Genomic DNA, 57,671 nt, shown 5'->3' on the forward strand with positions numbered 1-57,671 from the left:
TTCTACGGCGAGGCGGCGGCCATCGGGCGGATCCTGCTGGACGCCCTGCGCCGCATCCCGGCGGAGCGCGCCTGCGCCTGCCCGTCCTTCCGCCATCCCACCCTCCTCGTCGACCGGGAAGAAGGGGACACATGCTGAAAGCCTACGTGGAGCGCTCGGAACTGGCGGACATCGCGGCCAGGGTGGAGGCCGGCGAGCGGCTCACCCGGGAGGACGGGTACCGTCTGGCGCGCACGAAGGACATCCTGGCGCTGGGTTACCTGGCGGACCTCGCGCGGCGCCGGCAGGTCGGCGACGTCGCGTACTTCATCAACAACTACCACATCAACCACACGAACATCTGCTACGCCGGCTGCAAGTTCTGCGCCTTCGCCCGCCGCCGCGATGAGGAGGGGGCCTACACCCTCACCATCGACCAGGTCGAGGCCGAGGCCGAGAAGGCCCGGGCGCTCGGCGCCACCGAAGTGCACGTCATCGGCGGCCTCAACCCGCACGTCCCGTACGAGTACTACCGCGAGGTCGTGCGGGCGATCCGGCGCGTCCACCCCGGGGCGCTCGTCCAGGCCTACGACGCGGTGGAGATCGACTTCCTGGCCCGCCTGGCCCGGAAGAGCCCCCGGGCCGTTCTGGAGGACCTGGTTGCCGACGGCCTGTCGGCGCTCCCGGGCGGCGGCGGCGAGATCTTCGCCGAGCGGGTGCACAAGGCGCTCTACCCCGGCAAGATCGGCGGCCCCCGGTACCTGGAGATCCACCGCATCGCCCACTCGATGGGGCTGCGGTCCAACTGCTCGATCCTGTACGGTCACATCGAGACGCCGGAAGAGCGGGTCGACCACATGCTGGCGCTCCGGGACCTGCAGGACGAGACCGGCGGGTTCCTGGCCTTCATCTCGTTCCCCTATCACCCGGCGAACACCCCGCTCACGAAGGAACTCCTCGCCCGGGGCGAGCGGGTCCCGCCGGCCACGACGGGGATCGACGACCTCCGCCACCTGGCGCTGGCCCGGCTCCTGCTCGACAACATCCCGCACATCCGGGTCTTCTGGATGGCGGTCGGCATGAAGATGGCCCAGGCCTCGCTGGCGTGGGGGGTCGACGACCTCGACGGCACCGTGCGCAAGGAGCGCATCATCCACGACGCCGGCGCGGACACCGCGCAGGAGGCGGACGTCGGGGAGATGGTCCACCTCATCCGGCAGGCCGGGCGGATTCCCGTCGAGCGGGACACGCTCTACCGGCACCTGCGGGAGTACGGTCCGGTTCCTGCGGGGGAGGCGTAGCGGCCGTGGCCCTCGAGACCTGGCCCGGAGCGGCGCTGGCCCGCACGCCCGAGGCGGGTGCCCTGTGGCGGCTGGGGCCGGTGCGTCTGGGTTACATCGACTACCTGAACACGCTGCCGGTGTACTTCGGCATCGAGCAGGGGATCATCGACCTGCCGGTCGCCGTGCGCCGGGGCGTGCCGTCCGAGCTGAACCGCCTGTTCCTGGACGGTAGCCTCGACATCACGCCGATCTCCTCGATCGAGTTCGGCCGTCACGCCGACCGCTGCGTCCTCCTGCCGGACCTCTCCATCAGCGCGGACGGCCGGGTGGCGAGCATCCTGCTCTTCCACCGGGTCCCCCTGCCCCGGGTGCGGCGGGTGGCGCTGACCACGGCCTCGGCCACCTCGGTGGTGCTGACCCGCATCATCCTCGAGCGGCACCTGGGGCTCGTGCCCGAGTACGTGCGCATGGCCCCCGACCTGGACGCGATGCTGGCCGGGGCCGACGCCGCGCTCATGATCGGCGACGACGCCCTCCTGGCCGACCAGGCCCGCCGGGAGGGGCGGTATCCCGGCGTCCTCGCCCTGGACCTCGGCGAGGCCTGGAAGGAGATGACCGGGCTCCCGATGGTGTACGCCCTGTGGGTGATCCGGGCCGAATTCGCCCGGAGGAGCCCCGAGGGCGTGTGGCTGGTGGGCCGGCTCCTGCAGGAGAGCCAGGCGTACTCCTGGACCCACCGGGACGCGCTCCTGGCGGAGGCCCGCCGGCGCCGGCACCTGCCGGAACCCGTGATCGAGGACTACTTCCGGCTCATCCGGCACGAGTTCGGCCCGCGGTACCGCGAGGCACTCCTCACCTTCTTCCGCCACGCCCACGCCCTGGGCGAACTGGCAGAGGTGCCGGTCCTGCGGGTCTGGGGGGAGGAAGGGCGTTGAGCATCGCCACCGGCACCGGCATCCGGCACATCCTCGAGAAGGCGTACGCTGGCGAGCGGCTCACCTTCGAGGACGGCCTGGCGCTCATGAAGAGCCCGGACCTCCTGGAGATCGCCGCTGCGGCCGACCACGTGCGCCGCCGCTTCCACCCGGATGACACGGTGACCTTCATCATCGACCGGAACATCAACTACACGAACATCTGCGCCGCGCAGTGCTCGTTCTGCGCCTTCAAGCGCGACCCGGGGCACCCCGAGGGCTACGTCCTCTCGTGGGAGGAGCTCGACCGGAAGTGCCAGGAGCTGGTCGACCAGGGCGGCACGCAGGTCCTGCTCCAGGGCGGCCTCAATCCGGACCTGAAGCTCGAATACTACCAGGAACTCATCCACCGCATCCAGTCGAAGTTCCCCCAGCTCACCGTCCACGGGTTCTCGCCCGCCGAGATCTGGTTCCTCGCCCGCATCTCCCGGATGACCCTGCGGGAGTGCATCCAGGCGCTCAGGGACGCCGGCCTGCGGTCGATCCCCGGCGGCGGCGGCGAGATCCTCGTCGACCGGGTCCGGCGGCGCATCGGCAAGGGCAAGGTCCTGACCGACCAGTGGTTCGAGGTCATGGAGGTCGCCCAGGAACTCGGGCTCAACACCACCGCCACGATGATGTACGGGCACGTCGAGACGGTGGAGGAGCAGGTCGAGACCCTGGTCCGGATCCGCAACTCCCAGGACCGGTACGGCGGGTACATGGCCTTCATCCACTGGGACTTCCAGCCCGGCGGCACCCGGCTGGGGCTGGAGATGGAAGCGGAGGGGGGATATCACCTCGGCACCGGCTGGGACTACCTGCGCATCATGGCGGTGGCCCGGCTGATCCTGGACAACATCCCGAACATCCAGGTGTCGTGGGTGACGCAGGGCCCGAAGCTCGCCCAGGTGGCGCTGCGCTTCGGCGCCAACGACTTCGGCGGGACGATGATGGAGGAGAACGTGGTCTCCGCCGCCGGGACGATCCACCACGTGAACCCGGACGACGCCGTCCGGCTCATCCGGGACGCCGGCTTCCATCCGGCCCAGCGGGACACGTTCTACAACGTCATTCGGCGGTTCTGACGCCTCGGGGCGGATCGGCACTTGCAGGTCCGGCAGCGGTGGTGTATGATGGGACCATCGGCCGGTGAGCGCGCCGGCGCACAACGGTTCCTCCGCGAGTTGCAACTTGGGTCCGGACCAGGGCGGCTACTGCGGGCAGACCGGGTGCCGCCCTGCGCCGTGTTCGGGCCGAAATCGGAACCGCGTGAGGAGACGCGCGCATGACCAAGACGCTGTATTTCGGCAACCTGTCCTGGGCCACCACGGAGGGGGACCTCCAGCAACTCGTCAGCCAGTACGCCGAGGTGATCTCGGCCCGGATCGCCACCGACCGTGAGACCGGCCGCTCCCGGGGCTTCGGCTTCGTGGAGGTGCCGGCGGACGCCGCCGAGGCCGTGATCGCCTCCCTGAACGGCCAGGAATTCGACGGCCGGACCATCACGGTGAACGAGGCCCGGCCGCGCGAGGAGCGCCCCCGCGAGGATCGCTCCCGCCGCGCCGCCCCCCGCCGCTGGTAAGGACCGCGTGCGACTGTCGGCGCCGGAAGGAAGGCCGCCCCCGCCACACAGGCGGGGGCGGCCTTTCCATCACCCCTCCCGCACGTCGGCGACCGTGCCGCCCGTGATGCGGACGAGGTCCCGCGGGCTCAGGCGGAACACGGCGTGGGGCGTGCCGGCTGCCGCCCGCCGCAGAGGAACCCCCTGCCCCTGGGCCGAACAGTAGGGCTCTGGACAGCGCAGCCCGCAAGCGAGGTGCACGCGACGTGAAGATCACGCGGATGGAACTGTTCAAGGTCCCGCCCCGCTGGCTCTTCCTGAAGGTCGAGACCGACGAGGGGATCACGGGCTGGGGCGAGCCGGTGGTGGAGGGCCGGGCCGACACCGTCCTGGCGGCCGTGAAGGAGCTGGCGGGCTACCTCGTCGGGAAGGACCCGCTCCGGATCGAGGACCACTGGCAGGTGATGTACCGGGGCGGGTTCTACCGCGGCGGCCCGGTGCTGATGAGCGCGATCGCCGGCATCGACCAGGCGCTCTGGGACATCAAGGGCAAGTACCACGGGGCCCCGGTGTACGAGCTCCTCGGCGGCCCGTGCCGGGACCGGATCCGGGTGTACAACTGGATCGGCGGCGACCGGCCCGCCGACGTGGCCGAGCAGGCCCGCCGGCAGGTCGAGGCGGGCCTCACGGCCATCAAGATGAACGGCACCGAGGAGATGCACTACATCGACTCGCTGGAGAAGGTGGAGGCGGCGGTGCGGCGCCTGGCCGCCGTGCGGGAGGCGGTGGGCAAGGGCGTGGACATCGCGGTCGACTTCCACGGCCGCGTCCACCGGGCGATGGCGAAGGTGCTGGCCAAGGAACTGGAGCCGTACCGGCCGATGTTCATCGAGGAGCCCGTGCTCCCCGAACATCCCGAGGCCCTGCGCGAGGTGGCCCGGCACACGACGATCCCGATCGCCACCGGCGAGCGGCTCTTCTCCCGCTGGGACTTCAAGGGCCTCCTCGCCGGCGGCGCGGTCGACATCATCCAGCCCGACCTCTCGCACGCCGGCGGGATCACGGAGGTTCGCAAGATCGCCGCCATGGCCGAGGCGTACGACGTGGCCCTGGCTCCCCACTGCCCGCTGGGCCCCATCGCGCTGGCGGCATGCCTTCAGGTCGACGCCTGCTCGCCCAACGCCTTCATCCAGGAGCAGAGCCTCGGGATCCACTACAACCGGGGCGCCGACCTCCTCGACTACCTCGCCGACCCCGGCGTCTTCCGGTACAAGGACGGGTACGTCGAGCTGCCGAAGGGCCCGGGGCTGGGCATCGAGATCGACGAGGCGAAGGTGCGGGAGGCGGCCCGCACCGGCCACGACTGGCACAACCCGGTGTGGCGCAACGCCGACGGCACCGTCGCGGAGTGGTGAGTGGCGGATTGTGGGTCGTGGGGGACCGGCGTACCGGGAGTGCCGGCTTCGCGGGGGTGCTAGAAAACGATTTTCCTCCTCTTGCTCCCGTCGAGTAAATTTGTTACGTTGTGGTCGGAGTGCCTCGTTCGCTCCAGTCGTACCAGCACTACCAGCACCGCAAGAGGGGGTACACACGTGAAACGGGTCCTGCACCGTCTCGCCTGGGCCGCGGCGTTCGCCGTCCTCCTCAGCGCCTGCTCGAAGCCTGCCGGGCAGCCGGCCGCCGGCCAGCAGGGGCAGCCGGGCACGGAGAAGCCCGCCGCGAGCCAGCCGTACGCCGGCACCACGATCCGCTTCCTGGCCGCCAACCACCCCTGGACGGACACGATCAAGGGCCTGCTGCCCGAGTTCGAGCAGAAGACGGGCATCAAGGTCAACATGGAGAGCATCGCCGAGAACCAGCTGACCCAGAAGCTGACGGTCGAGCTGACGGCGGGCGGCGGTACCGTCGACGTGTTCATGCAGCGGCCGCTCCAGGAGGCCAAGCTCTTCCAGAAGAACGGCTGGTACGCGGACCTGAACGAGTACCTGAAGGATAGCGCCAAGACCCCGGCCGACTACGACTTCGCGGATTTCTACCCCGGCCCGGTCGAGACGGAGACCGTGCAGGGGCACCTCACCGGCATCCCCCTCATCACCGAGCAGCAGATCATCTACTACCGGAAGGACCTCTTCGAGGCGAAGGGGATCAAGGTTCCGACCACGATGGAGGAACTCGAGGCGGCCGCCAAGGCGCTCCATGACCCCAGCGGCGGCGTCTACGGGATCGTCATGCGGGGCCAGGGCAACCCGGCGGTCACCCAGTTCTCGAGCTTCCTCTACAGCATGGGCGGGGACTTCCTGCAGGACGGCAAGGCCGCCATCGCCACCCCCGAGGCGATCAAGGCGTTCACGTTCTACGGCAAGCTGCTGCGGGAGTACGGCCCGCCCGGCGTGCTGAACATGTCCTGGCCGCAGGCGGCGGCGCTCTTCGCCCAGGGCAAGGCGGCCATGTGGCTCGACGCCAACTCCCTCTACAACAACGTCACCGACCCGAAGAAGTCCACCGTCGCCGACAAGGTCGGCTTCGCCCAGTTCCCCGCCGGCGACAAGGGCTCGCTGCCGTACTCGGTGACGTCCTGGGGCATCAGCATCGCCGCCTCCAGCAAGAACAGGGACGCGGCCTGGGAGTTCGTGAAGTGGGCGACCAGCAAGGAGATCGTCCTGAAGACCCAGTCGGCCGGTAACCCCGGCGCCCGGAAGTCGGTCTGGGAAAACCCCGAGGGCACCAAGGCGTGGCCGGCGGAGTGGGTCGAGGTGGCCCGGAAGTCCAGCGCCGTGGGCCGACCGGCCGACCGGCCCCAGGTGATCAACGTGGGCCAGGCCCGGGACATCATCGGCGAGGTCATCACGGCGGCCATCACCGGCAAGGACGTGGCCGCGGCCGCCAAGGACGCGAACGCGCGCTTCCAGCAGCTGATCGACAGCGAGAGCAAGTGACGGAAGCCGGGGGAGCCGCCCGGGCCGGCCAGGCCGGCCCGGGCGGCACGCTCCGAGAGCGGGGTGCGTGGATGGGGATCCGGGCAGATCAGGCGGTGCGATGGCTGTTCCCGCTGCCGGCACTGGCGTTCGTCGTCGTGATGATGCTGTTCCCCATCGTGTACACGGCGTGGCTGTCCCTGCACGAGTGGTCGATGTCCGCCGTCACGCCGCCGCGCCTCGTGGGGCTGCGCAACTACGCGACCCTCCTCGGCGCCGATCCGCGCTTCTGGATGGCCGTGTGGCGGACGATCTACTTCACCGGCCTCGCCCTCGTGGTGGAAACCGTGCTCGGGGTCGCCATCGCCCTCCTGCTGAACCGGGACTTTCCGGGGAAGAACCTGGTCAAGACCCTCGTGCTGCTGCCGATGATCGCCACCCCGGTGGCGATCGGGATGGTGTGGCTCCTCTTCTACGAGCCGACCATCGGCCTGGCGAACTACGTGCTCGGCCTGTTCCACCTGCCGCCCCAGCCCTGGCTGGCCTCTGAGCGGGGTGCGCTGCCCTCGCTGGCCCTCGTCGACATCTGGCAGTGGACCCCCATGGTCGCTCTGATCGTCCTGGCCGGGTTGGCCTCCCTGCCGGCGGATCCCTTCGAGGCGGCCCAGGTCGACGGCGCCACCCCGCTGCAGGTGCTGTGGCACGTCACCCTGCCGCTCCTGCGGCCGACCATCGGCGTCGCGGTGATCCTGCGCGCGATCGACGCCCTGAAGACCTTCGACATCATCTACGCGATGACCCAGGGCGGCCCGAACTACGCCTCCGAGACGCTGAACCTGTACGCCTACACGCTCGGCTTCAGCTACTTCCGGATGGGCATGGCCTCCGCGCTGCTGGAGATCTTCTTCGCCCTGGTGCTGGGGGTCGTGGTGCTCCTGAACCGGGCGCGCCGGGGGGTGCTGATGTGAGCCGGGGACGCCTGCGCACACTCGTCAGCGTCCTCCATGGCCTCGGCGTGGCCGTGGTGCTGGCCGTCTTCCTGTTCCCCTTCGCGTGGATGGTCATGTCGTCGTTCAAGACCCAGGTGCAGATCACGGCCACCCCGCCGCAGTGGATCTGGCAGCCCACGCTCGAGAACTACGTCGAGGTCCTGCAGGCCCAGCGCTTCGGCACCTATATCTGGAACAGCTTCGTGGTGGCGGCGGGGTCGACCCTGGCCGGATTTGTCCTCGGCCTGCCGGCGGCGTATGCCATCGCCCGGTACCGCCAGCACGGCCTCGGCATGGTCATCCTGGTGGCCCGGATCGTGCCGGGCATCACCTTCCTGGTGCCGTGGTACATCTTCTTCAGCAAGCTGAAGCTGGTCGACACCTACACGGCCCTGATCCTCAGCCACCTGCTGGTGGTCATGCCCTTCATCGTCTGGGTGATGATCGCCTTCTTCGAGGCCATTCCCACTGAGGTCATCGAGGCAGCGATGGTCGACGGCTGCACCGAGGCGGGCGCCTTCTGGCGGGTCGTGCTCCCGATCTCCGGCCCGGGCCTCGTCACCTCCGGCATCCTGGCCTTCATCTTCTCCTGGAACAACTTCATGTTTTCCGTGATCCTCACGGGAGCCCGGACCAAGACTCTGCCGGTGGCGATCTTCAACTTCCTCTCCTACTCGGAGATCAACTGGGGCGCCCTCATGGCCGCGGCGGTGATCATCACGCTGCCGGTCGTGATCCTCGGGCTCGTGACCCAGCGCTACATCGTCCGCGGCCTGACGGCCGGGGCCGTGAAGGGGTAGTCCGCATGGAAGGGAGCTCGGGCGTGCGGGTCGGGACGGCCGTGGAGGCCCGGATCCGGGCCCGCTGGCCGCACCTCTCCGCCAAGGAGCAGGCGGTGGCCGATTTCCTGCTCGCAGACCCGAACGGATTCGTCTCGCTCTCGATCTCGGCCATCGCCGCCCGCTGCGGTGTCTCGGAGACCGTGATCGTCCGTCTCTACCGCAAGCTGGGGTACGATGGCTTTCACGAGTTCAAGATCGACATCGCGCGCTCGCTCACCGGCGCGCCGGTGGCCGCGGCGGGCGACATCCGCGAGGGCGACGGCCCGGACACCGTGGTGCAGAAGATCTTCGCCGCGACCCGCCAGGCGCTGGACGACGCGCTGCCTGCCGTCGATCCGGCCGTCCTGGCCCGGGTGCGTGACGTGCTCCTCCAGGCGCGCCGGGTGGTGGTGATGGGCTTCGGCGGGTCGGCGCCGGTGGCCCTCGACCTGGCCCACAAGCTGCTCAAGATCGGCATCGTGTCCACCCCGCTCTGGGACTCGCACGTCCAGGGGATGGCCGCGGCGGTCCTGGGTCCGGGCGACGCCGTGGTGGCCGTCTCCCACTCAGGCGATTCGCGGGACATCGTGGAGGCGCTGGAGTCGGCGCGGGCCCGCGGCGCCGCGACGGTCCTCTTGACCGGCTTTCCGGGTTCGCCGGCGGCGCGGGCGGCGGAGCTGGTGCTCCTGGCCCCGTGCCGGGAGACGCAGTACCGCACCGACTCGATGACCTCGCGCATCGTTCAGCTGGCGGTGATCGACGCCCTCTACGTGGCGATGGTCCTGGCCGACCCCGAACGGGCCCGGGCCGTCATCCACGAGACCTCACGGGCAGCCGCCCGGAAGAAGCTGTGAGCGGGCAGCCCGTGCTGATCGCCGTCGACCTGGGCACGACGTCGTGCCGGGCGTTCGCCTTCGCCCCCGACGGGCGTGTGCTGGGACAGGCGGGTCGGTCGTACCCCCTGCGGACGCCCGGGTCCGGCCGTGTCGAGCAGGACCCGGCCGAGCTGCTGGCCGCCGCCGACGCGGCCGTACCGGCCGCGCTCGCGCAGGCCGGCGCGGGGCCGGGAGACGTGCTCGGCCTCGTGCTCTCGACCTACCTGCACGGGCTCGGCGCGCTCGACGCGCGGGGGGCGCCGCTCACTCCCGTCCTCACCTGGGCCGACGGGCGCGCCGCCCCTCAGGCGGACGCCATGCGTGCCCGCCCCGACTGGGCGGGCCTGGCCGCCCGCACGGGCTGCCCGCCCCACCCGATGTACCCGCTCTACAAGCTGCGCTGGCTCCGGGAGGAGCGACCCGACCTCTGGTCCCGGGCAGCCGGCTTCGCCGACCCCAAGTCGCTGCTGATCCGCCACTGGACCGGGGAGTGGGCCCTGGACCACAGCGTGGCGTCGGCCACGGGGCTGGTGGACGTCTCCCGGCTCGACTGGGACCCGGGGGCACTCGCCTGGGCGGGGGTCGACCCCTCCCGGTTGCCGGCCCTCGTCCCGCCCACGACGGCCCTGCCCCTGCTGCGGGAGGCCGCCGCCAGGCTCGGGCTGCGGGCGGGGACCCCGGTCGTGGTGGGGGCCGGCGACGGAATGCTCGCCAACCTCGGCAGCGGCGCCATCGAGCCCGGGGTGCTGGCGGCGACGGTCGGAACCAGCGCCGCCCTGCGGGCGGTGCTGCCCGTGCCCCGCACCGACCCCCGGGCGCGCCTCTGGTGCTACCATCTCGCACCGGGCCGCTACGTGCTGGGAGGGTCGCTGAGCAGCGGCGGGATGGTCCTCGCCTGGGTGCGGGACCGGCTGTACGCGCCGGACACGCCCTACGAGACCCTGCTGGCCGAGGCGGCAGCGGTCCCGCCGGGGGCGGGTGGCCTCCTGTTCCTGCCCTACCTGAGCGGCGAGCGCTCGCCCGGGTTCAACGCCCGCATGCGGGGGGTGTGGTTCGGCCTCGGCCTGGAGCACGGCCGGGGACACCTGGTCCGCTCGGCCCTGGAAGGGATCGCCTTCCGCCTCGCCAGCGTGCTGGAGCCCCTGGAGGAGCTGGCCGGGCCCGCGCGGGAGGTGCGGGCCGCGGGCGGGCTGGCCCGGTCGCCCCTGTGGCTGTCGGTGTGCGCCGACGTGCTCGGGCGCGAGGTCGCCGTCCCCGACCAGGTGGAGTCCACCGCGCTCGGGGCGTTCGTCCTGGGCGGCGTCGCGCTCGGCCTCTTCCCGGGCCTGGAGGCGGTGCACCGGTTCGTGGGGGTGCGCGAGCGCGTGGCGCCCGACCCGGACCGGCACGCACACTACCGGGAGCTGTTCGACCTCTACCGCCGCGTGGACACGAAGGTCCGGGAGGAGTTCGACGTCCTCGCGCGGTTGCGGGCCCGCCACCCACCCGGGGGCGGCGGGGGCTGAGGCCCCGGCCGGTTCCGGCACCGCCGGACCCGGGAGGGAATCCGGAATCTCGGACGAGGATGTGCGCGAATGGCAGACAGGGCGTTTGGCGTGATCGGTCTCGGCCGGATGGGTGGCGGCGTGGCGCGGCGCCTCCTCGAGGCGGGGTTCGACGTGGTGGTCCACGATCGGGACGAGGCCGCCGTGGCCGCCGCCGTGGCGGCTGGAGCCACCGCCGCCGCGGACCCCGCGGACGTGGCGGCGCGCCTCCGGCCGCCGCGGGTGGTCTGGATCATGGTGCCGGCCGGGGAGCCGGTGGACCAGGTGGTCGATGCCCTCGGCCCCGCGCTGGAGGCAGGGGACGTGGTCATCGACGGGGGAAACTCCTTCTACCGCGACTCGCTGCGCCGGCACGATCTCCTGCGCGCGCGAGGGATCCACTTCCTCGACTGCGGCTCCAGCGGCGGCATCGAGGGGGCGGAGCGGGGGCTCTGCCTCATGATCGGCGGCGACCCGGAGCCGTTCGCCCTGGCGGAGCCCCTCTTCCGGGCGATCGCCCGCCCCGGCGGTTACGCCCGGGTGGGCCCGGCGGGGGCGGGCCACTACGCCAAGATGGTCCACAACGCCATCGAGTACGCCTTCCTGGAGGCCCTCGGCGAAGGGTTCGAGCTTCTGCGGTCCGCGCCCTACGAGTACGACCTGGCGTCCCTCGCGGACCTGTGGCAGAACGGCAGCGTGATCCGGGGCTGGCTCCTCGAGCTGGCGGCCGCCGCATTCCGCCGGGACCCGGACCTCGCCGGCATCACGGGGGTGGTCGGCGGCGGCGACACCGGCAACTGGGCCATCCAGGAGGCCTGGTCCCGGGGGGTGCCGCTGCCGGGCATCGCCCTCGCCTACGCCATGCGCCTTCGGTCCCGGCAGGCGGACACCTTCGCCGGGAAGGTCGTCTCCGCCCTCCGGTGGGAGTTCGGCCGCCACGCGACGGTTCCGACCTCTCGGGGGTGAAGTCGGATCTCAGGGCGACCGGCGCCGGCCGGGAACCGGGCACCCCCCTCCCAGAGCACGCGGGTACCACAAGCCCTGGCACTGCATTTCTGGCAAACCCGCCGCGATCCTTCGTGTGCAGAATCCGCGGAACCGCGGCCGAACTGTGCTCGACTTGCCCAGGCAGGTGAACAGAACGCCACGATATCGGTAAACTACGGGCGCGTCCGGGCACTCTTTCACCCACCTCCCGGGTGGCAACTGCGTTTTCTGCAAACCTGGCGCGGGGCCCGATTCGCGATTTCTGCAGTTGTTCCCGCCTGCGCTCGCCTGCGGAGGATCGGCCGCCACCGGAGGAACCCATAGGGCTGCAGCCGAATCTCCTCCACCGGACAACCACAAGGTACGGAGGGGTGGTCGCAGGTGGACCCGGAAACGGTGCGTCGGATGGCCGAGGCGGCGGATCTTCCCCTCACCCCCGAGGAGCGGGAGGCCGTGGCGCGCACCCTCGGGGCGTGGCTCGAGGCGCTCGAGCGGGCCGCCGAGGGGGTCGACCTCTTCGACGAGGAGCCGGTTCTGGCGCCGGCGCCGCTCGGGCCCGGAGGCGCTCCGCCGCCGGCGGCCGGAAACGGACGGGACGGGTCACCCCCTCCGGGCGGCGGATCCGGCCCGGACGGCCTCCGGGCACTGGCCGGTGAGGACGAGCTGGCCTTCATGCCCATCTCCGAGCTGGCCCCGCTCCTCCGGGGCCGCCAGGTGTCGCCCGTCGAGGTGACCGAGGCGGTCCTCGCGCGCATCGAGGCGCTCGAGCCGCAGCTGAACGCGCACATCACCGTCCTGGCCGATGCGGCCAGGGAGTCGGCGCGGGCCGCCGAGGCCGAGATCCTGCGGGGGAACTACCGGGGGCCGCTGCACGGCGTCCCGATCGGCCTCAAGGACCTGTACGACGTGGCCGGCGTGCCCACCACCGCGGGCACCCGGGCGCTGGACGGCTACGTACCGCGGCAGGATGCCACGGCGGTGCGGCGCCTGCGGGAGGCGGGAGCCGTCCTGGTGGGCAAGCACAACCTGCACGAGATCGCCTTCGGGGCGACGGGCGCCAACCCGCACTACGGGCCGTCCCGGAACCCGTGGGACCGGGAGCGTCACACCGGGGGCTCGTCGAGCGGGACGGCGGCCGCCGTTGCCGCGGGGATGTGCCACGCCGGCCTGGGCAGCGACACGGGGGGGTCGATCCGCATCCCCGCCGCCCTCACCGGCCTCGTGGGGCTCAAGCCCACCTATGGCCGGGTATCCCGCCGCGGCGTGATCCCGCTGGCGTGGTCCCTGGACCACGCCGGCCCCCTCTCCCGCACGGTGGCCGACGCGGCGCTGGTGCTGGCGGCCATCGCCGGGCACGACCCGGACGACCCGACCTCCATCGCCGCCCCGGTGCCCGACTACGCCGCCGCGCTGGACCGCGACGTCCGGGGGCTTCGCATCGGGGTTCCGGAGGAGTACTATTTTGAGTACGTCCAACCGGACGTGCGGGCCGCGGTGCTGGCGGCCGTGCAGGTCCTGGAGGAGCTCGGGGCGGTCCGGGTGCCGGTGTCGCTCCCCACCACGGCGGTCGTGCCGGCCATCCACACGCCGATCATCGCCGCCGAGGCCGCCAGCTGGCACGCCCGGCGGCTGCGGGAAGAGCCCGGCGGTTACGGCCCCGAGGTGCGCACCCGCCTCCAGGCCGGCGCGCTCCTGCCCGCGGCGGCCTACGTGCTGGCCCAGCGCCTGCGGTCCCGCCTGCGGCGGGAGTACGCGGCCGTCCTGGCCCGGGTCGACGTCGTCGCCACCCCGGCGGTGCCGGTGCCGGCGCCCCGGCTCGGTGAGAGCGAGGTCCAGGTGGAGGGCCGCACCCTCGAGGTGCGATCGGCCCTGGTGCGGCTCACCAGCCCCCTGGACCACACCGGCCTGCCGGCCGTGACCGTGCCGTGCGGCCAGGCAAAGGGCGGGTTGCCCGTGGGGCTGCAGTTCTTCGGCCGCCCGCTCGACGAGGTCACCGTGCTGCGCGCGGCCGCCGCGTACGAGTCGGCCCGGGGCCCCTGGGCCCGGCCGCCGCTGTGAGCGGCCCGCCCGGGCCGGGGCTCCGGCGGCGGGGCCCGGGGCGCGGGTGGAGCGCCGGCCGTGGGCGACCGCTTCTTGGAGGGACTCGTGTGCCGAACCCCGGTTACCGTCTCCTGGTGCTCGACCTGGACGGCACCCTGCTCGACGCCCGGGGCCAACTCCCCGAGGCGCACCGCCGGGCGGTGCAGACCGTGCGCCGGCAGGGGGTGGAGGTGCTCATCGCCACCGGGCGCGACTGGGACGCCATGCTCGACGTCTACCGGGCCCTGGGCCTGAGCACCCCGGCCATCACCATCGCCGGGGCGCAGATCGTCGACTCGGACGGCAGGGTGCTCAAGGAGCACCGCATGCACCCGGACGCCGTGGCAGCGATCGAGTCGGCGGCGGAGGCGGCCGGCGCGTCCCTGGTCGCCGTCCAGGACTCCGGGCTGTCCCTGGGTACGCGGCGGGCGGATGATTTCGGGCCGTGGGAGATCTGGAACCCGTGGACGCGCATCGTGGGCGAGCCGCTGGCCCGCCACCGGGGCGGCAAGCTTCCGCTCTTCATGGCGGTTTACGGCAAGCGGTCCTGCGAGGCGCTCCTCCCGCTGGCGCCCGCCCTGCCCGACACGCAGTGGGAACTGTGGGCTCCTCGCGACGACGAGCACGTCCTGTACCTGTGGCACCGGGACGCGAACAAGGGGACCGCCCTCGCCGAGTTCTGCGCGGCGCGGGGGTACCGACCCGAGGAGGTCGTGGCGATGGGCGACGCCCTCCTCGACCTCTCGATGCTGAGCTGGGCGGGTACGGGGGTGGCCATGGCCGCCGCGCCGGACGAGGTCAAGCGCGTCTGCGCCCTCGTGACCGAGCCCGACGACCCCCACCCCGTGGCCACCGCGCTCTGGCGGCTGGGCCTCACCCCCACGCTGGAACCGGACGGCCGGGCGGTCGCCGGCACCGCCGGTCCCGGTCACGAGGGTATCCGACTCGGCGGGCCGCCGGGGGGCGGGGCGAAGGGCCTGCCCGAAGAGCTGCCCGGGGGTCCGCAGGGCGGCGAGGCGTGAAGGAGACGGGAGAGACGGGTATGTCCGATCCGGCAGCGGCGCTGGAGGCGATCCGCCGGTCGATCCGGAGCGCGCAGGACCCCGAGTTCGAATGGCTGCGGACCGCGTTCGTGCCCTGGGCGCACGTGCAGGTGCCCGTGCGCCGGGCGCGGGTCGCGCTGGTCACGACCGGTGGGGTGTACCTCGGCAACGACTTCCATGAGCCCTTCGACCCCGGCCAGCCCTGGGGGGACCCCGGTTTCCGGGAGTTCCCGTGGGTGGTGGAGGCGGAGGACCTGAAGGTGGCCCACCCGTACTACGACGATCGCCACGCGGTCCGCGACCCCAACGTGGTGTTCCCGGTGGAGCGGCTGCGCGAGCTGGCGGACATGGGCGTGGTGGGCGGACCGGCCCCCTTCCACTACAGCGTGATGGGCCACCTGCCCCGGCCGGCGCGCTTCCTCGCCGAGACGCTGCCCGCCCTGGTCGAGCGGCTGCGGCGCGCCCAGGCCGGCGCCGTCGTGGTGGTGGCCGTCTCGCCCCTCTGCCACCAGACGGCAGCGCTCATCGCCCGGGGGGTGGAGGCTGCGGGGATCCCCACCGTGTGCCTGGGCGTGGAGCCTGCGGTGTGGACGGCGGTGCAGCCGCCCCGGGCCGTGTGGGTCCGCCACCCGGTGGGGGCGCCGCTGGGGCAGCCGGGCAACGCGGCCAAGCAGCAGCAGGTGCTCCGCGACACGCTCGACGCGCTCGAGACCATGGCCGAGCGGGGATCCCTGTGGGAGCTCCCGTACCGATGGACGGGCGATGTGTGAATCGCGCCCCACCCGGAAGAGGTTTGAGGGGGTGGGTTGTGGAACATAATCGCCGATATGGGCACCGGGGCCGAACCCGGAAGTGTGGACCACAAGGGGGTCACGACATGTCGAAGATGTCCCGGGCGAAGGGGGCAGCGCTGGCGCTCCTGACCGTGCTCGCCCTCGCGCTCACCGCGTGCGGGAAGGGCAGCGCCCCGGCCGCTTCGGGCGGCGGTCAGCCGGCGCAGGGCCAGGCCGCGCAGGGTCAGGGCGGTCAGGAGCAGGCCAAGCCCGCCGGGGGCCAGGCCACCCAGCAGGCCCAGGCCGGCGGCATCGCCGTGCCGCAGCGCATCAAGGACGCCGGCAAGATGACCTTCGCCACCGACGACACCTACCCGCCGATGGAGTACAAGGACACGGACAACAAGACCATCATCGGCTTCGACGTCGACGTGGCGAACGAGGTGGCCCGGCGGCTGGGCGTCAAGGCCGAGATGGTCTCCACCGAGTGGGACGGCCTCCTGGTCGGGCTCACCGGCCGGCGCTTCGACGCCGTGATCTCCAGCATGAACGTCACGCCGGAGCGCCAGCAGCAGGTCGACTTCGTGGAGTACGCCAAGCTGGCCCAGGTGTTCGTGGTGCCCAAGGGCGCCGCCCCGGTGAAGAAGCTCGAGGACCTCAAGGGCCGTGTCGTGGCGGTGCAGAAGAACACCACCTCGGAGGACCTGGCCCGGAGCGTCCAGGGGGTCAAGGAGATCAAGTCCTACGATAGCTTCGCGGACACGTTCATCGCCGTGGAGCAGAAGCGGGCCGACGTGATCGTGATCGACGAGCCGGTGGGCCTCTTCTACGTGAAGCAGAAGCCGGACGTCTTCGAGGTCACCGGGACCGCCGCCGAGCCGGAGCCGGTCGGGATTGCCCTCCGCAAGGACGACGCCGAACTGAAGGCCGCCGTCGAGGCCGCGATCGCCGAGATGAAGAAGGACGGCACCCTCGCGGCGATCAGCAAGAAGTGGTTCGGCTCCGACATCTCCGTCCGCTAGCCCGTGCCCGGCGCCCCGGGGGTCGGTCCGCCCGGCCCCCGGGGCCGGCGCGCCCGCAGCCGCTTCCGTGAGAGGGGAAGGGACGCTTGCAGCCCGGTTTCTGGGAGTTCTCCCGCGACCTCATCCCGCACCTGGCCCGGGGGGCCGTGGTGACGGTCGAACTGACCTTCGGCTCCTTCGCCATCGGGCTGGTCCTCGGACTCATCGCGGCGCTCTGCCGGATCGCACGCAGTCTCCCCCTCCGGGCCGCCGCCAACCTGTACGTCACCGTGATCCGGGGCACGCCGGCGCTGGTTCAGATCATGGCGCTGTGGGGGGCGCTCCCGGAGTTCGGCATCACGCTACCGGAGTTCACCGTGGGCGTGCTGGCGCTGGGGATCAACTCGGGCGCGTACATCGCGGAGATCATCCGGGCTGCCATCCAGTCGATCGACCGGGGTCAGATGGAGGCGGCCCGCTCCCTCGGCATGAGCTATGCCCAGGCGATGCGGCGGATCATCCTGCCCCAGACCTACCGCCGCACCCTGCCGCCCCTGGTGAACGAACTGGTGGCGCTCACCAAGGACACCTCGCTCGTGGGCGCCGTGGCCCTGCACGAGCTGTTCCGGAACGGCCGGGAAGTGTACGCCCGCACGTTCCGCGCCGCCGAGACCTGGCTCTGGGTCTCGGTCTTCTACCTGGCGATGACCGTGGTGCTCTCGGCGATCGCCGCTCGCCTGGAGCGGAGTCTGGAGGTGAAGGAGTAGGGGGATGGCAGAGCCGATCATCCGGGTCGAGAACGTGCACAAGCGCTTCGGCTCCCTGGAGGTGCTCCGGGGCCTGAGCCTGAGGGTCGACCCGGGCGAGGTCGTGTGCATCATCGGCCCCAGCGGGTCGGGGAAGTCCACCCTGCTCCGCTGCATCAACTACCTGGAGCCGATCCAGGAGGGCCGGATCTACGTCGACGGGGAACTGGTCGGCATGCGCGAGGTGAACGGGCGGCTCGTCCCGGCCCGGGAGGCCGATCTGAACCGGATGCGGGCGAAGATCGGCATGGTGTTCCAGCGCTTTCACCTGTTTCCCCACATGACCGCGCTGCAGAATGTGATGGAGGGACCGCTGCAGGTGCGGCGCATGCGCAGGGACGAGGCCGAGGCGCTCGCCCTGCGGCTCCTGCGCAAGGTGGGGCTGGCTGACAAGGCCACGCAGTACCCCTCCCGCCTCTCCGGCGGCCAGCAGCAGCGGGTCGCCATCGCCAGGGCGCTGGCGATGGAGCCGAGGATCATGCTGTTCGACGAGCCGACGTCCGCCCTGGACCCGGAGCTGGTCGGCGAGGTCCTCCAGGTCATGCGGGACCTGGCCGCCGAGGGCATGACCATGCTGGTGGTGACCCACGAGATGGGGTTCGCCCGGGAGGTGGCGGATCGGGTCGTCTTCATCGACGGCGGGGTGATCCTGGAGGAGGGGCCGCCGGCCGAGGTGTTCGGCTCGCCCCGCCATCCCCGCACCCGGGAGTTCCTGAGCAAGGTCCTGTGAGCCGGGCGGTGGCGCACCCGGATCCCCAGGCGTGGCCGGAGTTGAGCGACGTGCGACCGAAGTTCCTCTTGGCCCTGTGGGCGGGGAAACTCGCGATGGCGCTGTCCCGCCGCCTTGGCCGGGGCGGGTCCTCGCTGCCGGGCCGGATCGCGCGGCGGATCGAGCCGCGCGTCCTGGACGAGCTGGCACGGGGCCCCCACATGGGCAGCCTCGCGATATCCGGCACCAACGGGAAGACGACGACGGCCAAGCTCGTCGCCGGCATCGCCGCGCGGGCGGGCCGCCGGGTCATCCACAACCGGGCCGGCGCCAACATGATCGACGGGGTGACGGCCGCCTTCCTGGAGGACGCGACCTGGAGCGCCCGGCCCCGGGGCGAGGTGGCCGTCCTGGAGGTCGACGAGGCCTCCGTGCCGGGCGTCTTCGCCGCGATCCGGCCCCGGGTGGCGCTGGTCACGAACTTCTTCCGGGATCAGCTCGACCGGTACGGCGAGCTGAACCACACGGTGGGGCTCGTCCGGCAGGGCCTCGAGCGGCTTGCGGCGGGCGGCCGGGCCGTGCTCTGCGCGGACGATCCCCTGTGTGCCGGGCTGGCCAAGGGGCTCGCCCCGGGGGTCCAGGTCCCGGTCGCGGCCGGAACGGCGGCCGCCGGGATCGCCGCCGCCGCAGAACCCGGTGGACCGGCATCGGACACGCTCTTCTACGGTCTGGAGGACCCCACCGCCGGCGGCGCCGCCGCCCATGCGGCGGACGCCCGGCGCTGCGTGCGGTGCGGGCACCCGTACGAGTACGAGCACGTGTACTACGCCCACCTGGGCCAGTACCGCTGCCCGGCCTGCGGCCACCGGCGGCCCCGGCCGCAGGTGTATGCCGAGAACCTGCGCGACGCGGACCTCACGGGCACCACGTTCGACCTCGTCACCCCGGCCGGAGTGCGCACCTGCCGGGTGCAGGCCCCCGGCCTGTACAACGTCTACAACGCCGTGGGTGCCGCAGCGGCGGCCTACGCGCTGGGGGTCGACCTGGACGTCATCGCCGCAGGCCTCAGCGAGACGTCCGCCGCCTTCGGGCGCATGGAGCGGCTGAAGGCCGAGGGGCGGGAGGTCCTGGTGGCGCTGGTGAAGAACCCGGCGGGGTACAACCAGGTCCTCCGGACGGTACTTGGCGTGGAAGGGCCCAAGAACCTCCTGCTGCTCCTGAACGACCTGGCGGCCGACGGCACCGACGTGTCCTGGATCTGGGACGTCGACTTCGAGGTCCTGGCCGCGCGGGACGGGGAACTGAACCTCGTCATCTGCTCCGGGCGGCGGGCCGAGGACCTAGCCGTCCGCATGAAGTACGCCGGGGTGAGCCCGGCGCGCATCGTGGTGGAGGCGGACCCCTCCCGGGCCCTCGAGCAGGGGCTGCGCTTCACCCGGCCCGGGGAGGTCCTGTACGTCCTGCCGACGTACACCGCCATGCTGGAGCTACGGACGGTGCTGCAGCAGCGCGGCTACCTGCGGGGCGCCTGGGACATCTGAGCCGTGCCCACGGGGGCGGGGGATCGAATGCGCGCGGAGATCCGCATCCTGAGCCTGTACCCGGAGATCCTGAACATCTACGGCGACCGCGGCAACCTCATCACCCTGGTGCAGCGGGCCCGCTGGCACGGGCTGGAGCCCGTGGTCACCGAGGCGTCCATCGGAGACCCGGTCGACTTCCGGCGGTACGACCTGGTCGCCATCGGCGGCGGGCAGGACAGGGAGCAGAAGCTGATCGCGGCGGACTTCAAGGACGAAAAGGGCCCCTCCCTGGCCGAGGCCGTCCGGGAGGGGGTCGCTGTCCTGGCGGTCTGCGGGGCGTACCAGCTGATGGGCAAGTACTACCGCACGGCCCAGGGCGAGGAGATCCCGGGGCTCGGGATCTTCGACGCCTGGACCGAGGCCGGGTCCCGCCGGATGATCGGCGACGTCGTGGTGGAGACCGACCTCCTGGGCGGCACCCGCACGCTCGTGGGGTTCGAGAACCACTCGGGCCGCACGTTCCTGGGCCCGTCGGCGCGCCCCCTTGGCCGGGTCCTGCGGGGTCACGGGAACAACGGCGAGGACGGGCACGAGGGCATCGTCCACCGCAGCGCGGTCGGCACCTACCTGCACGGGAGCCTCCTGCCCAAGAACCCCCACCTGGCCGACTGGCTCCTGCAGCGTGCCCTCGACTACCGGTACGGCGGCTCCGTGCGTCTGGGCCGGCTGGACGACGAGTTCGAGGAGCGGGCCCACGCCGCGATGGTCAGGCGCCTCCTGGGCTAGCCGGTCCTCGCCGTGGGCCCCGGGCGCAGCCGCCGGAAGTCGAGGGCGAGGTCCAGGACGCCCAGGAAGCCGGCGGCGGGGCCCAGGTACGGCAAGAACAGGAGGAGGATCGCCATCCCGGTGGCCGCCCGGGGGGAGAAGGCCTGTCGCTCCTGGAGCCACCACGAGGCGACCGCGGCCCCCTGCAGGGCGAAGAGGAACTGCATCCCCAGGGCGACGTTGGTCACGACGGTCACCGCCCAGGCGGGCAGGTGGCGCTGCAGGAGCAGCGCCGGGGTCATGACCAGCACGTAGGCCCAGACGGACCAGACCGGCAGCGCCCAGCGGGCGAAGGGCGGCAGCGGCTCCACCGCGTGGCCGAGCCGCGGGAAGAGCCAGTGGACCAGGTAGTAGGTCAGGAGCGCCATCAGGGCCGCGTTGAGGACGAGCGCCAGAGGCAGGAGGGTCCGCATGAGGGTGGGGAGGGCGTCGAGCAGGGGCCGGTAGAGCTCCTGCTGCGCGGCCGGCAGGCGTGCCACCGCCTGCCGCATCGCGTCGGCGAAGGTCTGGATCTGGATGTCGAGCGGGTTCTGGCCCATGATGAGGAGGCTCAGGGCCACGGTGAGGAGGAGCCCCGCCAGGCCCGCGAGTGCGGTGAACGCCCCGGTGGTGGCCGGACTCTTGCGGGTGTGCAGCGCCCAGCCCAGGACCAGCCCCGGGAGGAGCCCCAGGGGGATCAGCACCAGCGCGACGTTCACCCACCCGAAGAGGAGCGCGGCCAGGAGGCTGGCCACGATCCCGGAGAGGACCCCGTACCGGAGCCCGTGTCGCAGGGTGACCAGCGCCACCGGGAGCGGCAGGTGCACGGTCAGGGGGAGGACCATCGCTCCCCCCACGAAGACGACGGTCAGGGCGGCCATCAGCGCTCCGAAGACGAGGCCGCGGGTGGTGCGGGAAGGCATGCTCGCCGGACGCCTCCTACCTGCCATGCCGGTTCGGACCGTTCGACCAACATGGAACCACACCTTGTCCCCGCCGGCAAGGCTTCCCGCGGGGCCGGACGTATCGGGTGCGCACCGTGGTACCCGCTCTGACGTACTTCCCCGGGTTTCACCGGGCGCCGCGGGAGACCGGGTTGCGCATACCACCCGGGGTATGGTACGATATCCCCCGACTGGCGCGCCCTGGCCGCGACGGGTGTGCCGGGTGGCAGTGGGGGCCGGGGCGCGAACCGGCCCCCCGCTGTGGTATCATTTGGAGCGAATCGGTCACGATAAGCCCGATCCCCCTGTCCCCATCCCGTCGCGGGCCATCCAGCAGCCGAAAGGAGGCGAAGGCCTGGCGCACGGCCAGGCGAGGGAATAGCCATGCGCGACGTCGTCATTCTCGGCACCGGGCCGGCGGGTCTGACCGCCGCCCTGTACACGGCACGGGCGAACCTGAAGCCGCTGGTCGTCGAGGGGAACGAGCCGGGCGGGCAGCTGACCCTGACGACGACGGTGGAGAACTTCCCCGGGTTCCCGGACGGCATCCTGGGCCCCGACCTCATGGACAACATGCGCCGCCAGGCGGAGAAGTTCGGCGCGGAGTTCCAGTGGGGCGCGGCCACCCGGGTCGACTTCTCGAACCCCGAGGTCAAGAAGGTGTGGCTCGATGACGGCACGGAGATCGAGGCCCGCGCCGTGATCATCTCCACCGGGGCCTCGGCCCGGCTGCTGGGCCTCGAGCGGGAGAAGGAGCTGATCGGCCACGGCGTGTCCACCTGCGCGACCTGCGACGGCTTCTTCTTCACCGACAAGAAGATCGCCGTGGTCGGCGGCGGGGACAGCGCGATGGAGGAGGCCCTGTTCCTCACCCGGTACGCCCGCGAGGTGCACGTGATCCACCGCCGGGACCAGCTCCGGGCGTCGAAGATCATGCAGGACCGGGCGAAGGCCAATCCCAAGATCCATTTCATCTGGAACACGGTCGTGGAGGCGCTCCTGGGCGACAAGCAGCTGGAGGGCGTCCGGCTCCGCAACGTGAAGACCGGCGAGGTCACGGAGTTCCCCCTGGAAGGCCTCTTCATCGCGATCGGCCACCAGCCGAACACCGGTTTCCTGGAGGGTCAGCTGGAGCTGCGGCCGGACGGCTACATCAAGACCCGCGACAACGTGTTCACGAGCGTTCCCGGCGTCTTCGCGTGCGGTGACGTGATGGACTCCCGCTACCGCCAGGCCATCACGGCCGCGGGCACGGGCGCCATGGCCGCCCTGGAGACGGAGAAGTACCTGGAGGGGTCGATGACTCTGGGTTACCACTACGCCGACACCGCCGGCACCGGCGCGTGACCGGCCGCCGATCCCGTGAGGGGGCCCACCGGGCCCCCTCGCCGCGCCTGGCGGTGTGGTAAGGTAGGGAGGAGGAGGTCGGGGGCGGTGAAGCACCTCATCATCGGCACCGCGGGGCACGTCGACCACGGCAAGACGGCGCTGATCCGCGCCCTCACCGGCCAGGACACCGACCGGCTCCCGGAGGAGAAGGCCCGCGGCATCTCGATCGACCTCGGGTTCGCCCAGTTCCGCCTGCCGAGCGGCCGGCGGGCGTCGATCATTGACGTGCCCGGCCACGAGCGGTTCATCCGCAACATGCTGGCCGGGATCACCGGCATCGACCTGGTCCTTCTGGTCGTGGCGGCCGACGAAGGGGTGATGCCCCAGACCCGGGAGCACCTCGACATCCTGCAGCTCCTCGGCATCAAGCAGGGGGTCGTGGTGCTCACGAAGGTCGACCTCGTCGACGCGGAGCTGCTGGACCTCGTCCGGGAGGACGTCGCCGCCGCCGTGAAGGGGACCTTCCTGGAAGGCGCGCCGGTCGTCCCGGTGTCGTCGGTCACCGGCGAGGGGCTGGACCGCCTGGTGCAGATCGTGGACGGCCTGCTGGAGGTCACCGAGCCCAAGGACGTCACCTCCTTCGCCCGCATGCCGGTCGACCAGGCCTTCGTGCGGCCCGGGTTCGGCACCGTGGTGCGGGGCACCCTGGTGAGCGGCCGGATCCGGACGGGAGACCGGCTGGAGCTGCTGCCGCAGGGCCTCGAGGTGCGGGTCCGGGGCCTGCAGGTGCACGGGGAGAAGGTGGAGGTGGCCGAGGCCGGGCAGCGCGTCGGGGTGAACCTCTCGGGCGTGGAGCGGGCCGAGGTGCGCCGCGGCGATGTCCTCGCCGAGCCCGGCGTGCTGCGGCCGACCGACACCTTCGCCGGCCGGCTGCACCTGCTCGCCTCCGTCCCGCGCCCCCTGCGGCACGGCGCCCGGGTGCACCTCCACACGGGCGCCAGCGAGGTGACCGGCCGGGTGCTCCTCCTGGACCGGGACGAGCTGGAGCCGGGCGATTCCGCCTTCATCCAGTTCCGCAGCGAGGCGCCGCTCGTGGTGGGGCGGGGCGACCGCTTCATCATCCGCAGCTACTCCCCCGTGCACACGATCGGCGGCGGCGGGGTGATCGAGCCGCACGCCCGTTACCGGCGCCACCACGCGCCCCACCTGGAGGAACTGCGGGCCAAGGAGACCGGCGGGCGGACGGGGGTCATCGCCGAGACCCTGGCGCGCCGCGGCCCCGTCCCCCTGGCGGAGGCGGAACTCGCACGCCTCATCGGCGCCCCCGCCGACGTGCTCGCCCCGGACCTTCGCGCGCTCGAGGAGGCCGGCGAGATCCTCGCCCTGGAGGGGGGGTACTGGGTCCACCGGCGCGGGTACGCGGCTTTCGTGGAGGCCGCGCGGTCGGCCCTCGAGGCGTTCTACCGCCAGTGGCCGCTGCGCCCCGGCCTGCCGAAGGAGGAGCTGCGCCGCAAGGCGGTCCCCCAGGCGGACGCCCGGGCCTTCGCCGCCGTCCTGGGACGGGCGGTGGCGGCCGGCGAGCTCGTCCTGGACCGGGACCGCGTCCTGCTGCCGGGGCGCGAGGTGCGTCTCACGCCGGCGCAGGAGTCGCTGGCCCGGTCGCTCGAGGCCGCCGTCCGGGCGGCGGGCTTCAGCCCGCCCTCCGTGGCCGAGCTCAGAGACCGCTTCCCCGACGCGCTCACCGAGGAGCTCATCCTCCACCTCCAGGAGGAGGGGCGGGTGGTGCGCCTCCCCGGCGACCTCATCCTCCACGCCGACCACCTGCGCGAAGCCCGGGAACGGACCCGGCAGTTCCTGCGTACGCACCCGACCCTCACGGTCGCGGACTTCCGCGATCTGCTCGGGACCACCCGCAAGTACGCCCTGCCGATCCTCGACCACTTCGACACCCAGCGGTGGACCCGGCGGACGGGCGACGAGCGGGTCGCCGGGCCGCTTCTCTAGCGTCTCCGGAGCGCTCCTGGCAGCCGGCAGGGAAACCCGCGGCTGGGGCCGAAGCTCCCTTTAGGCGGGGCGCCGCTCCGCGCGGCAGCCCCTCCGGTGAAGGGGGGCGGGTGCCGTGGCGCGCATCCTCGTGCTGGAGCCGGCGCCGGTCGACCGGGCTCGCATCGCGGGGCTCCTGGAGGCTGCCGGCCACTCGGTGGTCGTCGCGGAGACCGCCCGCGCCGCCGAGGACCGCCTGGCACGCGAGCCCGCCGGCAGCTTCCAGCTTCTCGTCACGGAGCTGAACCTGCCGGACCGGTCCGGCCTGGAGCTGATCCGCGCGCTCAAGTCCGCTCCCGCCACGGCGGGGGTGCCCGTACTCGTGGTCACCCCGCAGCCGCCGCGGGAGCTCGTCATCGACCTGATCCTGGCCGGGGCGGAGAACGTCGTCTCCAAGCCGTTCGCCAGCGAGGTCCTCCTGCGGCGGGTGACCGAGATCCTGGCCGGCCAGCGGCCCTTGCGCCAGTCCCGGCAGGGCGAGATCTCCTGGTCCCTGCCGGAGTACCTGGAACGGGAGATGAAACGCTCCCTGCGGAGCGGGCTCCCGCTCTCCGTCGTGGTCGCCCTGGCCCGCACGGCGGACGGCCGCCCGGTACCGGATCTGCTGGCGCTCCTGGTGCAGGCGCTGCGCGTGCGCGACACGGACCTCGTGTTCGGACTCGAAACCGGAGAGGTCGTGTTCCTTCTCCCGGACACGGACCGGGCAGGCGCACAGGTGGTGGAGGAGCGCATCGCCCGGGCGCTGGCCGGAGGGGGGACGGAGGCCGGATCGGGCGGCTTGCGCCTCTTCACGGGGACAGCGTCGGCCCCGGCCGACGCCACCACGGCCGGACGGCTGCTGGACATCGCGCTCGAGCGGGCGCGGTCCCGGGCAGGCTAACAGGGGCGGGGACGGCGGACTGCCCGGTGGCCGGGGCGGAACCCGCAGGGGGGTGCAAGGTTGGAACTGGCGGACGAGCTGGCCCGGCTTGTGGAGCTGCCCAGCGTCACGGGCCGGGAGGATGACGTCACGCACTTTCTGCTCGAGGCGTGGGCCGACCGGGTCGACAGCGCCCGGGTGGACCGCGCCGGCAACTACGTGGGCCTGCGGCGGGGGAGCCTGCCGGAGGGGTCGCTGCGCGTCCTGGTGGCTGCCCACGTGGACTCGATCGGGATGATGGTGGCGGCGATCGAGCCGGGCGGGTTCCTGCGCGCCGTGCCGGTCGGGGGCGTGGACGGCCGCTACCTCCTGGGCCTGGAGGTGGTGGTCCACGGCAGGCGGCCGGTGCCGGGGGTGGTGGGGGCGCGTCCGCCCCACATCACCCGTCCGGAGGAGCGCCGGTCGATCCCCCCGGTCGCCGAGCTGTTCGTCGACACGGGCCTCCCGGAGGGCGAGGTGCGCGAGCTCGTCGCCCCCGGCGACCCGGTCACCTGGCGCCGGCCGCTCCTGCGGCTCCGGAACGGGCGGGTGGCCGGGCGCAGCCTCGACAACCGGGCGGGCGTGGCCGCGCTCGGGGTGGTGCTGCGGGAGCTCCGCCACCTGGACCAGGCAGCGGACGTGTACGCGGTGGGGACCGTCGGCGAGGAGTTCGGCGGCATGCCCGGCGCCCGGGCGGCGGCGCAGGCCATCCGGCCGCACGTGGCGATCGCCCTGGACGTCACCTTCGGCAGCCACCACGGGGTGACGGACGACCACTTTCCCCTCGACGGCGGGCCGACCATCATGGTGGGGCCGAACTGCCACCCGGGCCTTGCCCGCTTCCTGCGGGAGGTCGCGTCGGCCGAAGGCATCCCGTACGCGATGGAGGTCTCTGGCGGCAGCTCGGGTACCGACGCCTGGGTGATGCAGGTGGCGGCGGAGGGGTCGGTGACGGGGGTCGTCTCGATCCCGCTGCGGTACATGCACACGCCCGTGGAGGTCGTGAGCCTCTCCGACATCCGGCTGGCCGGGCGCCTGGTGGCGGCCGCCGTGGCCCGGCTCGACGAAGGGATGGTGCGCGAGTGGACGTCGCTCTCCTGAGGGCCCTCTCCGAGGCGCCGGGGGTCTCGGGGCGCGAGGAGGCGGTGCGCGCCGTCCTGCGGGCGTACCTGGAGGGCCACGCCGACGAGGTGGCCACCGACCCCCTCGGCAACCTCCTGGTGCGCAAGGGCCGGGGCCCGGTGCGCGTGCTCCTGGACGCCCACATCGACGAGGTGGGCTTCCTGGTGAGCGGCTTCACCGAGGACGGCCTCCTCCGGTTCAAGACCGTGGGCGGCATCGACGACCGGGTGGTGCCGGGCCGCGCCGTCTGGATCGGGCCGAACCGGGTCCCGGGGGTGATCGGCCTCAAGGCGATCCATCTGACGGGCGGGGAGCGGGACAAGGCGGTACCGGTCCGGGACCTCTTCATCGACATCGGGGCCCGCTCCCGGGACGAGGCGGAGTCGGTGGTCGACTACGGCGATCCCGTGGTCTGGGCGACGGAGTTCGAGGAGTGGGGCGGGGCGGTCGTCAAGGGCAAGGCCCTGGACGATCGCGCCGGCTGCGCCCTCCTGGCCGAGGCGGTGCGGGACTGGTCCGGGGGCTCCCGGGTGACCCTCCTGGCAAGCTTCTCCGCGCAGGAGGAGATCGGCCTGCGCGGCGCCCGGGTGGCGGCCGAGCGGCTGAAGCCCCACGTGGCCCTGGCGCTCGAGGCCACCTCGTGTGCCGACGTCCCCGGCGTGCCCCCCGAGGAGTCCGTGACGCGCTTCGGACAGGGGCCGGCGCTCTCGTGGCTCGACGGCACGAACATCGTGCCCGAGCGGCTGCGCGCGCACCTGGAGGCGCTCGCCTCCCGGGCGGGCATCCCGCTGCAGCACCGCCGCCTGGCCACGGCCGGGACCGACGCCGGGGCGATCCACCTCACCGGGGCCGGCGTGCCCACCGCGGTGATGGCGTTGCCGGCGCGCTACATCCACAGCGCCGCTTCCCTCGTGCACAAGAGCGACTACGATCACGCGCTCGCGCTGGTCCGGCTGTTCCTCGACAGCCTGGAGAGAGGAGAGTTCAAGCCTTGAAGGACCTGCTGGGACAGCTTTCCGGCCTCTGGGGCCCGCCGGGGCGGGAGGAGGCGGTGGCGAAGGCGCTGGCCGACCTCGTGCGGCCGCACGTGGACGAGGTGCGGACGGACGCGCTCGGCAACGTGCTGGCCGTCCGCCGCGCCGGCAGCGCGCCGGCCCGGCGGCTCCTCTTGCTGGCCGGGATGGACGGCCCCGGCGGCGTGGTGCTCGACGGCACGGCGGAGGGCTACCTCCGCTTCGCCCCGGTGGGCGGTCTCAGCCTGGTGGCGGCCCGCGGACAGCGCGTGCGGTTCGCCGACGGGACCGCCGGGGTCGTGGGCGGCGAGCCGGTGGAAGATCCCAAGGACCTGAAGGTGCAGAACTCCTGGATCGACATCGGGGCCCGGGACCGGGACGACGCCCTGGCCCGGGTGGCGCCGGGCTCGTTCTTCGCCCTCGACCAGCCGCTCACGGCGATCGGGGACTGGGTCGCCGGCCCGAACCTGGCGGGCCGGGCCGGCTGCGCGGTGCTCGTCGCCCTGGCCGGGCGGCTCGCCCGGAATCCCGGCCACCGGAACGAGGTCCACCTGGCGTTCACCGTCCAGGGGACCGTGGCGCCCCGCGGGGCCCGCACCGCGGCCTTCCAGGTACAGCCGGACCTGGCGGTCGTCGTCACGGCCGCGCCGGACGAGCCCGGCGCCGGGCGGGCGAGAGTCGGACAGGGGCCGGTGCTCCGCCTCCGGGAGGCGGGGTGGGTCCTGCGGGCACCGGCGCGGCGAGAGCTCGAGGAGGCGGCCCGGACGGCAGGGGTCCGCTGGCAGCCCGAGGTGGCGGAGAAGGGCGCGTCGGACGCGCCCGGCGCCGAGGCGGCCGCCGGGGGTGTCCCGGTAGCGGTGGCCGGCTACCCCGTCCGGTACCGGGGCACGCCGGCGGAGGTCGTCGCGCCGGCCGACCTGGAGGCGCTGGTCGACTGGCTGGCGGCCCTGGCGACGGGGACGGCAGGCGCCGCGGCGAGCGCGGCCGCTTCGGCTTGAGGGGGCGCAGCGGGTGGCAGACGTTCGGGGCCGGGAGGGCCCGGCCGGGGGTGAACCGGAGGAGCACGCCGCCGCGGCGCCCGGAGACCGGCCGGCCCCCGTCATGGAGCACCTGGAGGAGCTCAGGCGGCGGATCATCTGGAGCCTGGTGGCGGTGGCGATCGGCGTCGCCGTGGGGTGGGTGTTCGTGGGCGACGTCTTCCGCCTCCTGATGCGGCAGGCGCCGCTGCCGCTTCAGTCCTTCGGGCCGGCCGAGGTCTTCGTGGTGCAGTTCCGCATGGGGGCGCTGGCGGGCCTCGTCCTGGCCTCGCCGGTCGTGCTCTACCAGATCATCGCCTTCGTCCTCCCCGCCCTCACCCCCACGGAGAAGCGCTGGCTGTTCTCCCTGCTCCCGGCCACGCTGATCCTGTTCGTCCTCGGGGTGCTGTTCGGGTACCTCGTGCTGCTCCCGATGAGCCTCCGGTTCTTCCTGTACGTGGCCGAGACTGCCGGGACCCCGGTCATCTTCACGGTCCGGCAGTACTTCGACCTGATCATCAAGCTCACGGTGCCGCTGGGCGTGGTGTTCGAGCTACCGGTGGTGGTCTGGCTCCTGGCGCAGATCGGGCTGGTCAGCTCCGCCATGCTGGGCCGGCTTCGGAAGTACGCGGTCGTGGGCATCTTCGTCGTGGCGGCGGTCATCTCGCCTGGTACAGACGTCGTCTCCCAGGTGATCATGGCCGTCCCGCTGCTGGCCCTGTACGAGGCCGGCATCTGGATCGCTTACCTCGTGGAGCGCCGCAAGCGGGCGAGGGGGTGAGAGCCGCATGGAGTACGTGGCGGCAGTCGACCTGGGCGGGACGAAGATCGCGGCGGCGATCGCCGGCCTGGACGGGCGCGTGCTCGGGCGCGGGGTCCGCCCCACCGCCGCGGGGGAAGGGCCCGGGCCGGTGCTGGGCCGCATGGTCGAGGCGGTGCAGGAAGCGGCGCACGCGGCCGGGCTCGACCTCGGCGGGGCGCGGGCCATGGCCGTCGGGGCCCCGGGGCCCCTCGACCCGGAGGCCGGGGTGGTGCTGGAGTCGCCGAACCTCGGCTGGCGGGACGTGCCGCTGCGGGACATCCTGGCGGAGCGGCTCGGCATACCCGTCCGGGTGGAGAACGACGCCAACCTGGCCGCCTACGGGGAGTACCGGTACGGGGCCGGGCAGGGCGCCCGGTACATGGTGTACCTCGGGATCGGCACGGGGATCGGCTTCGGCCTGGTCGTCCTCGGCCGCATCTACCACGGCGCCACCGGCAACACGGAGTTCGGCCACATGACGGTCGACCTCGACGGCCCGCTGTGCGGATGCGGACGGCACGGGTGCCTGGAGGCGATCGCCTCCGGGACCGCCCTGGCCCGGGAGGCCCGGGCGATCGTCGCGCGCCGGCCCGACCGGCTGCAGCCGGGCGAGACGCCGGCGGCGCCGCTCGTGTTCCGGTTGGCCCGGGAGGGGGATGGAGAGGCGCAGCAGGTGCTCGACCGGTTCGTCGAAGCCCTCGGCGCCGGGGTGGCGAACCTCGTGAACGGGCTCAGCCCGGACCGGGTCGTGCTGGGCGGCGGGGTGATGGCGGCCGGCGACTGGCTCCTGGAGCGCGTCCGGGAAGAGGCCCGACGCCGCGCCTTCGGGGCGCAGTGGCGGGCGACGGAGGTCGTCCGGGCCGGCCTTGGCGGTGACTCGGGCCTCTACGGCGCCGTCGCCCTGGCGCTGGACACCGTGCAGGGTCGCTGACGGGAGGGTCGAGTGCTGGAGATGCCGCGCAATCCGTTCCGGGAGCTCATCGGCGCACAGGTGCTCCGGGTGGAGCGGGGCCGGGCGGTGGTGCGCATGCCCGCGGACGACCGCCTGCACAACAGCGCCGCGACGGTGCACGGGGGAGCCATCTGCACCCTGGCCGACGCGGCCATCGCTACCGCGCTGCGCAGCGCCCTCATGCCGGGCGACCTCGCCTCGACGATCGAGATGAAGGTCAACTTCCTCGCTCCGGCGCGGGGCGACCTGGACGCCCACGCGCGGGCGATCCACGTCGGCGGGGCGACGGCCGTGGGCGAGGCGGACGTGCTCGACGCCGAGGGCCGCCTCGTCGCCAAGGCCATCGCCACCTTTCACGTGCGCCGCGGGGCGGGCCCTGTCCGCCCCGGTGCCCGGACCGCCATGGACCCGGACGTGGACGGCCCCGAGCCGGCGTAGCGCCGCGGGCTGAGCGGCGGCACCAGGAGCCGCCACAGGTAGCCCCAGCGGCCGTAGCGGGCCCGGAGGGCGCGCTGGGCCGCCCGGATGGCCTCGGGACCGGCCTGCACGTCCACCGGGCCGGGCAGCGGCCCCGGCGGGCCGTAGCGCGCGCGCTCGTAAGCCCGGGCGAGGCGCTCCACGGGTCCGGCCAGTTCGGGCCAGACCGGCCCCAGGCTGCGGGCGTACTCCAGGGGCGTCTCCTCCGGTCGCGGCCCGGAACCGAAGCGGTCCATGAGCCGGCCCAGGTACACGAACTGCTCCTGCACGGCCTGCGGGCCGGAGCCGCCCGCCGGAGGGCGGAGTAGGCCGTGCGCCCTCGCCAGGAGGGCCGCGGCGCCGAGACCCATGACCCCCAGGGCCATGGCCAGCGCACGAGCCAACCGGCGGCCTCCGGCTCCCCCGGTGCCGGCGGCTGGCGCCGGGGTTTCGTCGGGCTGCTCGGGCGCCGGTTCGTTCGGCTCGGGCTGCGGACGGGGGTTCAGGCGCCCGTCCTCGGCGTCCGGCGCCTCCACGGCCGCAGGCCGGGCCGAGCGGTCGGGGAGAGGGACATCCGGGCGCGGGGTCGGATCGAAGGGCACCCAGCCGTAGCCGGGGAAGAACGCCTCCACCCACGCGTGGGCCTGGCTGTTGAGGACGTCGACCCGGGTATCCCCGTCGGGCAGGGCGACGAAGCCCTGCACCCACCGCGCCGGGATGCCGAGCCCCCGGAGCATGACGGTCATGGCGGTGGAGAAGGACGTGCAGTAGCCCTGGCCCACGTCGAAAAGGAAGTAGGCGGCAAAGTCCCGTCCGCGCGGGGTCGCCGGGGTGTTGAGGCTGTAGCGGTACATGGTGCGCAGGTACCGCTCGATCGCTTCCGCCGCCTCGTAAGGGCGGGTGGCGCCGGCCTCCTCCGCGATCCGGCGGGCCAGCCGCAGCACGCGCCGCAGGTCCCGGGAATCCCCCGGGAGCTGGAGGTAGGGGCCCAGCGCCGGGTCGTCCGGGGACGCGGGGCGGCCCAGGTTCCGGACCTGGTCGGCGGAGATGCGGGCCACGCGGCTTTCGACCGTGTACGGCTGAAGCGGGATGCGCGGGCCGGCCGCGATCAGGTTCTGGTCGCGGTCCGCCCGGTACAGGGGCACGCCCTCCACCCGGACGGGCTCCAGTGCGTGGAAGAGCGTGTCCGTGCGCACGGTCACGGGCTGCACCGTGACCCGCACGACGTCCCGGGGAACCTCCAGGGAATACGCGGTGGGGAGCACGGACGCCGGGCCGAGAACGTCGGTCTCGCCTTCCGGCACCTTCCAGCCCCGGCCCGTGTAGGTGGTGTGCACGCTGCCGCGCAGGTAGAGGGGCGCCTCCAGCGGGCGGTCGAGCTCGAGCCGCAGGGCGACGGTGTCGTCGAGGACTGCCGGCCCCCCTAGCTCCTCCGTGCTGCCTCCCCATCCCACCAGGCGAAGGCTGAAGCGGAGTGCCTCGCCCGTCCCGAGGCCGGCCCCCCGCAGCCGCTGCAGGGCAGGGAAGAGTCCCCGGAGCTGCTCGCCGGCGGCTCCCAGGCTCACGGGCGGGATGTCCGACGGCAGCGCCAGGGCGAGGGAGGTGACGGCGAGGATGGCCAGGGAGCCGGCCATCCAGTCCGGTGGGCGCAGCGCCCGGCGCCCGGCCGACCGCCACGCCAGGGCCTGGTGGGACGAGCGGGCGACCGCCCACAGGAGCAGGCCCAGAGCGAGATAGAGCACGAGGTACCCCTCTGCGTCGTCCCAGAACAGGACCCACTGGAACCCGAACAGGGCGGCGCCAAGGGTGAGCGACCAGAACGAGTTCCCCCGGCCCAGGGCCTCCCGCAGGATGAAGAGGGCCAGACCGCCAGCGATCAGCGTCAGGAAGAACCAGGCCACCGACGGGTGAAGTGTCTCGAAGTGTCCCACCCGGACCTGACCGGCCAGGTAAGCCAGGCGCAGCAGGAGGACCTCGACCCGGGCGGCCAGGCCGCCCAGCCAGGAGAGGCGGATGTCCCAGCGCCGGGAGAGCAGGGCGTTCAGGAGCGGTGTGCAGGCGAGAAAAGCCAGGACGAGCACGCCGCTGCCGAGGAGCCGGACCGGCCGCCGCCAGCCGGCCCAGGCCAGGCCGGTCGCCACCACCGCCAGGCCGGCGAGTCTCGGGGCCGGGATCTCCTGCCGCCAGAAGCCGGCCAGCGAGACCAGGAGCGCGGCAACCATGCCCGCCGTCAGGAGCGCAACCGGGACCTCGGCGATCCACGGACGTCGCTGCGTCACGGAACCACCCTCTCCACCGGCGAGGGGCCCTGCACCTGATAGGCCGGGAGGCTCCGCAGGTCGTCGCCGACCCCCAGGAGGTAGACCGGGATGCGTCTGTCGGCCAGCGCCCGGGCCAGCCGGTCGCGCTCCGGGCGCGCCCGGCCTCTTCCGGGCGCCACGCTCTCCGACCGCACCACCGCCAGCAGCAGCCGGTAGGGTCCCTGCAGCCGGAGCAGGGTGGCGGCCAGGGAAGGGGTCAGGTCGGGCGTGATCACGGCGAGCGCGGAGCGCGCGGGCAACGAGGGCGTCTCTGCCCGGAGCACCTCCGCCAGGGGCCGGTCCCCGTCCGCCTCGACGCCGGCAAGCAGCTCCAGGATCCCGCGCAGCGCCCGGGCGCCGCGAGCGGGGGGCAGGAGCACCCGCTGCGCCCCTCGGGCGAGGAGGCCGGCCGCGAAGCCCTGCCGGACGGCCAGGTCCGCCAGGGCCGCGGCCAGCTCCACCGCAAGCTCCACGGTCTCTCCCGCCGGTCCTGCCACGTGGGCCCGGCGGTCCAGGTCGAGCACCACGAGCAGCTGGGTGGTGGCCGTGCGGTCGAACTCCTTGAGGTAGAGGCTGCCCTGGTGGCGGGCAGAGGACCGCCAGTGGATGTGCCGGGGGCTGTCCCCGGGGCGGTACGGACGGATCTCCGCGAGGCGGGCGGGATCCGCCACGCCGTGCCGTGGGTCCTGGAGACGCCCCAGCGGCTGGGCCAGCGGGAGCGGCAGGTCCTCGATGCGGACGACCCGCGGGTAGACGGTCAGGTAGCGGCCCGTGGCGAACTCGCGGCGGACCACGAAGAGCCCGAGCCCATCCCCCGCCACGATCCGGAACGGGCCCAGCGGCAGCCGGCCCCGCCGCCTGGCCGTCAGCCGGAACTCCAGGAGCTGCGTGCCGTACGGGCCGAGGGCCCCGCCCTGCGCGGGGGCGTCGACGGAGGCCACCTTCCCGGGGATCGGCAGGTCCACCTCGACCCACGGGACGGGAACGGCACCCGTGTTCTCGACGCGCATGCGGACGTGGACGACCTCGCCCGCGGACAGCCGGTCCCGGTCGACGGTGACCTCGTGGCGGAGGTGGCGCCCGAGCCAGAGGGTCCACAGCAGGGCGGCCGTCACGGAGCCGGCGGCGGCGTAGAAGAGGAACCACGGCAGCGTGCCCCCGGCGAGCCGGGCGAACGCCAGCGCGGCCGCCGCCAGGACCAGGAGCCGCCCGTCACGGATTGCGGGCATGGCGCCGCACCCCCGTGGGGACGCGCACGGTGCCGAGGAGTTCGGCCAGGACGGACAGGGCCGTCTTTCCCTGCAGCTGCGCCTCCGGCCGGATGATCAGCCGGTGCCCGAGGGTGAGCGGCGCCATCTCCTTGACGTCGTCGGGCGTGACGAAGTCCCGGCCGCGCACGAGCGCCAGGGCCTGGGAAGCCTTGTAGAGGGCGATGGTTCCCCGGGGGCTTCCGCCCAGGTACACGTCCGGGTGCTCCCGCGTGCGGTGGACGACCGTGACGATGTACTCCTCGAGGGACGGGTCCACGTGGACCGCCCGGACCTGCTCCTGGGCCGTCAGGATGTCCTCCGGCGAGACCACCGGCTCCAGCGACTCCACGGGCGAACCGTGCGACAGCCGCAGGATCTCCCGCTCTTCCGCGGGGGTCGGATACCCGAGCTGGAGCCGGATGAAGAACCGGTCGAGCTGCGCCTCCGGCAGGGGGAAGGTCCCCTCGTACTCGATCGGGTTCTGGGTGGCCAGCACGAGGAAAGGTTGCGGCAGCGGGTACGTCACCCCGTCGACCGTCACCTGCCGCTCTTCCATGGCCTCCAGGAGGGCCGACTGCGTGCGGGGCGACGTCCGGTTGATCTCGTCGGCCAGCACGACCTGGGCGAGGAGCGGTCCCGGCCGGAACTCGAAGGTTCCGGTGGCCTGGTTCCACACGCTCACCCCGGTGATGTCGGATGGCAGGAGGTCGGGCGTGAACTGGATCCGGCGGAACTGGCAGCCGAGCGACCGCGCCATCGCCCGCACGAGGGTGGTCTTGCCCACGCCGGGCACGTCCTCGATGAGGACGTGGCCCTGGCACAGGAGCGCGACCAGGACGTACTCGAGTTCCCGGCGCTTCCCCACCACCACGCGCTCGACGTTGGCGACCACCTGCTCCACCAGCGTTCGGGTCTGCATGGGCGTCCCCCGCTCTCCCGTCCTGACGACGAACGGCGCGCCGCGAGCGTGAAGAGCTGCGGGGTTCGCGCCGTGAGCACATATCCTTCTCCGGGGGGGAGGGGTGTCCCTTCCGGGTTCGTACGGGTGCATGTTCGGAACGCCCGGGGCAGGCGGCACTCGGGCACGCGGTTCGCCACGCCGGGACCCCGGAAGCCGCATACTACAGTAGGGTAGTGTGCCCGCCTGTCCTGCTCGCCTGTCCGGGCGCTCCGCCCGTGCCGGCGATGCCGGGTGGCCGGGACGAGGAATCGGGCACCCCATTCCCGAAGTGAATCCACCATGAACAACGTTGTGGTTCCCCGCACGGCGGTCTTCCTCGATGCGGTCGCGACGGATCGGCGGTGGTGGTGGACCCTCTTCGGGATCAACGCCGTGGGGTCGGCGTACGGCTTCTGGTGGTACCGCGATCAGCTCGCCTCGACGCCGGCGCGGTACTGGCTGGTGGTACCGGACAGCCCGGGGTCGACCCTGCTGCTGACCGTCTTCCTCGCCGCCCTGCTGGCGCGCGCGGTCCCCGGCGCCCGACCGGGGCAGCCGGTCCGGGTCCGGGGGGCCTGGGGCACACTCCTGGCCGTGGCGCTGGCGTCCAACATCAAGTACGGGCTCTGGACGGCCGTCGTGCTCCCGCTCCACGCCATCGCGTCCGGTACGTGGACGCCGCCCGACGTCTACCTGTCGCTTTCGCACCTGGGCATGTGGGCGCAGGCCCTCGTGTTCCTCCGGCTACACCGGCCGGCGCGCGGCGCTGCGCTGGCGGCGCTCGGATGGCTTCTCTTCCAGGACTACGTCGACTACTGGGCGCTCCACACCCACCCGTACCTGCCGGATGAGGCCCTGGAACCCGCCGCCCGGGCCGTCGCCCTGGTGCTCACGGCCGTCGGGGCCGGCACGGTGATCTGGAGCGCTTGGCAGCCGCTCCGAGGAGGTGATGGTGGTGGCAGATGAGCAGGAGTCGCTGCAATCCCTACCGGTGATCCTGCGCACCGAAGGCATCGGCCTGCGCGACAAGGCGGACCTCCTCGAGCGCCTGCGCAAGATCGAGGGTCAGGTCCGGGGCCTCCAGCGGATGGTCGAGGAGGACCGGTACTGCGTCGACATCCTCGTGCAGCTGGCGGCGGTGCGGGCGGCCCTGAACCGCGTGGCCTTCCTGCTGCTGGAGAGCCACACCCGCGGCTGCGTCGCGGCGGCGCTGCGGCGGGGGGACGGCGAGGCGGCCGTTCAGGAGCTGCTGGCCGTGATGGACAAGCTGCTGAAAGGCGGCGGGCTCTAGCCCGCGACCTTGGTCCCGACGGTCTCCACCGCCGTCCAGGTCACCGTGAAGCCCTCCGGCGCGGCCCGGCGCATGGCCCGTGCTGCCTCGGCCTCGACGGCCCGCCGGGTTTCGGGGGAGAGGCCCGCCGCCCAGTTCGGGGCAACCGTGGCCATGAGCCGGACGAAGCGCTCGGGGTCGTAGACGTATACTCGCTCCGCGATCGGGCGGAAGAACGGCAGGGCGAACCCGGCCGCCTGGAGGCTGCAGGCCACCTCCTGGGCGCTGGGCAGGTCGGGGAACGCTTCCGGGGCATGAGGGCCCAGGAGGTGGGTCAGGACCGACTGGAGAAGGGCCCGCCACTCGCCGAAGCCCGGGGCCGTCGCGCAGGCCAGCACCAGCTGGCCCCCCGCGCGCAGCACCCGGGCGAACTCGCGCGCAGCCCGGGGGCGGTCCCGGACCCAGTGGTACATGCTGTTCGCCACGACGAGGTCGAAGGTGCCGTCGGGGTACGGGATGTCCTCGGCGTCCCCTTCCTGCAGGACGGCCACGACGCCGGCCATCCCCGCCTTGGCGCCGGCCACGGCTACCATGCCGGGGGACAGGTCGATGCCCACCAGGAGCCGGCATGGTCCGAACACGCGCGCCAGTTCGAGCAGGTTGATCCCGGTCCCCGAACCGACGTCGAGGATGGCGGGCTGCGGCGGTACCCGCACCAGCGGCAACAGGCGCCTCAGCCCCATCAGGTAGGCGTGCCCGGCGACGGCGTCGTACTCGAGCGCGGTCTGGCTGTAGCCCGCGGCCACGCGGGTCTTGAGCTCCAGGGCTGCCACCCCCCGGAGCACGTTATGCCGGGGTGGCGGCCGCGGTCACGCCCATCGGAACCGGTGGCGGACAACGGCGGATTCTCATACCCTGCAACCGAGAAGGACGCCGGGGAGGTGAGCTTGGTGCCCTTCGGCTTCCCGTTCACGTTCCCCTTTGCGTTCCTCTTTGGGTTCCCCGCGGGTTTCCCCTTCGCGTTCCCGTTCGGGTTCCCGTTCGGGTTCCCGGCGACCATCGCCGGCACGAGCGCGGCGGCGATACCCGCCACCACGGTGGCGACGACGCCCTTCCCGTTCATCTGATCCCGGCCCTGCGGCCTCCGGCCGGGGTGCTGTGCCCCGGCCGGCCCGTACATCCACCCGCCGAGGAGGGAACCACGTGCACCGGATCCGGATTCAGGCTCCGCCCTTCCTTCCCCCGAGACTCCCGTGGTTCCCCGCGGGCCCGCCGCCGATGCCGCCGCTGCCCCTGAACATGCCCCGGATGCCATGGCCGGAGGGCGGGTTCGCGCCGCCGGCCGCGGGGAACACCGGCCCGGGGAGCGCCGGCGCCGCGGGCGGCTGGCAGGGGAATCCGTGGGCCCGGGCCCCGATCGCCGGCACGGGCGTCACGGGCGGGGCGCTGGCCGCCAGGGGTGCGCCGCCCGGCTGGTGAGGTCGGCGCCCAGCCGGACGAGCCGGAGGGCCCTGGCGGTCGCCTCGGTCACGAACTCGGCGGCCCGGGCCATCGCCTCCGCCTCGGGGATCGGGCCCGGGACGATGCTCAGGAGGGCGCTCACCCCGCGGTCCAGGAGGGCCTCGGCGCCGGGGCCCAGGCTCCCGGAGATCACGACCACCGGCACGCCGCGGCGCACCGCCGCGCGCGCGACGCCGAGGGGCACCTTCCCGTGCAGGGTCTGCGCGTCGGTCCGGCCCTCGCCGGTCAGGACGAGCCAGGCATCCTCCAGGCGCCGTTCGAAGCCCACCGTGTCCATGACGAGGTCGATCCCCCGCTCGAGCCGGGCGCCTGCGACGGCCAGGAGCCCGGCACCGAGCCCGCCTGCCGCGCCCGCTCCCGGCACGCCGCTCACCTCGCGACCCAGGTCCCGGGCGAGGATCTCGCCCCAGCGGCCGAGGGCGGCGTCGAGCTCGGCGATCATCTCCGGCGTGGCGCCCTTCTGGGGTCCATACACCGCCGAGGCGCCCCGGGGGCCGGTGAGCGGGTTGTCGACGTCGCAGGCGACCCGGATCCGCACGTCCCGCAGCCGGGGGTCCAGGCCGGAGACGTCGATCCGCTCCAGGCGGGCGAGCTCGGCCCCGCCGGGCCCGATCTCGCGCCCGGCGCGGTCGAGGAGGCGGGCCCCGAGCGCCTGGGCCATGCCCGCTCCGCCGTCGTTGGTGGCGCTGCCGCCGATCCCGAGGACGATCTCCCGGCAGCCCCGGTCCAGGGCGGCCCGGATGAGTTCCCCGGTACCTCGGGTGGTGGTCCGCCGCGGGTCGCGGCGCTCCGGCGGCACCAGGGTCAGGCCGGAGGCGGCCGCCATCTCGATCACCGCCGTGCGCCCCCCGCCGACGATGCCGAAGAAGGCGTCCACCGGGTCTCCCAGCGGTCCGGTGACGGTGACCCGGATCCGCTCGCCCCCGGTCGCGGCCAGGATGGCGTCGACCGTCCCCTCTCCCCCGTCGGCGAGGGGGGTCAGCACCGTTTCCGCCTCGGGGAACACGCGGCGGACTCCGGCGGCCATCGCCTCCGCGGCCGCGATCGCGCTCAGGCTGCCCTTGAAGGAGTCGGGGGCGATGACCACCCGCATGCCCATCTCTCCCTGAACGTGTCTCCCTGAAGGTGTTGGTAGCTTTCGTATTCCGCGCCGGGCGCCCCGGTTCCCTGCCGGAGGCTGTATACCCCCCGGGGTCTACGGCGGGTCTATGCGTCGGGGAGCACCTTTTTCCAACACGTGTGCCCGAAAGGGGACTGGTACCGCACCGTGCAACTTGCTACTATAACGAGGGGATTGGTACGAAAGCCACCGGGTGTGTGGATGTTTCTGTCTATTCCGGCCGCGATTTTGGAACGCGGTTCCGAAACTGTCCCGCCCCGGGGGCGTTCCGTCCCACCACGGCAATTCGACACAGGAAGAGGTGCTGGAAGGAGTGGCCAGGTTCCAGAAACTGACCCCGCCCGCTCAGGGTGAGCCGATCCGCTTCGAGGGCGGCAAGCTGCAGGTACCCGATCATCCGATCATCCCGTTCATCGAGGGCGACGGCACCGGCCCGGACATCTGGCGGGCGGCGCAGCCCGTTCTGGACGCCGCGGTGGAGAAGGCGTACGGCGGCCGGCGCAAGATCGTCTGGTTCGAAGTGTACGCCGGGGAGAAGTGCCTGAACAAGTTCGGCGAGTGGCTGATCGAGGATACGCTCACCGCGATGCGCGAGTACCGGGTCGGGATCAAGGGCCCGCTCACCACACCCGTCGGCGGCGGGATCCGTTCCCTGAACGTGGCGCTCCGGCAACTCCTGGACCTCTACGCCTGTGTGCGGCCCGTGCGCTGGTTCCCCGGCGTACCGTCCCCGCTCCGGGAGCCCTGGAAGACGGACGTCGTGATCTTCCGGGAGAATTCCGAGGACATCTACATGGGGATCGAGTGGAAGGCCGGCAGCCCCGAGGCCAACCGGGTGATCGAGCTCGTCAAGGAGCTCGGCAAGGAGATCCGCCCGGGGAGCGGAATCGGCATCAAGCCGGTCTCCGAGTTCGGCACCAAGCGGCTCGTGCGCGCGGCGATCGAGTACGCCCTGCGTTACGGCCGCAAGAGCGTGACGCTGGTGCACAAAGGCAACATCATGAAGTTCACCGAGGGCGCCTTCCGGGAGTGGGGCTACGAGGTCGCCCGGCAGGAGTTCGGCGACGTCACCATCACCGAGGAGGAGCTCTGGGACAAGTACGGCGGGCAGCAGCCGGCCGGCAAGATCGTGATCAAGGACCGGATCGCCGACATCACCTTCCAGCAGCTGCTCCTCCGCCCCACCGAGTTCGACGTGATCGCCACCCTGAACCTGAACGGCGACTACCTGTCGGACGCCGTGGCGGCGCACGTGGGCGGCATCGGGATCGCGCCCGGGGCCAACATCTCGTACAGCGACGGGTACGGCCTGTTCGAGGCGACCCACGGCACCGCGCCGAAATACGCCGGCCTTGACAAGGTCAACCCCAGCTCGGTCATCCTCTCCGGCGAGATGATGTTCCGGTACATGGGCTGGGACGAGGCGGCCGACCTCATCATCAAGGGCATCGAGCGGACGATCGCGAACAAGACCGTGACGTACGACTTCGCCCGGCTCATGGAGGGCGCCACCGAGGTCAAGTGCTCGGAGTTCGGGCAGCTGATCATCAAGAACATGGACGGCTGAGAAAGGGGCGTCGCGCCCCTTCTCGAGGGGCCCGCGGCATCCGGCGGCGGGCCCTTCTTCACCCCAACAACTTCGTAGCAGGGGGCCTGAGCCATGGCCGTGAGGCGTCCCAAGATCAGCGTCATCGGCGCCGGCTTCACCGGAGCCAGCACCGCCGTGTTCGCGGCGGCGAAGGGTCTCGGCGACATCGTGCTGCTGGACATCCCGCAGCGGGAGAACTACGCCAAGGGCGTGGCGCTCGACCTGGTGGAGTCCACGCCGATCCTGAACACCGACGTGACCATCACCGGGACGGCGGACTACGCGGACACCGCGGGTTCCGACCTCGTGATCATCACCGCCGGCGTTCCCCGCAAGCCGGGGATGAGCCGCGAGGACCTCATCAGCACCAACGCCGGCATCGTGAAGTCGGTCACCGAGCAGGTGGTGAAGTATTCCCCGAACGCGTTCATCATCGTGCTGACCAACCCGGTCGACAGCATGACCTACGTCGCCTACCGGGTCTCCGGCTTCCCCAAGAACCGCGTCTTCGGCCAGTCCGGCGTGCTCGACACGGCCCGGTACCGCACCTTCCTGGCGCACGAGCTGCGGGTGTCCGTTTCCGACATCACCGCCTTCGTCCTGGGCGGCCACGGGGACGACATGGTGCCGCTGGTCCGCTACACCTACGCGGGCGGCATCCCGGTCGCGAAGCTGCTGCCGAAGGAGACCATCGACCGGATCGTGGAGCGCACCCGCAAGGGCGGCGGGGAGATCGTCAACCTCATGGGGACCAGCGCCGGGTACGCGCCGGGCGCCTCGCTGGTCGAAATGGCGGAGGCCGTCCTCAAGAACCGCCGGCGCATCCTGCCGGCGATCGCGTACCTCGACGGCGAGTACGGCTATCGGGACATCTACATGGGCGTCCCGACCATCATCGGCGGCGACGGACTGGAGTCGGTCATCGAGGTCGACCTGACGCCGGAGGAGAAGGCGGCCCTCGACAAGAGCGCGGAGGGCGTGGCCAGGACCATCGCGTTCGTCAAGGAGAACGTCCTGAAGTAGGCCGCTCATGGTCTGCCGGGTCAGCTCGCTTCCGGAAGGGAGGCTCCATCATGTCGACGGTGAAAGAGACGGTCACGTCGAGCCTCAAGGAGACCCTGAAACAGAAGATCGAAGCGTGGCGCCCCCGCACCACCCGGCTGCTGAAGGAGTTCGGCAAGGTCGTCATCGACCAGGTCACCATCGAGCAGGCGATCGGCGGTGCCCGTGACGTCCGGTGCCTGGTCACCGACATCTCCTACCTGGACCCCTACGAGGGAATCCGGTTCCGCGGCAAGACGATCCCCGAAGTCTTCGCGGAGCTGCCCAAGGCCCGCGGCTCCGAGTACCCGACCGTCGAGGCGTTCTGGTACTTCCTGCTCACCGGCGACATCCCGACCCAGGCGCAGGTCGAGGAGGTCATGGCCGAGTGGAAGCAGCGCCAGAACGTGCCCTCCTACGTGTTCGACGTGATCCGGGCCCTGCCCAAGGACAGCCACCCGATGGTCATGCTCTCGGCCGGCGTCCTGTCGATGCAGCGGGAGTCCAAGTTCACGGCGTACTACCACTCCGGCAGATACAACAAGCTGCAGGCGTGGGAGTACATGTACGAGGACGCCTTTGACCTCGTCGCCCGCATCCCCATCATCGCTGCGTTCATCTACCGGTACAAGTACAAGAACGATCAACACATCCCCATCGACCCGAACCTCGACATGGGCGCCAACTTCGCCCACATGATGGGGATCCCCAAGCCCTACGACGACGTCTCCCGCATGTATTTCATCCTCCACTCCGACCACGAGTCCGGCAACGTTTCCGCCCACACCACCCACCTGGTCGCCTCGGCGCTGTCGGATGCGTACTACGCCTACTCCGCCGGCCTGAACGGTCTTGCCGGCCCGCTCCACGGCCTCGCCAACCAGGAAGTGCTGTCCTGGATCATGGAGTTCCAGAAGAAGCTTGGCGGTGCCGAGCCGAACAAGGAGAACGTCAGCAAGGCGCTGTGGGACACCCTCAACGCCGGTCAGGTCATCCCGGGTTACGGCCACGCCGTGCTCCGCAAGACGGACCCGCGTTACACGGCGCAGCGCGAGTTCTGCCTCAAGCACATGCCGGACGACCCGCTCTTCAAGCTGGTCAGCCTGATCTACGAGGTGGCCCCGGGCATCCTCATGGAGCATGGCAAGGCGAAGAACCCCTGGCCGAACGTCGATGCCCAGTCCGGCGTGATCCAGTGGCACTACGGCGTGCGCGAGTGGGACTTCTACACCGTGCTCTTCGGCGTGGGCCGCGCCCTGGGCACCATGGCGAACATCACCTGGGACCGTGCGCTCGGCTATCCCATCGAGCGTCCGAAGTCGGTCACGACCGAGATGCTCGAGCAGTGGGCTGCCGAGGGTGGCCGGAAGTCCTGAACAGGCCGTCCACCCGAGGGTTCCAGAACATACGACGCCGCGACGCCGCCCCCCCGTGCGGGGGCGGCGTCGCCGTGCCGGTGACAGGCGATTGCCCCATCGGTTAGAATGGGATCACCGAAGGTCAAGGGGGGGAGAGTCCGGTGGCTCCGGGTGGCCGTGCGATGGCCCTCGCCTTCATGATCGGGCTCCTTCTCCTCATGTTCGCCGGTCCTGCCCTCTACGCCGTCGACCCCGGCGCGACCGAGGTGTCGTACAGCCAGTTCCTCAAGGACGTGGACGCCGGCCGGATCCGGGCGGCGCAGATCGCCGGCGAGACGGTCACCGCCGAGCGGCAGGACGGGCAGCGGGTGCAGGTCCACGTCCTCGACGTGAACTACGTGCTCGACAGGCTGGAGGCGCAGGGCGTCCCGGTCGAGTACGCCCGGCCGCCCCGGCGGCCCTGGTGGGCGGGGCTGGTGTCCGGGCTCATCCCGACAGCGCTCCTCATCGCCTTCTTCTGGCTGATGACCCGCCAGGCCAGTCCGGGGGGCCAGATCTTCCAGTTCAGCCGCTCCCGGGCCCGGCTCTACCGCCGGGAGGAGAACAACGTCACGATGAAGGACGTGGCCGGGGTCCCCGAGGCGAAGGAGGACCTGGCCGAGATCATCGACTTCCTGAAGGCGCCCGACCGCTACCTCGAGATGGGCGCCCGCATCCCCCGGGGGGTCCTCCTCGAGGGCCCGCCGGGCACCGGGAAGACCCTGCTGGCGCGGGCGGTGGCCGGCGAGGCGGGCGTGCCCTTCTTCTCCGTGTCGGGCTCCGAGTTCGTCGAGCTCTTCGCCGGCGTCGGGGCCGCGCGGGTCCGCGACCTGTTCCAGCGGGCCCGCCAGAACGCGCCGTGCATCATCTTCGTCGACGAGATCGACGCCGTCGGGCGCCACCGCGGCGTGGGCCTCGGCGGGGCGAACGACGAGCGGGAGCAGACGCTCAACCAGCTGCTGGTCGAGATGGACGGGTTCGGCCCGGCCGAGGGGATCATCGTCATGGCGGCCACCAACCGCATCGACGTCCTCGACCCCGCGCTCCTGCGCCCGGGCCGCTTCGACCGCATCATCCACGTCGACCCCCCGGACCGCCGCGGCCGGGAGGAGATCCTCAAGATCCACGCCCGCAACAAGCGGCTGGCGCCCGGGGTCGACCTGGCCCAGGTGGCGGCGCTCACCGTGGGCTTCACGGGCGCCGACCTGGCCAACCTCCTCAACGAGGCAGCCCTCCTGACCGCCCGCCGGCGGAAGCCGGCCATCGGGCCGGAGGAGATCGAGGCGGCCTTCGAGCGGATCGTCACCGGCGGCCCGGAGAAGAAGCGGGTGATCAGCCCGGACGAGAAGCGCCGGGTCGCCTTCCACGAGGCCGGCCACGCCGTGGCCGCCCGCAAGTTGGAGCACTCCGAGCCGGTGCAGAAGGTCACGATCGTGCCCCGGGGCCGGGCCGGCGGCTACACGCTCTTCCGGCAGGAGGAGGACCGCCACCTGCAGTCCCGGCGGGAGATGCTCGACTTCCTCACCGGCATCCTGGCCGGACGGGCGGCCGAGGAGGTCGTCCTCGGCGACGTCTCGACCGGTGCAGCGAACGACCTGGAGCGGGCCACGGAGCTGGCCCGCCGCATGGTGACCCAGTGGGGCATGGACCCGGAGGTGGGTCCGATTCACATGGTCGACCCGGGCGTGCCCGTGCCGCTCTTCGGTCTGCCCATCGACCGCGGCTTCTCCGAGCGGACGGCGTCGCATGTGGATGCGGCGGTCCGCCGGCTGGTCGGCGGCGCGTACCAGCGGGCGAAGGAGCTCCTCCAGCGCCACCGGGAGGGCCTGGAGCGGGTCGCCCACGCGCTGCTCGAGCGCGAGACCCTGTCCGGCGCCGAACTCGACCAGCTCCTGCAGGGAGCGTGAGCGGTCGCGCCGGGCCGCATTCCTGCCGCCTGCCAGGATCTTGACACCGCTGGCTCCGGGCTGGTACGATGCCCACATACAAGCACATGCAAGGCGGAACAGGCGGTGAAGGGGACCAGTAGGCGCCCGAGCGGGTGCCCAGAGAGCCGGCCGCCGCGCGGGCCTGCAGAGGGTTCGGGCGGAGCTGCGAGGCCGGTCGCCGGCAGGTGCCGAACCCACCCCGGAGCCGGAGGCGTCGCTGCCCGCTCTGACGTGGGTAGCCAAGCCATCCCGGGCCTCCCCGGCCGTTACCAGCGGGGGCGCGTTCCGGCCATGCCGGTGCGCGTGAGAGCGGCCCGCTCGCGCGGGCAATGAAGGTGGTACCGCGGCCCCCCGTCCTTCGGGACGGGGGGCCTTTCGACGTGGGGGGAACGCCGTGTACGCTGAGGAACTGCGCCGCGCCCGCCGGGTGGTCGTCAAGGTGGGCACGTCCCTGGTCACCCACCCGAACGGACGGCTGCACCAGGGCCGGCTGGAGATGCTCGTCCGCCAGCTCTCCGACCTGCACGCGGCGGGCCTCGAGCCCGTCCTCGTGACCTCCGGCGCGGTGGGGGCGGGCATCGGCCGGCTCGGCGCCGAGGGGCGGCCGGCCTCCCTGACGGAGAAGCAGGCGTTCGCCGCGGTCGGCCAGGGGCTCCTCATGCACAGCTACGAGAAGCTCTTCGCGGAGTACGGGGTCACCGTCGCCCAGATCCTCCTCACCCGGGAGGACCTCGAGCACCCCGAGCGCCGTGCGAACGCCCGGGCCACGATGCAGCTCCTGCTCGAGTGGCGCGTCTTGCCCATCGTGAACGAGAACGACACGGTGACCAGCGAGGAGATCCGCGTGGGCGACAACGACACCCTGTCCGCGCGGGTGGCCGTCCTGGTCGACGCCGATCTCCTCATCATCCTCAGCGACGTGGACGGTCTCTTCCCCGCCGACCCCCGGAGCCGGCCCGACCTGGAGGTCCTGTCGGTGGTGGAGGAGCTCTCGGAGGAGCTGTGGTCGGCCGCCGGCGGGGCCGGCACGCCGGGCGGGACCGGCGGGATGCGCACCAAGCTGGAGGCGGCGGCCATCTGCCAGGAGCGGGGCATCCCGATGGTCATCGCCAGCGGCCACCGCCAGGGGGTGCTGACCGAGATCCTCTCGGGCGAGGTTCCCGGCACCCTGTTCCGCTGGCCGCACGGGACGGCGAGAAGGCGAGGCGGGTGAGCACGGTGGGCAGCGTGGAGGCGAAGGTGCGGGAGCAGGCGGCGCGCGCGCGGGCAGCCGCCCGGGCGCTGAGCGTGGCCACGGCTGCGCAGCGCGAGCGGGCCCTCGAATCGATCGCGGCGGCGCTCCGGGATGCGGAGGGCGAGATCCGGATCGCCAACGAGGCGGACCTCGCCGCAGCGCGGGAGGCCGGGCTGCCGGCCCCGCTCGTCAACCGGCTGGGTCTGGCGGGCCGGCGCTTCGAGGCCATGGTCCGCGGGGTGGAAGAGGTGCGGGCGCTGCCCGACCCCCTGGGCGAGGTCATCGAGGCCTGGGAGCGGCCGAACGGCTTGCGGATCGAGAAGGTACGGGTGCCGATGGGGGTCATCGGGGTCATCTACGAGGCCCGGCCCAACGTCACGGTGGACGCGGCGGTGCTGTGCCTGAAGGCGGGCAGCGCCGTGCTGCTCAAGGGCGGCAAGGAGGCCGACCGGACGAACGCCGCCCTGGTCGCCGCGCTGCGGCGGGGGCTGGAGGCCGCCGGCCTGCCCGCCGACGCCGTGCAGTACGTGGGGGGCGGCCGGGAGGGCGCCCGGGCGCTCATGGGGGCGACAGGCCTCGTGGACGTCCTGATCCCGCGGGGCGGGGCCGGGCTCATCCGCGCGGTCGTGGAGGAAGCCCGGGTTCCGGTGATCGAGACCGGCACCGGCGTCTGCCACGTGTACGTGGACGGGGCGGCCGACCCCGACATGGCCGAGGCCATCGTGGTGAACGCGAAGTGCTCGAACCCCGCGGTCTGCAACGCCGCCGAGACGCTCCTGGTCGATGCCGCCGCCGCCCCGGCCCTGCTGCCCCGGCTCGCCGCGGCCCTGCGCGAGGCGGGCGTGACCCTGCGCGGCTGCGAGCGCACCCGGGAGCTCGTGCCCTGGGCGGAGCCGGCGACCGAGGAGGACTGGGCGGCCGAGTACCTGGATCTCATCCTGGCGGTGCGGGTGGTCGACGGCCTGGACGCCGCCCTGGAGCACATCGCCCGCTACGGCACGCGCCATTCGGAGGCCATCGTCACGGAGGACCCCGCCCGGGCGGAGCGCTTCCTCCGGGAGGTCGACGCGGCGGCGGTGTACTGGAACGCCTCGACCCGGTTCACGGACGGGGGCGAGTTCGGTTTCGGCGCGGAGATCGGCATCAGCACCCAGAAGCTCCACGCCCGGGGCCCGATGGGCCTGCGGGAGATCACGACATACAAGTACGTTATCCGTGGCACCGGGCAGGTCCGGGGTTGAGGGGCCGGCCGCCGGTTTCCGCCGCGGCCTTGGGACCGGGCCGGGGATGCGCCCCCGGCCCGGTGGCCGCGCGCCGTCCGGAACGGTGTTCGCGAGAACGGAACACCGTGCCGGGCACCGTGCTATAATGGACCCTGGGCAAGCACGAGAGGAGGGTGCGCTGTGGCCGTGGACCGGCAACTCACGATCCAGGCCGTGGACCGGGCTCTTGCGGTGCTCCTCCTCTTCGCGGAGCCCCCGGTGGCCTCCGGTGACGGCCGGGGGCTCGGGGTGACGCAGATCGCCGAGCGGCTGAACCTGGCGAAGTCGACCGCGCACCGCATCCTGTCGACCCTGGAGGCGCGCGGCTTCCTCCGCCAGGACCCGGCGACGGGCCGGTACCACCTGGGGCTGAAGGCGCTCGAGCTGGCCGGCGCCTACCTGGCCCAGAGCGACCTGCCCACCGTGGCGTACCCGGAGATGGTGCACCTCCGGGACGAGGTGGAGGAGACCGTCAGCCTGTACGTGCGGGACCGGGGCGACCGGGTGCGGGTGCAGAAGGCCGAGGGGCGTCACGGCGTGCGGCGGGTGGTCGGCCTCGGGCAGCGCCTGCCGCTCCACCTGGGAGCCTCCGGGAAGGTCCTCCTGGCCTTCACGCCGGAGCCGGAGCGCAGCCGGCTGCTGGAGGCGCTGGAGCGCCAGCACGGGATCGACATCATCGCGTTCCGGCAGATGCTGGACAAGGTCCGGGAGCAGGGCTACGCCGTGAGCGCCGAGGAGCGGGAGCAGGGCGTCGCATCGGTCGCTGCCCCCATCTTCGACCGGTCTGGACAGCTGGTCGCGGCGCTGGCGGTGTCGGGGCCTGTGCAGCGCTTCGACGAGGCCGCCATCGTCCGGTACAGCCAGGCGGTGCGGGAGGCGGCGCACCGGATCGGCGTGCTGCTGTGACGGGCGCGCGGGGGAGCGAGCGGAAGCGGTCGGGCGGGGGCTCAGCCCCCGCCCTCGCCCTTCCCGAGGCCCGGCTCGGTCATCGACCACGGGTCCAGAAGACGGGCGATCTCGTCTGCCGGCAGCACCTTCTCGGCGAGCAGGAGCTCCCGGATGGTCCGGTTCTCCTCGTGGGCCTTCTTTGCCAGCGCGGCCGCCCGGTCGTAGCCGATCACCGGTGCCAGGGACGTCACCATCGCCAGGCTGCGCTCGACCATCTCCTCGCACCGCTGGCGGTTCGCCTCGAGGCCGGCCACCGCGCGGCGGGTGAAGTTGTCGACTGCCCGGGCCAGGAGCGTGATGGACTGGAGCAGGTTGTGGGCCATCACGGGCATCATCACGTTCAGCTCGAAGTTCCCGTGCTGCCCGCCCAGGCTCACCGTGAGGTCGTTGCCCATCACCTGCACGCAGACCATCATGAGGGACTCGGCGATGACGGGGTTGACCTTGCCCGGCATGATGGAGGAACCCGGCTGGACCGGCGGCAGGACGAGTTCCCCGATGCCGGTGCGGGGGCCGGACGCCAGCCAGCGGATGTCGTTGGCGATCTTCAGGATCCCGACCGCGACGGTGCGTACAAGGGCGCTGGCCTCGACGAGGGCGTCCTGGGAGCCCTGGGCCTCGAAGTGGTTCTCGGCCTCCCGGAAGGGCAGCCCCGTCCACTCGGCGAGGAGGGCGATGGCCCGCCGGGCGAACTCCGGGTGCGTGTTGATGCCGGTCCCCACCGCCGTTCCGCCCAGCGGCAGCTCGACGAGGTGCGCTCGGGCCATGCGCAGCCGCCGCAGGGCGTGGTCCACCTGGCTGGCGTAGCCGCTGAACTCCTGCCCCAGGCGGATCGGCGTGGCGTCCATCAGGTGCGTGCGGCCGATCTTCACGATGCCGTCCCACGCCCGGGCCTTCTCCTGCAGCGCCGTCCCCAGCCGCTCCAGTGCGGGCGCCAGTTCCTCCTCGATGGCCTCCAGGGCGGCGATGCGGATGGCCGTCGGGATGACGTCGTTTGACGACTGGCCGAGGTTGACGTGATCGTTGGGGTGGACGAGCTTCGAACCCCGCTCGCCGCCCAGGATCTCCGTCGCCCGGTTGGCGATGACCTCGTTGACGTTCATGTTGGTCGAGGTGCCGGACCCGGTCTGGAAGATGTCGACGACCAGGTGCTCGTCGAGCCGGCCGTCCGCCACCTCGCCGGCGGCCCGGGCGATGGCGTCCGCGATGCGGGGGTCCAGGAGGCCGAGGTCGCGGTTCGTGAGCGCCGCCGCCTTCTTGATCAGCCCCATCGCGCGGTAGAACCGGCGGGGGAACGTGATGCCGCTGATCGGGAAGTTCTCCAGGGCGCGGGCGGTCTGCGCCCCGTAGAGGGCGCCGGCGGGCACCCGCATCTCGCCCATGGAGTCCCGTTCGATGCGGTAATCCGGCAAGGGAGGCTCCCCCCAGTTGTGAACAGCAAGTGTTCATTTTAACAGAAGGATATATGAATCCCCTTCTCTTTCCCACACCGATTTGCTACCGGGCCTCGTCCCACCTGGATGCACTCCGGTGCGGGAAGATGAGCAGGCGCCGGGCTGGGGCGCCATGCTATGTCACCCTGCTCTGGACAAACATCGGATGAGAGCGCACGGCGCTCACGAACCGTACCACCGCCGAAGGCTTGATGCGCCTGTTTGCCTGGACCAGAACCACATCGCGGTGAATGGACACCCCGCTGATCCGTATCGGTTTGAGCACTCCGGCCTGTATCTCGTACTGGACCGCCTCGCGGCTCAATACAGTCAGGCCAATCTGGGACTCCACCGCCCGTTTCATCGCCTCCGTGGTGCTCAATCCCGCCACGACCCGGGGGATGATCCCGGCCTCTCGCAACTTTGCCTCCACGAAGTTCCGTGTGGCCGTTCCTTCTGCGCCCAGCACGAAGGGGTACTGGCTCAGGCGCTCGGGGGACACTTCGTCCGTTTCAGCTAGCTCGTGGTCACACGGAACGATCACGCAAAACTCTGTTCGAGCCACCACCTCGCACTCCAGCCGGTCGTCGGCCACAGGCCCCCACACCAGGCCGATGTCATGCGTTCCCCGGGCGACGTCCTCACGTACGCGATCCGAATTCGCAGAGTGCAGAGTGATCTCAACGCCGGGAACGGCTTTCCGATACTGCTTGAGGAAGGGCGGTAACAGATAGAGCACACCCGTGGCCACCCCCAGAAGGATGCGGCCGTGGTACCCGTGGCGATACTGCTCCAAGCTGGACTGGGCAACGGTATGCAGATCGCGAATCGCGCTGGCATAACGGTAAAGGATCTCGCCAGCAGGTGTCGGCACCATCGACCCCGCCCGGTGCTCGAAAAGCTTCACCCCGAGTGAGCGCTCCAGGGCTCTGATCTGGAGGCTGACGGCCGGCTGTGTCATGAACAGCGCGTCCGCCGCACGGGTGACGCCCCTACACTCAAACACCTTACAAAACACCTCAAGCTGACGAAGTTTCACAATTTTAATCCTCCCCGGGCAAGCTCCGCCATAAGCGATCCGATATCTATTGTCGACCATTTATATATTTGATTTCACACTCGGATTCCCTCTAAGCTTGACTTGGGTCCCACAACAAAGTTGGGGAGCGTCGAAGGAACTCACAGCGCGTCCTTCCACCCGGGTTTTCTCTTTGGTTTTAGAATACCAGCCGATTAGAAGGAAGTAGGATTTCGAAATGCGCGCCAAGTATGGTTCGGGACACCGTCGTCAGCCAGGATTTCGCAGAAGCCTACTCGGGAAGTGACGGATCGTGCACGATGTAGTCGCACCAGCAAACAAACCTCGAACGGGACTACACGGTTATATACCGGGACTTGCGTTGGCCCTCTCGCTTGGTGTTCCTGCATACTGGATGGGTACCCTCGTTCCTGTCATCGGTGGGCCCATCTTCGCCCTGGTCATGGGGATTGCACTGCGCCTCGTCCGGGCTCCCGCCGCTTACTTCCAGCCCGGACTGACGTTCGGTCAGAAGACGCTGTTGCAGGCGGCCGTCGTGATGTCGGGGTCGGCCCTCACCATCCGCCAGATCTGGTCTGCGGGCACGCTGGCCACGCCGCTGATCCTGATCACCATCCTGGCTGGCCTCGTTCTCATTCCCTACCTCGGCCGCAGCTTCGGGCTAGGGGGGAAGGTCACCCACCTGGTCGCGGTGGGCACCGCGATCTGCGGGGCGACGGCCATCGGCGCCGTCACGCCGGTGATCGCGGCGACTGCCGCGGAGATGGCCTACGCGATCTCGACGATCTTCGTCTTCAACACACTGGCCGTGGTGGTCTACCCCCTGCTGGGGCACCTCTCCGGGTTCACGGACTGGATGTTCGGCCTCTGGACCGGAACGGCGATACACGATACGTCCTCTGTGCTGGCGGCGGCCTACTCGTTCAGCGAGCAGGCAGGCCAATATGCCACGGTGGTCAAGATGGCGCGGACTACGATGCTGCTGCCGGTAATCGTGGGTTACGGACTGCTGGCCGGTGGCGACCAGAAGCTCTCCCTCTCCGCCACCCTCAGGAAGTTCCCCCAGTTCGTCCTATGGTTTGCCGTCGCCGCGGCAATGAACAGCCTCGGGTGGATTCCGGCTTCCGTTGCACCTGTCGCCAGATTTCTCAGCAAGTTTCTGATGGTCGCCGCCCTCGCCGCCGTCGGGTTGAACACTGATTTCAAGGCGGTCACACGCATCGGCCCCCGGCCCATGCTTCTCGGCCTAGCGGCATCGTTGTTGATCGGGGGCGTCAGCTGGGCGATCATCCGACTCTTCTACGCCTAGTCGCCGGAGGGAAAGGCCGTGGGAATCACCAGGGATCTGGCCTCGTACCTGGCTGACGTTCGGTTCGAGACGCTTCCCGAACAGGTCCGGGCGAAGGCCTGCCTGGCCCTGCTGGACACCCTGGGAGCGGCCTACGCCGGCGCCGCTTACTCGTCATCCCCTCGGATGGTCCGGGACATGGTCCGGGGATTGGGGGCGGGGGGTAGCGCAACCGTCATCGGGTTTGGCGATCAAGTCCAGGTACCCTGGGCAGCCCTCTGCAACGCCGTCTCCGCCCATGCTCTGGACATCGACGACTCCCACCGTTACGCCACCGGCTACCACCCCGGCGCCACCGTCGTCCCCGCATGCCTTGCAGTCGCCGAGAGTCAGGGCAGTTCCGTCCGGCAACTACTGGAAGCGATGGCGGCAGGCTACGAGGCCGGCGGGAGGATCGGACGAGCGATCAACCCGTCCCACCGGTATCGGGGTTTCCACAGTACCGGCACGGTGGGAGTCTTCGGCGCCGCCGTGGGGGCGGGCAAGCTCCTGGGATTCGGCCCGGATCGGATGGAGTGGGTGCTCGGGGTGGCCGGGGCCATGGCGGGCGGCGTCTTCCAGTTCCTGAGCGGGCTTGCCCCTACCAAGCACCTGCACGCCGGGCATGCCGCACACGCGGGAGTCATGGCCGCGTTGTTGGTCCAGGAAGGTTACACAGGCCCCGAAGAGTTCCTGGAAGGCGAAAACGGGTTCTGCAAGGCGTACTCGGACGAGTACCGCCTCGACGAGATCGTCGCCGGGCTGGGCGAGCGCTGGGAACTGGACGTCACCTATTTCAAGCTCCACGCTGCGTGCGGCCACGCCTTCGGAGCGATCGAGGCGGCCCTGGACCTGCGGGCGCGAGGCCTCCGCCTGGGGGAGGTCGAGCGGTTGGAGGTCAGGACGTACAGGGCCGGAGCGGTCCTGCGGGATCGACACCCGACGACCTTTCAACAGGGTGAGTTCAGCATCCCCTTCCTGGTCTCCCTGGCTCTGGTCCGAGGGGAAGTGTCCATCGAGAGTATCCTGGCCGGGCTCAAGGATCGGACCGTGATGGAGCTGGCGGTTCGCACGGAGTGTGCGGAGGACGCGGAGATGACGGCCAGTTTCCCCCGCATTCGCCCGGCCCGGGTGACGGCTTGGTTGAAAGACGGGTCCACGGCGGAAAGCCGGGTGGAGATTCCAGCGGGGATGCCGGACAGGCCCCTGAGGGCGGAAGACATTACCACGAAGTTTCGGAACCTAACCGGACCGCTTATCGGGGAGGAGGGAGCGCATGTGATCGAGACAGCCGTGATGACAGGCGAGGGAAGTATTCGGGACCTTGTGGGTTGGCCCTTGCAGATGCGGAGGGAGATCCTTTGAGGAACCTGGTTGTGGGTTTCCTAGGATTCGGTGAGGTGGGGTTCCAGTTCTCCAGAGGGTTCCGCAAGAGTTGCGACGGTCCGATCCTGGCATACGACAGGGCGCAGAACTCGGCCGGCTACGGGGAACTGATCCGCCGCCGGGCAGAGGAGGTCCGCGTCGCACTCGTCGAGAGCCCGAGGCAACTGGCGGAGGACTGCGACATCTTACTAGCAGCCGTACCGGCCCAGTTTGCGGCCGATGCGGCTAGAGAGATCTGTCCCTATCTGAGCCCCCGACATACCTACCTGGACGTGAGCGCCTCCGCCCCTGACAAGAAGCAGGAGATGGCAGACTTGATCAGGCCTACGGGGGCCGCCTTTGCGGACCTGGCCATCATCGGGCCGGTTAAGGTGCTCGGTCACCAGGTTCCCATCCTCGCGAGCGGTCGCGTCCCGGACGAGGTATATGCCACCCTGACGTCCTTGGGGATGCAGATCGAGCGGATCTCGGATAGACCCGGGGAGGCGTCGGCTATCAAACTGTGCCGCTCCGTCTTCACCAAGGGGCTAGAAGCCCTTCTGGTGGAGTGCGCCATGACGGCTCGCAAGGCGAAGGTGGACCGCAAGGTGCTGGAATCGATCCAGCACACTCTCTCCCAGCAGTCCTTCCTGGACACTGCGAACCGGTACATCACGGGCAATTCTATCCACGCTGACCGCCGGGTCCACGAGGTGGAGGAAGCCATGGCCATGATGGAGGCCATGGGGGTGGAACCATTGGTGACTCGGGGCGTGTTGGAGCGCATGCGGTGGTGCCGGGCGGCCGGCGGAAGAGAGCATTTTGGGGGGGAGCAACCCGCTCGTTATGAGGATGTGGTCGATTTCTACCTGACAAAGGGGCCTGGGGGCAGATGAACGTCGCACCCCACGAGTTGCAGGCATATGTGAGGGTCCTCTTCACCGCGGCAGGTCTACCGGAGAACGACGCCGCCGTAGTCGCGGAGAACTTGGTCTTTGCGGACCTGCGGGGGGTTGAGTCCCATGGCGTATCCCGGGTACCGGTCTACCTGAGGCGACTCCAAGAGGGAGCGATCAACCCGAGACCGTCGATCAAGGTCAGCGGTGTTCACGCCCTCTGTGCCGTAGACGGTGATGGCGGGATGGGGGCCGTCGTGGCCAGCCAAGCGATGCGGACGGTGTTGGAACAGGCCCGGCGCTTTGGCATCGGGGCTGCCTTCGTCCGCAATTCCAACCACTTCGGGATGGCGTCCTACTACACTCTTATGGCCGCCCGAGAAGGAATGATCGGTATCGCCACCACGAACGCACCTCCAGCCATGGCGGCGTGGGGCGGAGTGGAGCCGGTGCTGGGTACAAACCCGCTCTCCATCGCTTTTCCTGCCCCCGATGGAGGAGACCCAATCGTACTGGACATGGCAACAAGCACTGTGGCCCGAGGGAAGATCCGCCTCGCGGCGGACAGAGGGGAGCCGATTCCCCAGGGTTGGGCTCTGGATGCCTCAGGGAAGCCGACCACAGACCCTGCCGCAGCCCTGCAGGGCACCCTTTTCCCACTCGGCGGGGTCAAGGGTTACTGTTTGGCGGTGGCGGTCGACCTGCTCTCCGGGGTCTTTGCTGGGGCGGGTTACGCCAACCGTTTGAAACAGATGTATGGACGTGGAAGGGGGGTATGCGTACGAAGCCGGGTCGGGCATTTTCTCCTCGCCATCGACCCGGGGCAGGTTCAGCCACAGTCGGCAAGCGCCGACGCGCTACGAGACTTCCGGGCTCGACTGCAGGGTGGCCCGAGGGCCGGGTCTGCGGAGATCCTCCTCCCGGGAGAACTGGAGGCCCGGTTTGAGCGGGTTCGTCGCCGAGACGGCATTCCGCTGAGCGAGCACACGCGGCGAGCGTTGGCCGAGGTCGCCCATGAACTTGGTATCAGCGCAAGGCTATGATCTCATGGCAAGACAAGGAGGCGGAAAGTCGATGCGGTCTCTGGGCAGGATGGCAGCTCTTGTCCTTTGCCTGCTCCTGGTCCTGACTACGATGGGCTGTGGGACCAAGAAGTCCGAGGCGCCGGCGAGTAGCGACCGGAGCGCTCCGGCGGGACACAGCGGTGCAGCCACCGACTTCCCCACCAAGGCTATCACCTTCATCATCCCCTATGACGCCGGCGGTGGCTCCGATGTGACTGCCCGGCTCCTGGCTGGCCTGATGGAGCAGGAGCTGAAGCAGCCCGTTGTCCCCGTCAATCGGCCGGGGGGCTCAGGTGCCGTCGGCCTCTCCGAACTGAAGAAGGCCGAGCCCGACGGGTACACCATCATGATCATCACGTCGTCGCTCTCCGCCCTTAAACCCATGGGCCGTTCGCCGTACGGCTCGGAGGACTTCGAGGTCATCGCTACGGTCCAGGCGGAGCCGTACGGCATTGCTGTGAAGACCGACTCGCCTTACAAGAGTTTCCAAGACCTGCTGAACGCTTCGAGAGCTAAGAAGCTAAACGTCGGCACCACAGCCATCGGTGGCAACAACTTCCTCGCTGCTACCCTTGTCAATAAGGTGACCAAGGCCAACTTCAACCTTGTCCCATACGGTGGGGGCGCTGCCCCGGCGGTGGCGGACCTTGCGGGCGGTGTTTTGGATGCTACCTTCGGGTCGCCGACAGAGTTCCGGGCCCAGCTGGAGGCGGGAAACATCCGCGTCCTGGCCCTGACGGCCGCCAAGCGGATGCCAGCGCTGAAAGATGTGCCCACGTTCAAGGAGCTGGGGTATGACGTCGAATTCGAGACCGTTCGAGTTGTACTTGCTCCCAAGGGTACACCCAAGGAGCGGATCGCTGTCCTGGAGAAGGCACTGGAAAAGGCGGCCAACTCACCGAAGTTTGTGGAGTTCATGGATAAGACTGGGTCCTACGTCCGCTTCCTGAATTCGATGGACACCCGGGAGTTCGTGAAGCAGCAGGACAAGGTGTACTACGAGCTCCTCAAGGATTCCAACCTGCTGGCGGAGCAGCAGAAGAAGTAGCCGGAGCAGGACGGGCACCGGATAGGGGCCGAACGACCAGCCAAGGCGGCCAGAAGCAGACGAGTCACAGTCCTCCAGCTGGCGGTTTCCGAAGTCCTGTGCGGGTTCTGGAGGGTGGGTGAACAGGCTTGCGAACAGGGGAGATCGTGATCAGCTTGGTTCTGGCCGGCTTTGGTCTGACGTTTTTCGCACTCGCTGATTTCGCCCGGACGGCGTACAACTCGGCGGACCTCGGTCCGAACTTCTACCCCAGGCTGATCAGCCTCTTGCTGCTGTCCTTCAGCGTCATGCAGCTGATCATCTCGATTCGCAGAAAGGGTAAGGAAGAGTTCGAAGCGATCGCCTGGAGGTTGGTGGGAGGGGTTTTTCTCCTGATCTTCGGCTACGTCCTCCTCTGGGAAACCGGGTACGTCTGGCTCAACACGGTGTTCATCCTGATCCTGATGATCATGGGCGGGGCACGGAAATGGTGGGTGCTCCTGACGACCAGCGCTGGCT

54 protein-coding genes (2 of these 54 cut by a window edge) are annotated in these 57,671 nt (G+C 71.3%); 46 read left to right on the plus strand and 8 right to left on the minus strand.

Going from position 1 to position 57,671, the window contains the following annotated elements; genetic code table 11:
• From caldi_RS01120 to caldi_RS01215, 20 genes are all read left to right on the plus strand, one after another.
• Positions 1-138: the 3' portion of an MTAP family purine nucleoside phosphorylase gene (locus tag caldi_RS01120; protein ID WP_264843242.1), read on the plus strand. It extends 747 nt beyond the left edge of the window; 138 of the gene's 885 nt are visible here — the last part of the coding sequence; its start codon lies off the left edge, out of view; the stop codon is at positions 136-138.
• Positions 132-1,280, plus strand: coding sequence for an aminofutalosine synthase MqnE (gene mqnE / locus caldi_RS01125; protein ID WP_264843243.1), 1,149 nt, complete (start codon positions 132-134; stop codon positions 1,278-1,280). Before caldi_RS01120 ends, mqnE begins: the two co-directional genes overlap by 7 nt.
• A 5-nt stretch (positions 1,281-1,285) precedes the next feature.
• Positions 1,286-2,197 (plus strand): menaquinone biosynthetic enzyme MqnA/MqnD family protein, encoded by a 912-nt coding sequence (locus tag caldi_RS01130; RefSeq protein ID WP_264843244.1) that lies wholly within the window; start codon positions 1,286-1,288, stop codon positions 2,195-2,197.
• Positions 2,194-3,303 carry a cyclic dehypoxanthinyl futalosine synthase gene (mqnC, locus tag caldi_RS01135; protein WP_264843245.1) on the plus strand — a complete coding sequence of 370 codons (1,110 nt, stop codon included), beginning with the start codon at positions 2,194-2,196 and terminating at the stop codon, positions 3,301-3,303. Before caldi_RS01130 ends, mqnC begins: the two co-directional genes overlap by 4 nt.
• Before the next feature lie 200 nt (positions 3,304-3,503).
• Positions 3,504-3,800, plus strand: a complete 297-nt coding sequence (locus caldi_RS01140) for an RNA recognition motif domain-containing protein (protein ID WP_264843246.1) — start codon at positions 3,504-3,506, stop codon at positions 3,798-3,800.
• Positions 3,801-4,045: 245 nt separating this feature from the next.
• Positions 4,046-5,194: a galactonate dehydratase gene (dgoD, locus tag caldi_RS01145; protein ID WP_264843247.1), complete on the plus strand. Its 1,149-nt coding sequence runs from the start codon at positions 4,046-4,048 to the stop codon at positions 5,192-5,194.
• Positions 5,195-5,371: 177 nt separating this feature from the next.
• Positions 5,372-6,715: an ABC transporter substrate-binding protein gene (locus tag caldi_RS01150; RefSeq protein WP_264843248.1), complete on the plus strand. Its 1,344-nt coding sequence runs from the start codon at positions 5,372-5,374 to the stop codon at positions 6,713-6,715.
• A 71-nt stretch (positions 6,716-6,786) separates the two neighbouring features.
• Entirely contained in the window at positions 6,787-7,662 is an 876-nt protein-coding gene (locus tag caldi_RS01155; protein ID WP_264843249.1) for a carbohydrate ABC transporter permease, read from the plus strand.
• Entirely contained in the window at positions 7,659-8,483 is an 825-nt protein-coding gene (locus tag caldi_RS01160) for a carbohydrate ABC transporter permease (protein ID WP_264843250.1), read from the plus strand. Before caldi_RS01155 ends, caldi_RS01160 begins: the two co-directional genes overlap by 4 nt.
• A 5-nt stretch (positions 8,484-8,488) precedes the next feature.
• Complete coding sequence (locus tag caldi_RS01165; protein WP_264843251.1) at positions 8,489-9,358, plus strand: MurR/RpiR family transcriptional regulator; 870 nt, start codon at positions 8,489-8,491, stop codon at positions 9,356-9,358.
• The gene (locus tag caldi_RS01170; RefSeq protein WP_264843252.1) at positions 9,355-10,884 is read left to right on the plus strand and encodes a gluconokinase; all 1,530 of its coding nucleotides are present in this window, start codon (positions 9,355-9,357) and stop codon (positions 10,882-10,884) included. The genes caldi_RS01165 and caldi_RS01170 overlap by 4 nt, the downstream gene beginning before the upstream one ends.
• Before the next feature lie 69 nt (positions 10,885-10,953).
• Positions 10,954-11,868 carry a phosphogluconate dehydrogenase (NAD(+)-dependent, decarboxylating) gene (gene gnd, locus caldi_RS01175; protein ID WP_264843253.1) on the plus strand — a complete coding sequence of 305 codons (915 nt, stop codon included), beginning with the start codon at positions 10,954-10,956 and terminating at the stop codon, positions 11,866-11,868.
• A 402-nt stretch (positions 11,869-12,270) separates the two neighbouring features.
• The gene (locus caldi_RS01180) at positions 12,271-13,947 is read left to right on the plus strand and encodes an amidase (RefSeq protein WP_264843254.1); all 1,677 of its coding nucleotides are present in this window, start codon (positions 12,271-12,273) and stop codon (positions 13,945-13,947) included.
• 89 nt (positions 13,948-14,036) lie between these two features.
• Positions 14,037-14,990: an HAD family hydrolase gene (locus caldi_RS01185; RefSeq protein ID WP_264843255.1), complete on the plus strand. Its 954-nt coding sequence runs from the start codon at positions 14,037-14,039 to the stop codon at positions 14,988-14,990.
• Positions 14,987-15,781: a glycine/betaine/sarcosine/D-proline family reductase selenoprotein B gene (locus tag caldi_RS01190; protein WP_264843256.1), complete on the plus strand. Its 795-nt coding sequence runs from the start codon at positions 14,987-14,989 to the stop codon at positions 15,779-15,781. The genes caldi_RS01185 and caldi_RS01190 overlap by 4 nt, the downstream gene beginning before the upstream one ends.
• A gap of 107 nt (positions 15,782-15,888) precedes the next feature.
• The gene (locus tag caldi_RS01195; RefSeq protein WP_264843257.1) at positions 15,889-16,806 is read left to right on the plus strand and encodes an ABC transporter substrate-binding protein; all 918 of its coding nucleotides are present in this window, start codon (positions 15,889-15,891) and stop codon (positions 16,804-16,806) included.
• Positions 16,807-16,892: 86 nt separating this feature from the next.
• A complete protein-coding gene (locus tag caldi_RS01200; RefSeq protein WP_264843258.1) occupies positions 16,893-17,552 on the plus strand; it encodes an amino acid ABC transporter permease in 660 nt (219 codons plus the stop codon).
• A 4-nt stretch (positions 17,553-17,556) separates the two neighbouring features.
• The gene (gene ehuA / locus caldi_RS01205; protein ID WP_264843259.1) at positions 17,557-18,321 is read left to right on the plus strand and encodes an ectoine/hydroxyectoine ABC transporter ATP-binding protein EhuA; all 765 of its coding nucleotides are present in this window, start codon (positions 17,557-17,559) and stop codon (positions 18,319-18,321) included.
• Between the two features lie 50 nt (positions 18,322-18,371).
• Positions 18,372-19,841, plus strand: a complete 1,470-nt coding sequence (locus caldi_RS01210; RefSeq protein WP_264843260.1) for a MurT ligase domain-containing protein — start codon at positions 18,372-18,374, stop codon at positions 19,839-19,841.
• A gap of 27 nt (positions 19,842-19,868) precedes the next feature.
• Positions 19,869-20,609, plus strand: a complete 741-nt coding sequence (locus caldi_RS01215; RefSeq protein WP_264843261.1) for a type 1 glutamine amidotransferase — start codon at positions 19,869-19,871, stop codon at positions 20,607-20,609.
• On the opposite strand, the gene caldi_RS01220 is transcribed toward caldi_RS01215, so the two are convergent.
• Positions 20,606-21,550 carry a YybS family protein gene (locus tag caldi_RS01220; protein WP_264843262.1) on the minus strand — a complete coding sequence of 315 codons (945 nt, stop codon included), beginning with the start codon at positions 21,548-21,550 and terminating at the stop codon, positions 20,606-20,608. The two genes, caldi_RS01215 and caldi_RS01220, sit on opposite strands and share 4 nt — an antisense overlap.
• Before the next feature lie 405 nt (positions 21,551-21,955).
• Here caldi_RS01220 and trxB point away from each other — a divergent pair, with 405 nt between their 5' ends.
• From trxB to caldi_RS01265, 9 genes are all read left to right on the plus strand, one after another.
• Entirely contained in the window at positions 21,956-22,918 is a 963-nt protein-coding gene (trxB, locus tag caldi_RS01225; RefSeq protein WP_264843263.1) for a thioredoxin-disulfide reductase, read from the plus strand.
• An 87-nt stretch (positions 22,919-23,005) separates the two neighbouring features.
• Positions 23,006-24,904 (plus strand): selenocysteine-specific translation elongation factor, encoded by a 1,899-nt coding sequence (gene selB / locus caldi_RS01230; RefSeq protein ID WP_264843264.1) that lies wholly within the window; start codon positions 23,006-23,008, stop codon positions 24,902-24,904.
• A gap of 115 nt (positions 24,905-25,019) precedes the next feature.
• Positions 25,020-25,823 (plus strand): response regulator, encoded by an 804-nt coding sequence (locus tag caldi_RS01235; protein ID WP_264843265.1) that lies wholly within the window; start codon positions 25,020-25,022, stop codon positions 25,821-25,823.
• Between the two features lie 60 nt (positions 25,824-25,883).
• Positions 25,884-26,942 carry a zinc-binding metallopeptidase family protein gene (locus tag caldi_RS01240; RefSeq protein ID WP_264843266.1) on the plus strand — a complete coding sequence of 353 codons (1,059 nt, stop codon included), beginning with the start codon at positions 25,884-25,886 and terminating at the stop codon, positions 26,940-26,942.
• On the plus strand, positions 26,924-27,958 hold the full coding sequence (locus caldi_RS01245) for a M42 family metallopeptidase (protein WP_264843267.1): 1,035 nt from the start codon (positions 26,924-26,926) through the stop codon (positions 27,956-27,958). Before caldi_RS01240 ends, caldi_RS01245 begins: the two co-directional genes overlap by 19 nt.
• Positions 27,955-28,974 (plus strand): zinc-binding metallopeptidase family protein, encoded by a 1,020-nt coding sequence (locus caldi_RS01250; protein ID WP_264843268.1) that lies wholly within the window; start codon positions 27,955-27,957, stop codon positions 28,972-28,974. The genes caldi_RS01245 and caldi_RS01250 overlap by 4 nt, the downstream gene beginning before the upstream one ends.
• A 13-nt stretch (positions 28,975-28,987) precedes the next feature.
• Positions 28,988-29,773: a twin-arginine translocase subunit TatC gene (gene tatC, locus caldi_RS01255; RefSeq protein WP_264843269.1), complete on the plus strand. Its 786-nt coding sequence runs from the start codon at positions 28,988-28,990 to the stop codon at positions 29,771-29,773.
• Positions 29,774-29,780: 7 nt separating this feature from the next.
• The gene (locus caldi_RS01260) at positions 29,781-30,725 is read left to right on the plus strand and encodes an ROK family protein (RefSeq protein ID WP_264843270.1); all 945 of its coding nucleotides are present in this window, start codon (positions 29,781-29,783) and stop codon (positions 30,723-30,725) included.
• Between the two features lie 21 nt (positions 30,726-30,746).
• Positions 30,747-31,184 carry a PaaI family thioesterase gene (locus caldi_RS01265; protein ID WP_264843272.1) on the plus strand — a complete coding sequence of 146 codons (438 nt, stop codon included), beginning with the start codon at positions 30,747-30,749 and terminating at the stop codon, positions 31,182-31,184.
• On the opposite strand, the gene caldi_RS01270 is transcribed toward caldi_RS01265, so the two are convergent.
• From caldi_RS01270 to caldi_RS01280, 3 genes are read right to left on the minus strand one after another with little or no spacing between them, the layout of a single operon-like run.
• Positions 31,100-33,481: a DUF3488 and transglutaminase-like domain-containing protein gene (locus tag caldi_RS01270; RefSeq protein WP_264843273.1), complete on the minus strand. Its 2,382-nt coding sequence runs from the start codon at positions 33,479-33,481 to the stop codon at positions 31,100-31,102. The genes caldi_RS01265 and caldi_RS01270 overlap by 85 nt on opposite strands.
• Positions 33,478-34,731: a DUF58 domain-containing protein gene (locus caldi_RS01275; RefSeq protein WP_264843274.1), complete on the minus strand. Its 1,254-nt coding sequence runs from the start codon at positions 34,729-34,731 to the stop codon at positions 33,478-33,480. The genes caldi_RS01270 and caldi_RS01275 overlap by 4 nt, the downstream gene beginning before the upstream one ends.
• Entirely contained in the window at positions 34,715-35,671 is a 957-nt protein-coding gene (locus caldi_RS01280) for an AAA family ATPase (RefSeq protein ID WP_264843275.1), read from the minus strand. The genes caldi_RS01275 and caldi_RS01280 overlap by 17 nt, the downstream gene beginning before the upstream one ends.
• 321 nt (positions 35,672-35,992) lie before the next feature.
• Between caldi_RS01280 and caldi_RS01285 the strand changes: the two genes are divergently transcribed.
• Together caldi_RS01285 and caldi_RS01290 are read left to right on the plus strand one after the other, a co-directional pair.
• On the plus strand, positions 35,993-36,658 hold the full coding sequence (locus caldi_RS01285) for a DUF1405 domain-containing protein (RefSeq protein WP_264843276.1): 666 nt from the start codon (positions 35,993-35,995) through the stop codon (positions 36,656-36,658).
• Entirely contained in the window at positions 36,648-36,983 is a 336-nt protein-coding gene (locus caldi_RS01290) for a metal-sensitive transcriptional regulator (protein WP_319951785.1), read from the plus strand. The genes caldi_RS01285 and caldi_RS01290 overlap by 11 nt, the downstream gene beginning before the upstream one ends.
• Here caldi_RS01290 and caldi_RS01295 read toward each other — a convergent pair.
• The gene (locus caldi_RS01295) at positions 36,980-37,795 is read right to left on the minus strand and encodes a class I SAM-dependent methyltransferase (RefSeq protein WP_264843277.1); all 816 of its coding nucleotides are present in this window, start codon (positions 37,793-37,795) and stop codon (positions 36,980-36,982) included. The genes caldi_RS01290 and caldi_RS01295 overlap by 4 nt on opposite strands.
• A 108-nt stretch (positions 37,796-37,903) precedes the next feature.
• Between caldi_RS01295 and caldi_RS01300 the strand changes: the two genes are divergently transcribed.
• Positions 37,904-38,089 (plus strand): hypothetical protein, encoded by a 186-nt coding sequence (locus tag caldi_RS01300; RefSeq protein ID WP_264843279.1) that lies wholly within the window; start codon positions 37,904-37,906, stop codon positions 38,087-38,089.
• Positions 38,090-38,165: 76 nt separating this feature from the next.
• A complete protein-coding gene (locus caldi_RS01305; protein ID WP_264843280.1) occupies positions 38,166-38,441 on the plus strand; it encodes a hypothetical protein in 276 nt (91 codons plus the stop codon).
• On the opposite strand, the gene caldi_RS01310 is transcribed toward caldi_RS01305, so the two are convergent.
• A complete protein-coding gene (locus caldi_RS01310) occupies positions 38,395-39,576 on the minus strand; it encodes a glycerate kinase (RefSeq protein WP_264843281.1) in 1,182 nt (393 codons plus the stop codon). The genes caldi_RS01305 and caldi_RS01310 overlap by 47 nt on opposite strands.
• Before the next feature lie 340 nt (positions 39,577-39,916).
• Here caldi_RS01310 and icd point away from each other — a divergent pair, with 340 nt between their 5' ends.
• From icd to caldi_RS01345, 7 genes are all read left to right on the plus strand, one after another.
• A complete protein-coding gene (gene icd, locus caldi_RS01315) occupies positions 39,917-41,170 on the plus strand; it encodes an isocitrate dehydrogenase (NADP(+)) (protein WP_264843282.1) in 1,254 nt (417 codons plus the stop codon).
• Positions 41,171-41,269: 99 nt separating this feature from the next.
• Positions 41,270-42,214: a malate dehydrogenase gene (mdh, locus tag caldi_RS01320; RefSeq protein WP_264844708.1), complete on the plus strand. Its 945-nt coding sequence runs from the start codon at positions 41,270-41,272 to the stop codon at positions 42,212-42,214.
• A 50-nt stretch (positions 42,215-42,264) separates the two neighbouring features.
• The gene (locus tag caldi_RS01325) at positions 42,265-43,608 is read left to right on the plus strand and encodes a citrate (Si)-synthase (RefSeq protein WP_264843283.1); all 1,344 of its coding nucleotides are present in this window, start codon (positions 42,265-42,267) and stop codon (positions 43,606-43,608) included.
• A 164-nt stretch (positions 43,609-43,772) separates the two neighbouring features.
• On the plus strand, positions 43,773-45,536 hold the full coding sequence (gene ftsH, locus caldi_RS01330) for an ATP-dependent zinc metalloprotease FtsH (RefSeq protein WP_264843284.1): 1,764 nt from the start codon (positions 43,773-43,775) through the stop codon (positions 45,534-45,536).
• Between the two features lie 415 nt (positions 45,537-45,951).
• Positions 45,952-46,770, plus strand: coding sequence for a glutamate 5-kinase (gene proB / locus caldi_RS01335; protein WP_264843285.1), 819 nt, complete (start codon positions 45,952-45,954; stop codon positions 46,768-46,770).
• A complete protein-coding gene (locus tag caldi_RS01340) occupies positions 46,767-48,032 on the plus strand; it encodes a glutamate-5-semialdehyde dehydrogenase (RefSeq protein ID WP_264843286.1) in 1,266 nt (421 codons plus the stop codon). Before proB ends, caldi_RS01340 begins: the two co-directional genes overlap by 4 nt.
• A gap of 162 nt (positions 48,033-48,194) precedes the next feature.
• Positions 48,195-48,959: an IclR family transcriptional regulator gene (locus tag caldi_RS01345; protein ID WP_264843288.1), complete on the plus strand. Its 765-nt coding sequence runs from the start codon at positions 48,195-48,197 to the stop codon at positions 48,957-48,959.
• 41 nt (positions 48,960-49,000) lie between these two features.
• Here caldi_RS01345 and caldi_RS01350 read toward each other — a convergent pair whose 3' ends face one another.
• Positions 49,001-50,413, minus strand: a complete 1,413-nt coding sequence (locus caldi_RS01350) for a class II fumarate hydratase (RefSeq protein WP_264843289.1) — start codon at positions 50,411-50,413, stop codon at positions 49,001-49,003.
• A 157-nt stretch (positions 50,414-50,570) separates the two neighbouring features.
• Positions 50,571-51,473, minus strand: coding sequence for a LysR family transcriptional regulator (locus caldi_RS01355; RefSeq protein ID WP_264843290.1), 903 nt, complete (start codon positions 51,471-51,473; stop codon positions 50,571-50,573).
• A gap of 361 nt (positions 51,474-51,834) precedes the next feature.
• Between caldi_RS01355 and caldi_RS01360 the strand changes: the two genes are divergently transcribed.
• From caldi_RS01360 to caldi_RS01385, 6 genes are all read left to right on the plus strand, one after another.
• On the plus strand, positions 51,835-52,782 hold the full coding sequence (locus caldi_RS01360) for a YeiH family protein (protein ID WP_264843291.1): 948 nt from the start codon (positions 51,835-51,837) through the stop codon (positions 52,780-52,782).
• An 18-nt stretch (positions 52,783-52,800) separates the two neighbouring features.
• Complete coding sequence (locus caldi_RS01365) at positions 52,801-54,165, plus strand: MmgE/PrpD family protein (RefSeq protein ID WP_264843293.1); 1,365 nt, start codon at positions 52,801-52,803, stop codon at positions 54,163-54,165.
• The gene (locus tag caldi_RS01370; protein WP_264843294.1) at positions 54,162-55,061 is read left to right on the plus strand and encodes an NAD(P)-dependent oxidoreductase; all 900 of its coding nucleotides are present in this window, start codon (positions 54,162-54,164) and stop codon (positions 55,059-55,061) included. Before caldi_RS01365 ends, caldi_RS01370 begins: the two co-directional genes overlap by 4 nt.
• Positions 55,058-56,104, plus strand: a complete 1,047-nt coding sequence (locus caldi_RS01375) for an Ldh family oxidoreductase (RefSeq protein ID WP_264843295.1) — start codon at positions 55,058-55,060, stop codon at positions 56,102-56,104. The genes caldi_RS01370 and caldi_RS01375 overlap by 4 nt, the downstream gene beginning before the upstream one ends.
• 31 nt (positions 56,105-56,135) lie before the next feature.
• A complete protein-coding gene (locus tag caldi_RS01380; RefSeq protein ID WP_264843296.1) occupies positions 56,136-57,173 on the plus strand; it encodes a tripartite tricarboxylate transporter substrate binding protein in 1,038 nt (345 codons plus the stop codon).
• Between the two features lie 146 nt (positions 57,174-57,319).
• On the plus strand, positions 57,320-57,671 hold the 5' portion of the coding sequence (locus caldi_RS01385) for a tripartite tricarboxylate transporter TctB family protein (RefSeq protein WP_264843297.1). 56 nt of this gene lie beyond the right edge of the window; the window shows 352 of its 408 coding nt (coding positions 1-352); the start codon lies at positions 57,320-57,322; the stop codon falls past the right edge of the window.

The sequence above is a fragment of the Caldinitratiruptor microaerophilus genome, from assembly GCF_025999835.1.
Lineage (GTDB): Bacteria > Bacillota > Sulfobacillia > Symbiobacteriales > ZC4RG38 > Caldinitratiruptor > Caldinitratiruptor microaerophilus.

Coding starts and splice junctions, on each gene's coding strand:
- caldi_RS01280 (WP_264843275.1), bottom strand. CDS start 35,671: ATGCAGACCCGAACGCTGGTGGAGCAGGTGGTCGCCAACGTCGAGCGC.
- caldi_RS01265 (WP_264843272.1), top strand. CDS start 30,747: ATGCCGCGCAATCCGTTCCGGGAGCTCATCGGCGCACAGGTGCTCCGG.
- caldi_RS01375 (WP_264843295.1), top strand. CDS start 55,058: ATGAACGTCGCACCCCACGAGTTGCAGGCATATGTGAGGGTCCTCTTC.
- ftsH (WP_264843284.1), top strand. CDS start 43,773: ATGGCCCTCGCCTTCATGATCGGGCTCCTTCTCCTCATGTTCGCCGGT.
- caldi_RS01325 (WP_264843283.1), top strand. CDS start 42,265: ATGTCGACGGTGAAAGAGACGGTCACGTCGAGCCTCAAGGAGACCCTG.
- caldi_RS01285 (WP_264843276.1), top strand. CDS start 35,993: ATGAACAACGTTGTGGTTCCCCGCACGGCGGTCTTCCTCGATGCGGTC.
- caldi_RS01155 (WP_264843249.1), top strand. CDS start 6,787: ATGGGGATCCGGGCAGATCAGGCGGTGCGATGGCTGTTCCCGCTGCCG.
- caldi_RS01220 (WP_264843262.1), bottom strand. CDS start 21,550: ATGCCTTCCCGCACCACCCGCGGCCTCGTCTTCGGAGCGCTGATGGCC.
- caldi_RS01260 (WP_264843270.1), top strand. CDS start 29,781: ATGGAGTACGTGGCGGCAGTCGACCTGGGCGGGACGAAGATCGCGGCG.
- caldi_RS01310 (WP_264843281.1), bottom strand. CDS start 39,576: ATGCGGGTGGTCATCGCCCCCGACTCCTTCAAGGGCAGCCTGAGCGCG.
- caldi_RS01140 (WP_264843246.1), top strand. CDS start 3,504: ATGACCAAGACGCTGTATTTCGGCAACCTGTCCTGGGCCACCACGGAG.
- mqnE (WP_264843243.1), top strand. CDS start 132: ATGCTGAAAGCCTACGTGGAGCGCTCGGAACTGGCGGACATCGCGGCC.
- caldi_RS01380 (WP_264843296.1), top strand. CDS start 56,136: ATGCGGTCTCTGGGCAGGATGGCAGCTCTTGTCCTTTGCCTGCTCCTG.
- caldi_RS01195 (WP_264843257.1), top strand. CDS start 15,889: ATGTCGAAGATGTCCCGGGCGAAGGGGGCAGCGCTGGCGCTCCTGACC.
- trxB (WP_264843263.1), top strand. CDS start 21,956: ATGCGCGACGTCGTCATTCTCGGCACCGGGCCGGCGGGTCTGACCGCC.
- ehuA (WP_264843259.1), top strand. CDS start 17,557: ATGGCAGAGCCGATCATCCGGGTCGAGAACGTGCACAAGCGCTTCGGC.
- caldi_RS01165 (WP_264843251.1), top strand. CDS start 8,489: ATGGAAGGGAGCTCGGGCGTGCGGGTCGGGACGGCCGTGGAGGCCCGG.
- caldi_RS01275 (WP_264843274.1), bottom strand. CDS start 34,731: ATGCCCGCAATCCGTGACGGGCGGCTCCTGGTCCTGGCGGCGGCCGCG.
- caldi_RS01215 (WP_264843261.1), top strand. CDS start 19,869: ATGCGCGCGGAGATCCGCATCCTGAGCCTGTACCCGGAGATCCTGAAC.
- gnd (WP_264843253.1), top strand. CDS start 10,954: ATGGCAGACAGGGCGTTTGGCGTGATCGGTCTCGGCCGGATGGGTGGC.